The organism is Streptomyces sp. NPDC047000 (genome assembly GCF_040644295.1).
Taxonomy (GTDB): domain Bacteria; phylum Actinomycetota; class Actinomycetes; order Streptomycetales; family Streptomycetaceae; genus Streptomyces.
In genome coordinates, this window is the sequence record NZ_JBEYWE010000005.1 from 164,451 (window position 1) to 219,283 (window position 54,833).

The following is a 54,833-nucleotide window of genomic DNA, read 5'->3' on the forward strand; positions in this document are numbered from 1 at the left end:
CTCCTCGAAGTCCAGCTTCCGCATCTTGTCGGCCTCGGCGGCCATCTCCTCGTAGCGGGCCAGACGCGCCTTGGACTTGGCCTGCCGCCCCTTGGCGTTGGACCGCACCCACTCGAGCTCTTCCCTGAGCCGCTTCTGCCGCTTGGCGTCCTTCGCGCCCTCGACCTTGAGGCGGGTGGCCTTGGTCTCCAGGTACTTGGAGTAGTTGCCCTCGTAGCCGTGCAGCCGGCCGCGGTCGACCTCGCAGATCCACCCGGCGACGTTGTCGAGGAAGTACCGGTCGTGGGTGACGGCGACGACGGTGCCGTCGTACTTGGCGAGGTGCTGCTCCAGCCAGTTCACCGACTCGGCGTCGAGGTGGTTGGTGGGCTCGTCGAGCAGCAGCAGGTCGGGCGCCTCCAGCAGCAGCTTGCACAGCGCGACCCGGCGGCGCTCACCACCGGAGAGAGTGGTGACGGCCCAGTCGCCGGGCGGGCAGCCGAGGGCGTCCATGGCCTGCTCGAGCTGGGCGTCGAGGTCCCAGGCGTTCGCGTGGTCGAGGTCCTCCTGGAGCTTGCCCATCTCGTCGAGCAGCGCGTCGGAGTAGTCGGTCGCCATGAGCTCGGCGATCTCGTTGAACCGGTCGAGCTTGCCCTTGATCCCGGCGACGCCCTCCTGGACGTTCTCCAGGACCGTCTTGTCCTCGGTCAGCGGGGGCTCCTGCAGCAGGATGCCGACGCTGTACCCGGGCGACAGATAGGCGTCACCGTTCGACGGCTGCTCGAGCCCCGCCATGATCTTCAGAACGGTCGACTTACCGGCCCCGTTCGGACCGACGACGCCGATCTTCGCCCCCGGGAGGAAGCTCAGGGTGACGTCGTCGAGGATCACCTTGTCGCCGTGCGCTTTGCGCGCCTTGCGCATGGTGTAAATGAACTCAGCCAAGAGAAACCGTCCGGCAGCTTGAAATCTGGCAGTGGGCAGATACACCCCATCTTGCCTGACGTCCAGGGCTGGGTGGTAACCCGTATGGCCAGGGGCGTCTGACCCGGGGTTTCCGGCGACGGGGGCCGCGGCTCACCCGCAGGGCCGTGGGCTACGTGTAGCCGCCGCGGCGGGGCAGGCCGTGTTCGTCGCGGAGCATCTCCTCCGTGGTGACCGGCACCCGACGCTGCTCGTGGAGGGCGGTGGAGGTCTCGTTGCCGGTGACGGTCGCCGCCTCCTCGTCACCGATGTTCCGGATGTTGATGCCGTGCATGTTGTGCTGCGTGTGGATCAGCTCGTGCCCGTGGACGAGGAAGGCGGGCGAGACCGCCTCGCCCTCCTGCGCGCCCTCGCTGTCCCGCAGGCCGTGCGGCACGGCGACGACGCTGCTGCTGCCCCTGCCGGGGGCGTCGGGGGCGGACGCGAGCCCTTCGAGCGTGTCGACGGCCGCCTCCGCGCCGACCATGCTGTTGCCGCCCATGAACTCGATCTGGTCGGGATGGAAGGGCACCACGCCCACCATGGGCGCGCCGGCGCCCGCGACCCCGGCGGTCAGACCGCCGACCAGGTCGCGCCCGTGCCGCCGGGAGAGCAGCCGGGCGTGGTGGGACAGCATCTGGTCCTCGAAGCCCGGCAGCGGCGCGGGCGTACGGTCCTCGCCGAACGGCCGCGGGGTCGGCGAGGTCCTGATGCCCTGCCCGCCGACCACCCGCGACCAGGTGTGCGACAGCTGCGCCAGGCCCTCGGTGTCCTGGGGACCGATGTCGGCGCCGACGGGACGCAGGCCGAACCGGCGCAGGATGCCCACGTACTGGATATGCCGCTGCTGGATCTCGTCGAGCAGGGCTTTCAGCGCGGTGGTGCGCGGGTTGGTGGTCCGGCCGGACGGGCCGTCGGCGCGGAACTGCCCGTAGACCATGTGCTCGGCGGTGTCGAGCGACATGCCGAGGTCGTCGCAGTGCTTCTGCTGGCTGTCCCTCCCCCGCATCCGGAACGCGAACCCCTGGGCCGTGGCGATCAGGGACCGGGCGGTCCCCAGCATCTCCTGCACCGCGTCGACGACGGGCTGGATCTCCGGGTCGGCCGTCCTGGTCCGCTGCACCGTCGCGACGGGGTCCCGGTGCCGCTGGACCGTCCGGGCCACCGCGTCGTTGCCGGCGGTCCGCTGGAGGTCCCGGACGCCCGCAGGGCTCAGATCCGGCACGGGCGGCCGGACGGCCGCCGCTCCGGACCGCCGCCGCCCCGGCCTGGATTCCTCGACCGCCCCAGGCCGTGTCTGCGCGCGCACGCCACTTCTCCTTCATGTCCGCCAAGGCATAAAAGAGCAATCGTCCACCCCTGACGACTCACGGGGGAAGGATCAAGGGGGCATGACCGGGGGCAGAAAGCAGAGGTCCACGGGGCACGCGTCCGGGTCCGCGTCGAGGTCAGTCGTCCCGTGCCGCGTCCGGCGCGCCGGCTCTGGGCGTCAGGACCACGACCGCCGTCTCGGACGGTCGGCGCAGCGCGTAGGCGTCCAGGTTCTTGTCGAGCTCACTCCACCGGGTCCACAGCCGCGACCGTTCGTCGCCCGTCGCGGCACGGCCGCGGACCGGCCGCCGCCCGTCGCGGAGATCGACCTCGGCGTCCGGGTGCGCCTGCAGGTTGAGCCACCAGGCGGGCTCCGCCTCGCCCCACCCGTTCATCGCGAGCGAGACCAGGTTCGGACCGTCCTCGAAGTACCCGATGATGACGCTGCGCGGCCGGCCCGAGCGGCGTCCGGTGGTGGTCAGCCGCAGGGCGCCCCAGTTGTCGCCACGCGGCCGCCACAACACGGCCCGTGCTCCGAGGATCCGGTACAGGCCACGGTGCACCGACCAGAACAGGCGAATGAACCAGCGCGGCGGAAGCCATGGTGATTTCGTTCGTTGCCCATCCGACATAGCGACCTCCCCCTACCCGACAGGCTCAGGTCACACCCACGACGTTAGCCGCGGCAGGCGGCGGCCGGTAGGGCCTGCCGGTCCGCCGGCGGAGTCGAGTGACGGCCTCTGCGGCGCCTCAGGGCCGGACGCCGCCGGTCTCTGCGGCGCGTTCGGCGCACTCACCACCGGTGGCCGGCCCGACGCGGAGTGCGCGGCCGAACGGGTCACAAGTCCCGCTGTCGGCAACGGTGTCCGCCACGTCTGCCGCCACGGCTACCGCAGATAGTCAGCGGCCTCCGCGCCCAGTACGTTCAGGAGAGCCAGAGCCTCGGCACCCGGGGATCCCGGCGGCGCGCTGTAGAGCACGAGGTGCTGATCTCGGTCCGCGACCGTGAGCGTGTCGCAGTCGACGGTGATCTCCCCGACGACCGGGTGGCGGAAGGTCTTGGTGAGCGTCGGCGCGGACTGCACGTCATGCCGCTCCCAGAGCCGGGCGAAATCGGGACTGCCGTCGCGAAGCTCGCCGACGAGTCCGGTCACCGCGGGATCCGCCGGGTAGCGGGCGAGGGCGGCGCGCAGTTCCATGACCACCCGGTGCCGGAACTCGGTGGCGTCCACGATCCCGTACAGCGTCGTACCGGCGCGTTCCGACCCGAGGAATGCCCGGCGCGCGAGGTTGCGGTCCTGCGGCGCGAGCCCGGCGAAGTCTTCCATGAGCGCGGCCGCGAGGTCGTTCCACGCCAGTACCTCGAACACCGCGGACACGACGAAGGCGGCCGTCTGCGGCAGCCGTCCGAGAAGCGTGAGGACGCTCGGGCGGACGTCGCGCGGGTGCAGCCGGGTACGGGTCGGCGCGGTACCGGCGAGGACGTGAAGGTGGTCGGACTCGGAGTCGGTGAGCCGCAGAGCGTCGGCGATCCCGGCGAGGACCTCGCCCGACGGCCGCGGTGCCCTGCCCTGCTCCAGCCGGATGTAGTACTCCGTGGAGATGTGCGCGAGGACCGCGACCTCCTCACGACGAAGACCGGGTGTCCGGCGTCGCGGCCCGGAGGGCATGCCGACGTCCTCCGGCCGGAGCCGCTCACGACGGCTGCGCAGGAACGCCCCGAGCTGCTGCTTGTCCATGTCCCCAAGTCTGCGCGCACTCTGGTGCCAGATCCTGGTACCGGTTGTGCCTGTATCCGGCCCGGTGGCCGTCCCGACACTGCTGCCATGACAAACACCATGGACAGCGCGCCCATCGGGCTGCTCACCGGCAAGGTCGTGTTCATCACCGGCGCCAGCCGCGGCATCGGGGCGGCGGCGGCCCGGCTCTTCGCCGCCGAGGGCGCCGCCGTCGTGCTCGCCGCCCGCAGCGCCGACGCCCTGGACCACGTCGTCACCGAGATCCGCGCGGGCGGCGGCGTCGCCGACGCGGTCGTCCTCGACCTCGCCGACCGCTCGAGCATTCACGACGCGGTCGGCCGTGTCGCGGAACTGCACGGACGGCTGGACGGCGCCTTCAACAACGGCGCCGCGATCCAGCCGCCCGGCCCTCTCGACACCACGGGCGACGAGGAGATCGAGGAGCAGTTCACCGTGAACTTCCGCTCGCACTGGACCGCCATGACCGCCGAGGCCGCCCTCATGCGGCGCAACGGTGGCGGGGCAATCGTCAACACCTCGAGCATCGGCAGCCGCCGCGCGAACCCCGCCCTCCCCGCGTACGGCGCCATGAAACGGGCTCTCAACAGCATCACCGAAACCGCGGCCGTGACCTGGGGCCGTGAGGGCATCCGAGTGAACGGCATCACCCCCGGCGGCACCGCCACGGAGATGATCGACGCGTGGGAGGCGGTGTCCCCGGGCATCATCGAGCGCAACAACGCGGCGACCCCGCTCGGTCGCATGGCCGAGCCCCGCGAGGTGGCGGAAGCGGCCGCGTGGCTGCTCAGCGACCGTGCCTCCATGGTGACCGGAGCGATCCTGCCGGTCGACGGCGGCGCCGGCGCCTGACCTCACGCCGTACCCTTCCGGGCCGTCGCAACGGCAGGTTCCCCTGTCAGACCTCCACCGAGGCGGACGCGGCGGTCCGTGAAGTGCGGCGTCGGCATCCGGGCCGGTGCCGCCGCGCCGGTCGGTGCGCGAGGATGCACCCGGCTCGGCCTCAGGGCCGGACGCCGCCGGTCTTCATCGCCGCGACGAAGGCCGACCAACCGCCGGCCGAGAAGACCAGCGCGGGACCGTGGGGGGCCTTGGAGTCCCGGACGGGAACGCCGTCCGCCGGGTGGCAGTCGAGTACCTCGACGCAACTTCCGGCTTCTGGGCCGCTGTACGAGGACCTGCGCCAGCCTTCCGACGCGGAACTCTTCAGAATGGTCTGCTCAGTCACGGTGTCCGAGGTCCTCTGCTATCGCCCGCATCATGCCCAACGATTCCTTGAGTGACAGTGCGTCCGTCAGTGCGAGAGCGTAGACGCCTTGAAGACGTGTGACCACGGCCGGGGAGTCGTGCACCTTGCCGACCTGAACGCCCTCCGAATAGGCCACCGGAGGCTGGTCCTCGAACCACATCAAGGTGAGCAGGCTCTGGAGGAGCTGATAGGCGCCTACTCCGTAGGGCATCACGTGCACTCGGACGCGTCCACTCTCCACGAGCCGGATCAGGTGCACGATCTGGTCGGCCATGATCTCCCGGCTGCCCACGACGCGCCGCAGCACGGCTTCGTCGAGCAGGGCCCACACGATGGGGCTGACCGGGTTGTCGAGAATCCTGGCTCGCTCAAGGCGTGCGACAACAAGTCTGTCGCATTCCTCTTCACCCGCAGGTGGGAAGGACGTACTCAGAACCGCACGTGCGTACCTCTCCGTCTGAAGGATGCCCGGGACGAACGACGGCGCGAACTCGTAGATGACCGTGGCCTGCTGTTCGAGCAGCCGGGCCGCCTCGAAGTACTCCGCGACCGCCGCGCCCTCGTCCGGCAGGAAACTGGTCAGCACATCGCCGGTGTCCAGGGCCTTGTCCAGGCGTCGCGCGTCGTCCTTGGACGGGATACGGCGGCCCGCCTCGATGTGCGAGATGTGCGAACGCGTCATGAACGCCTGGTCCGCCAGTTCCTGCTGGGTCAGGCCGGCCGCCTCGCGCTGAGCCTTCAACCAGTCCCCATAGATGTTACCCAACGTCAACTCCTCTGCGACGGAAGCGCTGTCACCTGCCACCCCCTGGCGAGACTAACCGGACCCGTCTCACTCTGTAAGCGATTCACTACACAGAGATGTCATCGGAGTTCGACACCGTGCTGCCCTCCCCCACCACCGGTCCCGTCCACACCCCCGCTCCCGCGCACCACTTCAGAGTCCAGCTCAGCTCCACCCTCCGGGGCGCCCGGCTCGCCCGGCTCCTCGTGGAGCAGCAGCTCGAAGAGTGGGGCCTCCCCCGCACCGTCCCCGTCACGCGTGCCGTCGTCGCCGTCACCGCCGAGCTCAGCGCGAACGCCGTCACCCACGGCCGCACCCCCGGACGGGACTTCGAGGTATGCCTCACCCTCACCGAGGCGCACGTCCGCGTCGAGGCCAGCGACACCCGCCCGGACCGCCTGCCCCCGCTCCCCGACGCCACCACCCCCGCCGTATCGCCGCCGCCCGACACGGCGACGACCGGCCGCGGCCTCCTCCTCGTCGACGCCTTCGCCACCCACTGGGGTTGCGAGCGGCGCAGCACATTCGTCAAGACCGTCTGGGCCGAGGTCTCCCGGTGAGGGAGTGCCTGATCAAGAGCCTGGCTCGCATCCGGAACATTCTGGCGGGGCCTCTTCGGATTCAGTGATCACCCGCTTTCGGAGCGGGTCGCGCTGATCGTCAGTCACGACGGCGACGGCGACGAGGACTGAGGGAGTGGCCATGTCCAAGAAGGCTGCGCAGGGCCGGTGACTTCCCTGTGCAGGGCCTCACCGAGGTCAGTCGTTCGCGCGGGCTTCCTTCCTGCGGGACAGGACGAGGGCCGCGCCGCCGAGGACGACGAAGCCGATGGCCACGCCGGCGATCAGGGGGGTCATGGTCGAGCCGCCGGTGTCGGCGAGGTCGGTGCCGGTGGTGGTGTCCTTGGTGATGCCCGCCGAGACGGGGCTCGGCCCGCTGAGGGTCTGGACCGAGTCGCCGGCCGTGCTGCTCTGCGTCTTGCAGTCGAGGACGCCTGTGAAGCGCTCCGAGGTGCCGTTCGGCCCGCTGATCGTGAAGTCGTAGGACTGGTCTTCCTGGAGCGGGACCGTGACCGTCCGGGTCGTGGCCGCCGGGATGGTGTACGTGACGCCCATCAGCCCGAAGGTGAACGCCTCGTCACCCTGGTTGGCGGCCGCGATGGCCAGGGCGCTGTGCGCGCAGTCCCTGCGCGCCGACAGGGCCGGTACCGCGCCCTTCGCCGCCCATGTGGCGCTCGCGGTCGCGGAGACCGTGGACTCGCTGGAGCCCGCGAGGATCTGCGTCTGGCTGCGGTTCTCGGAGGTGAAGGCGCGGCCCACGGGGACGGTGGTGGACGCCTGCACCGTCACCTCCAGTGAACCGTCGGCGGCGTCTTCCGGCACCTCGAAGTAGATCTTGCCGCCGTTGGCCGCCGAGGTGATCGGCTCGCCGTCCTCGCCGACGATCCGCGCCCCGCTCGTCCCCTCGTTCGCTGCCGGGATGACCGTCACGCTCGCGGCGTCGGTGTGCACGGTCACCGGGCCGAGCAGTCCGCCGGGGTGCCCGGATATCGCGGGCGGGTCGAGCGTCAGCGACGCCTTCGGCTCCGCCAGGTCGCGGGCGTGCTTCTCCAGCCAGTCCGCCAGTTTCTCGGCCTGCGGGTCCGCCGCGTCGACGTCCGCGCCGTCCGAGTAGCGCCAGATCGCCACCTGGGTGCCGGCCGCCGCGTCCTGCTCGCTGAGCCCGCCCGCCCCGGCCTTCTCGGCGAGCGCCGCGAGGTCGTTGACCTGCGGGTAGGAGTTCTCCAGGATCCAGCGGATCCGGCCCGCGTTCTTGTTGGCGCCCAGCGAGGTGCCGCTCCAGGAGGTCTCCTGGTACTTGGCGTCCCGCTGGGTCGGGTTGTCCAGGTCGACGCAGTACGTCTGCAGGGTGCCGCCGCCGTCCACCGACATCTCGAACAGTCCCGCCGACACCTGCTGGTCGCCGCCGGTGCCGTGGATCACCGCGGTGCCGTACGTCTTGAGGCCGCCGATCGTGGCGGTCGCCCCGCCCTGGGTCCGGGGTGTCTCGTCCGTGGCTGCCGCGGCGGTGCCGGCGGCGGCCAGGGCCCCTGCGACGACGAGTCCGGAGACCATGAGGCGCGACAACGCAGCAAGCACAGGATTCCCTTTCGAGCAGGATCCACCGGCACGGGAGGACAAGGCCTCACCAGCAGGATCAGCAGCCCCGAGAACGTACTTCGGCATCCTATGGACACCGGCGCACCGCCTTTCCCAGTCCTGTGATCCGATAACCGATCCGATCCGGAATCGTTATCGCCATGGTCGTCAACGGGCTCCGGCGGAGGCCGGTCGAGCGTGACTTGTCGACAAAACCATGGATTGCGGCGGGCGTTCGGCCTGGTCGGCCCGGTCGACGCCCGATGCGGGCGTTCCGCCGTCCGGTCCGGGGAGGGCGGGACCGTCGTGCGGTCCGCCTCCACGGTTCACAGCGCGGCTGCCGACAAGTCACAGGTCGCTCAGAGGTGTTCCGCCAGTGCCGACGTCACGTCACGTCGCCGCAACTGGAACCGGGGCCGGGACCGGAGCCCGGTGCGGTTCCGGGTCCGAGCGGTTCGGCTGCGCGAGCTTCCCTGGGGTACCGGGCTTCCCTGTGTTCCCCGGGTTCGCGGGCGGGGTCTCCCAGTCGGGTTCCGGTGCCGTACCCGCCGCACCCGCCGTGCCCGGCGCCGTACCCGCCGCCGGGGCGGAGCCGTTCTCGGGGCGGCCGCCGCGTCGGAACGCCGAGGTGCCGCGGGCCAGATCGTGGCCGATGGCCACCGCGTCGATGTCGGCCGACGCCCAGCCCTGCTGTCCCTCCCGCGTCTCCGAGCGCACCTTCAGCCGACCCTGCACGATGACGGGGTCGCCGACCGACAGCGACGCCGCCGCGTTGGCGGCGAGCTGGCGGTTGGCCCACACCGTGAAGAAGTTGGTGTGCCCGTCGGTCCACGTGCTCTTCTCGCGGTCCCAGTAGCGCGCGGTCACCGCGAGCCGGAACCGTGCCGACGGCCCCGCCGCCAGGTCCCGGTACACCGGCCGGGTGGCCACGTTCCCCACCGTGCACACGATCGTCTCGTTCATCCCGGACTCCTCCCCCGCCCCGGCTCCTGTGCCGGGCGGACAGCGGATACGCGTACGGGCCCGTCCCGTACGGCTGTGTCTCGTCCGCCGCACCGGCCGCGTACGTCCTGTTCGCGTACACCGCCGGCGTCGACGCAGGACCAGACTGCCTCCGCCGGGCCGGGCCCGCTGAGCCCTGTGGACGACCGCCCGCCCTGTGGAAAACCCGGTCACCCGTACGAGGGAACCGCACCCGGACGCGGGCGGTCCGCGTCACCGCGCGCCGCCTCCCGCCCCGGCCGTCACCCCGCCCCGCGCCACCTTCCCGTACCGCTCCCGTACCTCCCGGTACCGCAGCAGTTCCGCCGCCACCGGGTCGAGCACCCGGGCCCTGCCGCAGCCGGCTGCCGCCTCCCGCAGCCGACGCTCCGCCTCGTGGCCGTAGCGCCGGGCGGGCCCGCGCGCCGCCATCCGGCAGCCCCACTCGACGAAGGGGCCGCCGACGATCCCGGCCAGCATCAGCAGCACCGGCACGGTCAGGTTCGGTGCCGTCACCCCGGCGATCTGCCCCACCAGCCACAGACCGCCCAGGATCTGAACGAGCGTCATGGCCGCCTGGGTGACGACGGCCGCCGGCCACCAGCCCGGCCGGGGCGGCCGCCCCTCCGGCAGTCCGGCCCGCGTCGCCAGCTCGTCCAGCGCCTCCGGCAGCCCCTGCGACCCGCGTACGGCCGCCTCGCGCACCGCCTGCGCCCAGGGCGCGGGCAGCCCCGCCGACGCGCTCTCGGCCACCGTACGCACCGCCTGCTCGACCCGCTGCCGGGCGGTGGTCTCCTCGTCTGCCTGCGTGCGCAGGGACAGCCGTCCGGTCTGCCGTTCGCCCCCGTCCTGGTACCAGCGCCACAGGCGCAGCCACGGCGTGCCGCACGCGCGGTTGGCGTTGCGCAGCCAGGCCCGCTCGGCCGCCTCGCCCGCCGCACCGGCGCCCACCGCGTGGGCGAGCCGGCGGGCGAACTCCTCGCGCGCCTCCTCGCTGAGCCCGGCACGCCGACCGGTGGTGTAGACGGGTCGCAGCCGGGCGGCGGCGGCGTCCACGTCGGCCGAGACCCGGCGGGCGGCGGCTCCCCGTTCGGCCACGAACCGGCTGAGCGATTCGCGCAGATCGCTGATCCCGTCGCCGGTGAGCGCGGACACCGCGAGCACGGTGGCCCCCGGCTCGCCGTGCTCCCCGAGGGCGATCCCGTCCTCGTCCAGCAGCCGCCGCAGATCGTCGAGGACCTGGTCGGCGGCATCGCCGGGCAGCCGGTCGATCTGGTTGAGGACGACGAACATGACCTCCGCGTGCCCGGCGAGCGGCCGCAGATAGCGCTCGTGCAGGACGGCATCAGCGTACTTCTCCGGATCGACGACCCAGATGACGGCGTCGACCAGCGCCAGGACCCGGTCCACCTGTTCACGGTGGCGCACGGCCGCCGAGTCGTGGTCGGGCAGGTCGATCAGCACCAGCCCGCGCAGCTGTTCCTCGGCCTCCGGGCTCTGCACGGGCCGCCTGCGCATCCGGCTGGGGATGCCGAGCCGTTCGACGAGGGGCTGGGCGCCGTCGCTCCAGGAGCACGCGACGGGTGCGGCGGTGGTGGGCCGCCGTACGCCGGTCTCCGAGATGGCGACCCCGGCGAGGGTGTTGAACAGCTGGGACTTGCCGCTGCCGGTGGCGCCGGCGATGGCGACGACCGTGTGCTGTCCGGAGAGCCTCCGGCGGACGGCAGCCTCGTCGAGCACCCGGCACGCCTCGGCGAGGGTCCTGCTGTCGAGCCGGGTGCGGGAGAGCCCCACGAGTTCGCGCAGCGCGTCGAGGCGGGAACGCAGGAGGCCGTCGTAGACGAGGGGGGCGGCGGGCTTCGGTACGGACAGCGGCCTGAGGTCCGGCCTCATCTCCGGCCTGGCCTCGGGCCTGGACTCGGGCCTGGACTCCGTTCCGAGTCCGGTTCCGGACTCCGCTCCGGATGCTGCACCGACTGCTGCACCGGCCGCGGCTTTCGCTCCGGATCCCGCTCCCCCTCCGGATCCCGCTCCCCCTCCGGATCCCGTTCCGGCCTCGGTGGCGGCGGGTGCCCGCCGCGCGGGGGTGTCCACCGCCCGGCGGGCGATCAGACCGTCGTCCCAGGGGGCGGACGGGACAGCGGGGTCGGGGGCGGGCCTTTCGGCGCCGGAGGAACCGGCGGCGGCCGGGGCGCCGGCATCACCGGTGGTGTGGGGGGTGTCGGCGGTGGCTCTGGTACTCGCCTCGGTGTTGCCGGGGCCGTCAGAGCTGTCGAGGCTACCGGGCCTGTCGGGGCTGTCGGGGCGGTTGTTGCTGGTGTGTCCTGAGTGCTGGGAGTGATCAAAGTTGTCGATGTGATCCATGTGGCTCTCGTCAGCGACGGCGGTCACCGCTCACCTCTCCTTCTGCAGTACGGACAGCGCGGCGATGAGTTCGGCCTGGGGTTCGGCATGTACCTCGAGTGAGTCCAGCGGGGCGAGCCTGCGTTCGCGTTCGGTGTGCAGCACCTGGTCCACGTACCGGGTGAGCAGCCGCCCTCCGCGGTCCCGCAGCCGCAGCGCACCGTGGGCGCCGAGGCGCTCGGCGAGGCTCTCACCGGCGGAACGGGCCCGACGGCCGCCGAGCAGGGCGGTGGCGACGAGGGCGGCGGCCAGTTCGGGGTCGGGCGCGGTGGCGCGGTCGAGGGCGCGCACCTCGTCCTCGGCGTACTCCTCGAGCTCGCGCCGCCAGCGCCGTACGGCCATCCCGATGCGGTGCTCGGCGCCGTCCGGGCCGGGGCCCTCGCCGTGCAGCCCGGGCGCGTCGGAGGCCGGTTCGCGCCGCCAGGCGTCCTCGACGCGTTCCTCGGCGGCGGTGACGGCACACAGCAGGAGGGCGCCGAGGCTCTCGGTGAGGGCGTCGAGGAGTTCGCCGGGGGCGCAGTCGAGCGGGAAGGCGCGCCAGCGTTTGAGGGCGTCGCCGGCGAGGACCGCCCCGGACTGGAGCCGGCCGCGTACCCGGTGGTGCTCGCTGTCGTACGCCGTGTCGACGGCGGAGGTGAGGCGGAGGGCGGCGGCGTACTGGGCGGCGGCGGAGGAGGCCAGTTCGGGCATGCGGGCCTTGAGGGAATCGAGGACACCGCGTGCCGTACGACCGAGGGTGTGCTGCCGGGCTCCGGGGTCCTGGGCACGCTGGACCAGCCAGGTCCGCAGCGGTGCGACGGCGCTCGCGGGCAGCAGTCCGCCGCCCCAGGCGGACTCGGGCAGCTCGGGCACGGTGAAGCGGGGTACGTCGCCGAGGCCGGCCTTGGTGAGGAGGGCGCCGTAATGCCGGGAGACGTCGGAGACCACCTGGTGGGGCACGCGGTCGAGAACGGTGACGAGGGTGGCGTCGTACTCCTTGGCGGTGCGCAGGAGATGCCAGGGGACGGCGTCGGCGTAGCGGGCGGCGGTCGTGACCATGACCCAGATGTCGGCGGCGCAGATCAGCTCGGCGGCGAGGACGCGATTGTCGGCGACGAGGGAATCGACGTCGGGGGCGTCGAGGAGGGCGAGGCCGGGCGGGAGCGTGTCGACGGTCTCGATGCGCAGGACGCGCGCGGGGTCGTCACCGGGCAGCAGCAACTCGTCCACGGAGTCGCGCCGCGGGCCGCCGTGTCCGGTCCACTCCCCGGGCTCCTGATGGGGCATCCATACGCGTGTGAGTCCCGGCAGGACCCGCATCCCGCTGAACCAGTGGTGATCCTCCGGATGGCAGACGAGCACGGGGGTGCGTGTCGTCGGCCGCAGGACGCCCGCCTCGCTGACCTGCCGCCCCACGAGGGAGTTGACGAGGGTCGACTTGCCGGCGCCGGTGGAGCCGCCCACGACGGCAAGCAGGGGTGCTTCGGGCTCTCTCAGACGGGGCACCAGGTAGTCGTCGAGCTGCGCGAGCAGTTCGTCGCGGTTGGCGCGCGCGCGTGGCGCCCCCGCCAGGGGCAGCGGGAAGCGGGCTGCCTCCACGCGGTCACGCAGGGCGGAGAGCGCGTCGAGCAACTGGGGCCGTACGTCCAAGGTCACCACACGTGAAGAATGCCCAATTTTAGGGGAATTCTGAAGCATATGGCCACGTCTGCGCGCCGAGCGGACACAAGGGACAGAAGGGGCGACTGGGGCATGGGCACAGTCCAGGCATAACGAGTGCACAACACCCGGCCCTTGGGGCGCCAAACGTGATGCACGATTCGTACCTGCCTGCGATTATCAGGACCGCTTCACCGAACCTCCACATCGAGCCACGGAGGCGAAGCAACAGGGACGAGGACGCTGGAGCCCTATCCTTGTCCCCGGCGACGTCACGGATCAGCCCCCACCCGGGCAGCACCAAGACCGAGGCCACCACCGGCCCCCGTAGCTCAGTGGATAGAGCAGGCGCCTTCTAAGCGCTTGGCCGCAGGTTCGAGTCCTGCCGGGGGCGCCATACCTGAACAGCAAAAACGCCCCGGAAGGACCAACCCTTCCAGGGCGTTTCGCGTCTCTGACGGCAACGCTGACGGCAACGGCCAGGATCAACCGCCCCGACCGCTCACCGGTGCCGCAGCGCCGGGCACGGGAGAGCCGCGTCAATCGTCGTCCAGCAGTGTCCCCAGCCGGTCCAGCGCGGCACGCTTCTCGGTCATCTCGGCGTGCGCGTAGATGTTCATGGTCACGTCCAGGGCGCTGTGCCCGACGATGTCCCGGACGATGTGGGGCGGGATGCCGAGTCCGAGCAGCAGCGTGACGCAGGTGTGCCGCAGGTCATGGAAACGGACCTCCAGCCCCAGCCGCTCGCGGATCGGGTAGAAGTGCCGGTTCAGGTTCCGCGGTTCGATGGCCGTACCAAGCCTCGTGGTGAAGACCAGCCCCGTTTCCCGCCACCGCTCCCCCGCCGCCGCACGCTCGGCGTTCTGCCCGGCCCGGTGCCGGCGCAACGCGTCGACACAGACCCGGGGCAGCGGCACGGGCCGCTCCGACCGGCGTGTCTTCGGCGCGGTGAGGACCAGGGCCCCGTCAACCCGCTGAAGCGCCGTACGGATCTCGAGTGAACCGCCCTCCAGGTCGAGGTCGGCCCAGTGAAGACCCAGCAGTTCACCGCGCCGCAGTCCGAGGTACAGGGCGAGGACGTACGCGGCGGCCAACCGGTCGTCCCGCACCTCGGCGAGCAGCTTCTTGGCCTCAGCGACCGACAGCCCCCGGCCGACGCGGTACCGCGGCGTCTGGACCTGCACCAGCTTGGCGACGTTGCGCTGGATCATCTCCTCCCGGACGGCGTGTTGCAGCGCGTTGCGGAGCACGGCGTGGAGGTACTGCACCATGCGCGGCGACAGGTGCTTGTCGCAGCACCGCTTGGGGTTCAGCGCGCAGCAGCGACGCTTGGCCGGGGGACGCGCCGCGTCCTGGCCCTGGGCGCAGCACTGGCACGCCTGCCGCGCCCAGTCGAGGAAGAGCCGCACGTCCTTGGCCGACAACCGCGCCAGCTTCTTCTTTCCGAGCCGGGGGACGATGTACGCGTTCACGCACTTGCTGTAGCTGTAGACCGTCGAGGCCCGCACCTTGTGCCGGACGACGTGGTCGAGCCAGTACGCCAAGTACGACCCCAGGCTCTCGACCGTGTCGGCTGCCGGGATGCCCTGGTCGCTCTTGGCCAGCATCTCGGTGAGCTTCTTCCTGGCTTCCTCCCAGGTCTTCCCGTAGACCCGGCGGCGCTTCTGTGTGCCGTCGGGCATCAGCACGTAGCCCGCACCCTCGTACCGGCCGTCCTTGCGGCGGTAGATGGTGCCCTCTCCGTTCGGGTTGCGCTTCGCCGCCATCAGGCCGCCGCCTCCAGTTCGTTACTGATGAAGTCGCGGACGGCCCATGCGGGGATGCGGCGGCACCGGCCGATGGTGATCGAGGGGAGACGGCGGGACCGGATCAGGTCGTAGACCGTGGAGCGGCCGAGGCGAAGCCTTGCCATCACTTCCGGAACGGTCAGCAGCGTGTCGTCGGGCATGTGTCGGCCTCTCCTTCCTGAGGGGTGTTCGGTGCGGTGCCATGGGCGATGAGGTGTTCGGCAGCCGTCCAGCCGGTCCCGGCGAAGCGCCAGTGCGAGAGGACGAGCACGGTGTCCGGGTCGGGCAGCGGGTGTCCCGCTTCGGCCGCGCGTTCGCGGGCCAACGCCTCGTTGTGGTCGGCGCGTTCCTGGCGGAGGGCGCCGAGGGTGACGGAGTAGGCGCGGGACTTGGTGGAGAAGTGGCCGCGGAAGCCCAACATGTGGGACCACCTGCGCAAACGCAGGTCTTCGAGTTCGGGGAGCGCGCCGAGGTGCCAGCAGGTGAGGATCATGCGGCGGGCGTGGTCGGTGACGCCGGAGCCGATCAGGTCGGTGATCGGGTTGCGGATGGGTCGGTCGAGGGTGCCGGCGGTCTCGGCGCCCTTGGTGGCGTACTTGGCGATGTAGGCGGCCACGGCGCGGCTGGAGAGCTCCGAGGTGCCCGCGAAGTCGGCCGAGCGGATCGGGCGGACGTCGAGCTGTGTGCCGAAGCGGAAGGCATACGCGCGCCCATCGAGGACGGGGCCGGGGGCCTCAGCGAGGCGGGCCGCCGAGCGGATCGCGTCGGTGAGGAGTTCGGTGGTGGCCCAGACGGGCGGGGTGTCCTCGGCGCCGTCCAGGCCGTCGAGGCGGATGACGGCGTGGAAGTGGACGGCGCCGCGCCGCTGGTACTCGGCGACCTTGGCATAGGAGACCTTGAGGCAGTCGCGCAGTTCGGAGCGGCCGATGCCCGCGCGAGAGGCGAGCTGTTGGCGCAGGTAGGTGGTGAAGCGGCCCCAGAGGGCCCCGGCGTGCGCGTTCCACAGGACGGCCGCGCGGTAGTCATACCGGTCCGGGTCGAGGGGTGTACCCAGGGCGGGGTCGTCGTCCGGGTGGGTGTGTCCGCAGCGGCACCGGCCCTTGTCGGGGCGGTTGTGGACGGGGCCGAAGGAGGGCGCGGTGAAGGTCGCGAAGACGCGGGGATGCTGGGCTACGGCCGGTCCGATGCCCTTGCCGCCGCTCAGGCCAGCGGTGATGAGGTGGAAGGTGTCCTTGCGGTAGGTCTCGGCGCAGGCGGCGCACCGGGTGGCGCGGCGATTGTTGCAACGGATGAGGAGCTGTCCGGCCGGAAGGTCGGTAGCCGTCACTTCGCGGACGATCTCGCCGGTGGTGGCATGGACGTCGAGGCGGTGGCCCTCCATCCGTACCGGTTGCTCGCAGCCGCCGAGGCGCTGGATCTGGCGGGCGTAGGCGCTGAGGTCGCCGTGCCGGGCGAGGGCGGTCAGGTGGCGGATGGCTCCGAGGGGAGCCGGGGAGTGCATGTGCGGTTTCCTCCTTGCGAGGAGCGGGAGTTGGCGGTGAGGGCCCGGCCCGCCCATCCGACTGTCGAGGGGACTAGACAGCATGGGCAGGGTGAGCCGGGCGAAGCCGTGGAGTCAGCGGCGGCCGAGGAGGACGGAGCGGATGACGACGGCGCACACGGCGACCGAGGCGGCGGTAACGGCGACGGCGAGGAGCATGGAGACCAGGACGGCTCCGACGACCATGACCACGGCGGTCCCGCCGCCGACGAGGGCGAGCGCGGTGCCCGGGGTGAGCTGCACGGCCGGGCGGGACGACGGCACCGGGGTGACAGGGGCCGGCGGTGGAACCGGGACAACCGAGGTGAAGGGGGCAGACTCGACGACGGCGGGCGGGGCGACCGGGCCGGTCGGCTGGGGCATGGTCGGGATCTTGGGCCGGAGCATGGACGGGTCTCCTTCCTGGGTTACTTGACGACGGTGTTGATGACGGGGGCCAGCAGGCTGTCGGCGAGGAGGTAGCCGCCGAGGAGGAGTACGGCGATGAGCCACCAGGGCGGGCGGATGAGCTTGACGCCCAGGACGCCGATGCAGAGCAGGGCGAGCCAGAGGGGAACGTCCATGGCGGTGGTCTCCTGTCAGGCCGGGCAGCGGTGGGTACGGGCGGCGAGTTCGGCGGCGGCGCGGCTGTCGTACTCGGCGGAGAAGTCGCAGCGGGGCGCGGTGCAGGCGGCCAGGTGCCGGTTGCGGCCGCGGTCGAGGTAGGAGGCGACGTTCACGGGGCCGATGCGGCGGACGTTGCGGAAGCGTCGGTGCATGGTGGTGCTCCTCTCACAGGTGGGCGGCGACGGAGGCGGTCATGGACGGGGGCAGGCCGAGCCGGGCGCGTACGGCGTCGGGGTCGGCGGGGCGGCCGGTGGTCGAGCGGTGTTCGTCGGCCAGGGCGCGGACGCGGTCGACGAGGGCGGGCGGCAGGGCCACGGCGGGGGCGGGTGCCGGGGCGGCGGCAATCTCGGGTACGAGTTCGGTGACGAGAGCCGGTGCCGGCAGAGCGTCCGTGTCGGGTGCGTCGGCGTCGGCCGGGTGCGGCTCTGTGCTGGTGTCGGTCGTCGGCGGAACCGGGACGGCCGAGGTGTCCGGGTCGTGGGGTGTGTGGGCGAGGAGCGTGCCGCCGAAGAAGGCGACGGCGGGCCAGCCCGCAACCACAACACGCAGCGAGGCGGGGACGTGGTCGAGGTCGAGTAGTCCGGCGGTGGCGATGTTGGCGCCGAGGGATGCTGCCAGGGCCACCAGGAACCACAGCCGCGGTCCCCCGGCCGCCTGGCCTGCTGTCTGTGTCTGGCGCATCCGGCGCCAGGCGGCGACCAGCAGCAGGTCGACGCTGACGGGGTAGGCCCACGCCTTCCAGCCGCCCTGTCCGGCCGCCGCGGCGAGGTCGTGCAGGTGGGAGAAGGACAGGGCACCCGCGATGACGGCCTGGACGATCACGGCGTCCACGCGGACCAGGTGGGCACGCATCGGTTCGCAGTCCCCTTCCCGGCGGTCAGTTGGCGGGCTTGAGGGCGTCGGCACGCTGGCGGGCGAGGCGGGCCACCTCGGCGGCGTCGGCATCACCGGGCGTGTGGGTGGCGATGCGCTCCAGCAGGTCCGCCTTGCGGTCCATGAGCGCGGCGTACTCGGCGGGGGTGCGGTTGCGGCGGTATGCGGCCAGGTCGGCGACGAGCGCGCTCACCTCGGCGACGGTGGGGCGGGACATGGGGTGTCCTTCCGGTTTCAGGCATGGAGGGGGTAGGGACGTGGCGCGAGACGGTCACACCGGCCGTAGGAAGAGGGGGTGCGGCTACTCGGTCACCGGGCGGGCGGTGGGCACGGCAGCGGCAGGAGTGGACGGCCCGGCCGATTCGACTGCGACGACGGGCCGGAAGGCGTCGAGGCGGGGCAGTTCCGGCACGAGGGCGGCGGTGTCGCGGCAGACGGCCGCCGCTTCGTCGAGGGTGAGGTGGGGCGAGCGGACGCGGGACCAGCCGCCGGAGGAGTCCCCGACGATCGCGACGCCGGGCCGCTGGGCCGGGATGGAAGTGGCGGCCAACGCCGCCTCAGGGGCGATGTCGGCGAGCGCCATGTTCGCCGAGGACTCGTCGTTGACGCGGTGGCAGATACGGCCGGTGAGTTGGGCGCGGAGCATGGTGGCGCCCTTGCCGAGTTCGGAGCCGAAGCGCTGCCCGCACACCTCCAGGTAGATGCCGGCGGCGCGGCCGAGTTGGGCGAGGCGGATGAGTTTGGTGACCATGGCGTCCCGTCGTTTCTCGTCGTCCTTGCCCGCGGCGAGGAAGAGTTCGGCCACTTCGTCGACGACGACCACGACCGGCACCGGCCGCACCGTTTCCGGCAGCCCCCACACGTCGGAGGTGAGGACGGCGCCGGGACCGGTCGCGCCGCTGAGGCCGATGAGGCGGAAGCGGGCTTCCATCTCGTCCAGCAGGACGTCGAGGAGTTCGTTCGCGCGGTCCGGAGTGTCGGCGAGCGCTGACAGCCGGGCGGCGAACGGCGCGAGTTCGACGCCCCATTTGCAGTCGATGCCGACGAGGACGACCGGTTGCCGGGCCAGGCCGCAGAGCAGGTTGCGCAGGTAGACGGACTTGCCGGACTGGGTGGCGCCCAGGATCAGTTCGTGCGGCACGGTGCGGAAGTCCCGTACGTGCCATTGGCCGTCTTCCCGCAGCGCCAGCGGCAGGCAGAGCGGACCGGCCGCCAGCCGCCGCCGGGCGGGCCGCACGTCGGCGAGGACGTCCCAGCCGACCAGCCGCAGTTCGAGTGTCCCCGGTTTGGTGGGGCGGACGTGCACGGCATGGGCGCCCCAGGCGTGGCGCAGCCGGTCGGCCGAGGCGTTGAAGTCCTCCGGTGCCTGCCCGGCCGCCATGCGCAGCCGCATCACGAGCCCGGACCCGGTCGGCAGCGGGAACGACCGGCGTGGCGGTACGGGGGCCGCCTGGCGTCCCATCATCCGGGCGGTGGCCCGGCGGACGGCCGAGGCCGGGACCGTCAGGCCGCAGGCGTCCATCGTCGCCCGGTAGGAGGCGAGCACCCGCAGCGCGACGACCGGATACCCGACCAGCCACCAGAACAGGACCGGCGTACGACGCCGCAGCACCAGCAGCGCGACCCCGACCAGCAGGACGGGCAGCAGCACCCGCAGGATGTCGGTCATGGCGCTCAGCCCTGCACCGCGGCCGGGGCGTTGACCATGACGGCGTCGGCCCGGTAGGCGATGCCGTGCCGGGCGCGCCCGCCGAACTCGCTCTCCCAGGGCCGGGCCACCAGCCCGGGCAGGATGACCGGCGCGCCCATCGTCAGGCCGTCACCGATGCCCTGTTCGGGAACGGTGACCTTGATCATGTCCGAGCCGCCGGCCGCGATGAACACCAGCTCCAGCGTCATGAGCCGCTGGTTGGTCACCGGGTCGACGGCGACCTCTCCGGTCTGCCGGTCCCTCACCTTGACCTCGGGCAGCTTCGTCACGAGGAGCGTCGCGGCCGAAGTGTCCACGGGGATCACACGCATTGTCTGTACCTCACAGGGTCGTCGGCGCCCTCACTGATCGGCGCCGTTCGGTCTGGATACCCCCCTAGACAGCACAAGGAGGGGGCCACCCCAACTGTCTAGGGGGGTTGACGACAAAGGTAGCCGACGACCCATCAACTGTCTAGGGGGGTATACGAACGTGTCCCCGGGATGGCGAGTGAGGGCGCTACGGCAGCAGCCAGTGAAGGACGGTCGCGTCATCGCGGGCCTTGCCGCGCGGCCAGCGCCGACCTTCGGGGTCCCCGGCCTCCGCTTCACGCACGCGGCGGATCAGCCCATCCGGCCCCGACGAGCCGAGGACAGCCAACACCTCTGACCACTCGGCGAGTTCGAAACGGTCGACGAGTCGTGTAGCGCCGTCGCTCAGCAGCGTCACGGACGCCAGCGAGCCCAGCGGCACCGACCCCGTCAGGGCGTGTTCGGCGGCCCGCGGGTCGGGGCCGGAGATCCAGAAGCCGCCCGGCCGGTTGCGGAGCCCGGTCAGGGCGTCCTGATAGTCGGCGAGCGCGGCGGAGTGTTCCGGCGTGCCGGTGGGCAGCGCGTCGACCGGCCCGCGCAGCCGTTTACCGACGTCGTCCAGGCGCCGGTCGGTGACGACGGCCGTACTCCCGTCCCGGTCGGCCAGGAGCAGGGACGAGTCACCGAGGACGAGATATTCCAGAGCTTCCCCAGTAGCTCGGGCGGCGAGGACCGTGCTGGTCGGACTGGACCGGTAGGACAGGTCGCAACTTTCCTCGTGCAGGGACCGGACGAGGCCCATCGCGTCGGCCAGGCAGTCCGTGAGCGGCCGGGCGGAATGCGCCGTGATGCTTGCCAGCAGCAGGCTGCCCAAGCTCGCGGAGAACCAGGCGACGCCATGTGTGCATCCGGTCTCGGCCCCGCCGACGCCCGCCCCGTCGAGGAGCACGGCCGCACCGGGTGCGACGGCGGCGAAGTCCTCGTTCGGCCTACCGAAGGTGGCAGGCAGTGTGGCGAGGGCGATCCTCACGCTGTCGCGTCCTCGTCGTGCCGGTAGAGGGGGCAGAGCAGTTCGGCGGACTGCGGTTCGCTGGTCTCCGGGTCGTACTCGACCCCCACCAGGGTGGAGAAGCGGTGGTCACCGACCTGTCCCCAGAGGGTGTTGAGGTCGGAGGCGAGGAGCTGCACGACGCCGAGGGAGCCTTGCGTGTGAATGCCGGCGATGGCGAGCAAGGAGCCCTTGCCGTCCGGGCGTGAGAGCCTGCCGAGGTATCCGACGTCGTAGGTACGCGCCGGATCGCTGTCCTGTCCCGATCGGTGGACGGTGCCGGTCCGGCGGTCCGCCACCGTCCAGGGCCCGTCTTCCGCGCGTTCCCAGTGCAGTACCGGGTCTTGCGCGTAGGTGTCCCACATCTCCTGAGACATCCGCGGGCCGCAGACGACGACCAGGCCGTCCCGGTTGAGGTCGATCTCACCGCTGACCGGCACGTGTTCCGAGGTGACGTCGAGCCCGTACGAGCGCGCCAGGTCCTCCAGGCGCTTGCCGGAACTGACGTCGTCCACGGCGACGACCGTCCGCCCGCGTTCGTCGTCACGCCGCAGCGGGGTCGCCACGGTGACGGCACCTCGGCCGAGAAAGGCGCCTTCCGGTGCCGGGCCGGTGTGCCGGATCTGGTGAATGCGCCCGCGGCTCAGGCCGGCCTTTGCCGCGATCTGCGCGTACGACAGCCCTTGCGCGTGCAGGTCCTGCACCACGCGTCGGCGGAGGCGGGCCAGCTCGGTCACCTCTTGCTGCGCGTCGGCCAACCGGGTCGTGACCTCGCGCAGGAGCAGGTACGGATCACCGATCGCCATGATCCGTTGCAGCTCGTCCGACATGACCTCACCTCCTAGCAGTAACCAGGAGTCTAGGGCCCTAGACGGAATGGGCGGGAGACGGCGGCCGGTACGAACGCTGATTACGTAGAACCGGCTCAGCCGCCGGGGTATACCCCGAGGGCTCACCCGCCACCGCCCACGAGGCGTACGCCGGGCACGACCGCGCGCAGGGGGATCACGCGTTCTCCCGCACCAGGTCGGCCCAGACGGAACGGCCGCCGGGCAGATTCTTCACGCCCCAGTCCTTCGCACAGGCCGCGATGAGCAGCAGCCCGCGGCCGCTCTCCTCCTGACCGGTCACGTCGCACAGGTGAGGAACACGCGCGCCGCCCTGGTCAACCACCTCGATGCGCACCAGCTCGTTGCGGAAGCGGACGACCACGAGGAACCAGCCGTCGGCCGAACCGCTCAGCGAGTGCCGCACGGCATTGGTCGCCAGCTCGCTCACGACCAGGACGGCGTCTTCCACCGGGCCCCGCTCGGAGAGCAGGGCGGAGACGAAGTGACGGGCATGGGCCACCTCTTCGGAGAGGCCGGGAAAGGCCCGGCACCAGTCGGACGACATGGGGAACTCCTATCGATGTCTAGGGGGCTAGACAGACAGCGGCAGACTATTCCCAGGCGACAGCAACAGGCCAGGCATCATGAGGAATTATTCCTCTAATGGGTGACGGTGTCTCCCAGGTCGCGGAACTCCTTCATCACCCGCAACAGCAGTTCCCGCACCTCACCACCGAAGACCGCAGCCCGCTCGAAGCGCTCGAACGTCTCCTCGTAGGCGGCCAGTTCAGCGGCATCGACCGACACCCGCTCACCGTTGAACGTCTCCACCACGACGGCCCGCCGGTCGCACAAGGTGAACCCGTGCCGCGGCAGCACCGGCACCGGCCGACGCCAGGGGATGACCCCGAGCCGCACCGTGCTCAGACTCTCCACGGCCAGCAGCCGGTCGAGCTGGGCGAGCATCAGTTCCGGGGTTCCCGGCCAGGTCCGCAACACGGCTTCCGTCAGCACGAACACCGACTCCCGCCCCGGCTCATACAGCACACTCTGCCGCTCCACACGGCCAGCGACAGCACGACCGACCACCTCAGGCGTCGAGTTCGGCTCACTGGCAAAGACGTGCCGGGCATACTCCGCACTCTGCAGCATGGCCGGCAGAACCACACACTGGAACGACCGCACCAGCCGAGCAGACCGAACCTCTTCATCAACGGCCGTAGCGAACGCAGTTCCGCTGCCTGCCGGCTGGTCAGAATCCACGGCAGTCAGTACAGCGGCCAGGAGGTCACGCACCTCACGAACGGTCGGCTCGCCGAGCCCGAGGGCACGCGTAAGCCGGTCGAGTACCTCAGCACTCGGAACCATGCGCCCGGTCTCCACCTTGGACACCGTCGGCTGCCCCACTCCAGCCCGCTGCGCCAGCACGGCACCCGTCAGGCCGGCCTCTGTACGAAGCACGCGAAGGCGCCCACCAAGCACCCCCATCCGCTCCCGCCGCTCACTCCCCATGCCCAGGGTTCTACAGCAGCACGACCATGATTCAAATTTTCTCTACTGGTTCAAGGCGGCTCGCTCCGCTCACCGCGCGCGGCCCGGCCCCCGGCCGGGCCTGCGCTCCTGCCTCCGTCCCGCTCCAGCCCGGCCAGCGCCCGTGCCACGCGCACAGCAATCAGCCGCCTGATCTGAGAGGAAGAGTACGTCGCGGCTGGGGCGGTCGGCTCTGTGATTCCAGCCAACCCCTTTGGCATAAACCTTGGAGACCACGGCCCCAACCTCGTACTTTACCGGCAGGTCCACCGACTACCCAGTGCGCCGCAAGTTTACGGGGCCACAATCACTCACAACAAAGCAACTCAAGGAAAAAAATCGCTCTATCGACCTCACGCGTTAGCAGCCACACCTCCGCCCTGACTCGGAACTCCTGCTGCGACATGCGAGGCCTGCTGTGCGAGCTTCTTATAGCCAGTTTCGGTGATACTCCTCCAACAGAGGTAGAACCCGGTAGCACATAGCCCGCCGAGCACGATCACCGCAATAAAAAGACTTAGCCGATCCTGCACCGGGAAGCGCCAAATAAGCAACGAAGCGGCAAAGGTCAGCAACAGGCAGTCTAGAAGCCATCCTCGACAAATCCGCATACGCGACCGCGCATAGTCTGACATTGCCACCAAGTGGGGAAACTCGAGAATAGCCTTGCGGGCTTCATCATAAGACGAGTTGGTCGAAAAGTAACGCCGCCGCAGCCGTCGTCTCGGGGATGTGAGCAAATGGTCCGCAGCGCGATCAAAAATAATTCCTAAAGCGTATGCAGCGGACAGCCCCACGGCTGAAGCGGGCGCAGAAGAAAGAACCGTAGCAATTCTTCGCATGTTGGCATAACCAGCAACAGCAGCTACACAGCCGAAAACCCCGGCGAGCGCACCAACGCCAATTACGAGGACTTCGACGAACATGGCTGTAGCTGCGACAACACCTGATGCTTCAGGCTTATTAAGCTGACTCACAAAGACACTCCCCAGGCATCCGCCATGTCATTGAGCATCGACTCCGGAAGTTCATCGACCCAACGGCCCTGCAGGAGCATTTTCGAGCTAGACAGGCGTTCAAAAATTATTAAACTCTCCGGCTGGCTTGCGAGAATGTAACGCCCGTGACGCAAGAAGTGGTCGCTTTCGGGGCCATAGTCCCTATAAGCCCGTTTCAGGTCTTCTCTCCGCTCTTCAATAAATTTCGCGAGCCGTTCCGGGTAAGCGGCGGGATCAGGGATAGCTTTCACCAGTACATCGACTACCTCTTCGGAGAGGTCTCGTCGAGGCCTGTGCTCTGTAAACATGTGGAAGAGATGTTCGGCCTCATCTAAGAGGCGGTTACTCTGGGCAACATCGGGGTAGTGCGCCATGGCTTCGACCCCCCGTCGGACCTCAAGATCGTATAGCTCGATCAGAGCAATCAAACGGTACAGCGAGCGTCTGACATTGGATGGTACGGCTGACGCCTCAGCCTTGTACATGAGCTTGTGCGACATCCTGGCCCACAAGTCCACGGCCTCGGTCCGAATCTGGATCTCACACTCGTATGGCTTGCCATCGTCGCTCACCTGGTCGCCTGACGCGATCACCTGAACGTGCAGGCGCGGGTACTGAAGACGATCTTCCGCGCCAGCGATGAGGCGGTTGTCCTCCGGTTCGCCAACTACGTTGAGTGACTCTCGCACCAAGTCGAGCATGGGATCTAGCAGGCCCTCATGCTGCACCACCACCCGCACACCAGCTTTGTCCGTAACCTGCGCCCAGGGATCAGCGTATTTTTTGTGCTGCACCTTGGTTACGAAGCTTCCTATGTCTTTAGCCCGACACGAAACCTCGCAGTTGATCTTTTTTCGTGCAGCTCGTCGCCGCAGGTGAGCCGCTGTCAGTTTAGCTGCAATTTCGATCCGCGGACGTTCGCGACGGTACCGAGCAAAGACTTCGTCGTTCATGTTGTCTCGCCCAGAGCACGTGCGTCCCCATCGGTAACGCCCTGGCCGGCAGTTTCATCGGTGCTCGTTCGCCGCGACCGACGCCGTCCCCCTGGGGGTGCATACGCGGTTGCAGTCGTCACGGCACCGGTGACAGTAACGCTGGTGATGCCATCACCTTGGTCCTCGAGGACAATGACGTCATTATCGCCCATCGCGTCACCCACTGGAGCTACAATAAATGCGCCACTAGCAAAACCAACGCGCATATTCCTCATGCGGCCTTCAAGGTGTTCCGTGTCTTTATCAAAAGTGCGACAAGGAACCTCGGAAGCTTGCAAATGCTCAATAAATGCGTCCCTATGCACAATGTCCAGATGCTGTTGCGCAAATGTGACCGGATTGAGAAAGCGCGTAGGGCTTTGCAGTTCGGCCAATGCGGCTATGACGTAGTTAATACGGATGTCGGGATCCGTGACATAAGAGTTAATCCACTCGATTGCAGCGTCATGGAAGCGTCGAGTTACTTCGCGCGGCTCATTTTTCTGCTGGCAGCCCAAAAATCGCTCAAGGAAGAAGACCGCCATTTTTCCGGCCAACTGACGGTCTGCCGCCCAACCTTCAATCCTGTCTTCGCTGATTCCATTCTCAGAGAAGAGCGCCACCTTATGGATCTTCGATCTTTCCGTAAGCAGGAGATCTGCGAGATACTTCACGTCGAAGGTGCGCAATCCGTTAACGATTGTTTCAGTCGCCTGCATCCCAGTTTCTTGCTCAAGCTTGACAATTAGTAGAGCTTTTTGATCACTTAATCGAGCATCTGCCACGAAAAGCAATCCGGCAGAGTTTACGCCCGACTGACTGCTCCGTAGAAGGTGAACCAGGTCTATGGAAACGTCGACAAGGTTAGTCTCTCCGGTCAAAAAGGCGTAGACGTAGTCGGGAAGCGATGATTTCGAGTCTGGATTCTCGACTATCTCTCTCCCGCTAAGGGCAAGAACCCCTCTCAGACGCGCTTGAAGCGCGGTACGCACGTCGTGGTTCAAGTTGCATGGAGCTTGACTCAGGGGAATCGATTCGTTGGGATCAGTCCGTCTACGCTGCGGCACAACGTGCACGATCACCTGGTCAATGACGAGGTCGCCGAAGTCTTTCCGCAACGCTTCCCACCCGCAGTTCGTTCTTCAGCCTACTGGCTGGCAGTCGACATTCCCCGGCGCGCCGTGTCGCTGCGACACAGGCTCATAGGCGGTAGTGCCAACGGCACGCGTACACGTATGGTGACACACCGCGACAAGGATGGGGAGGCCGCGGGACGGGTATTCGCCAAGACTGAGAGCCTTAGCAACCAGCCCGATCGTCCGGGCCTACGCCGTAGCGCACAAATCGAACAGGCTATCGATTCTTGTCGTCATCCAGCGTCACCCTTCTAGGGCCAGAGGGGAACCGTGTCCGCCATCCTTGAGGAACGCGACGATTTGCTGAATGCGCTTTACCGCATCGTCGAGGGCGGCTACGGAAAAGTCTCGCCTTGAATGTACGACGTCATTCCTCATGGAGCGGAGAAGGTCAATTTCCTCCGCGATTCCAAGCGGCAATTCTAGAATCCTGAGCAGGTGATTCACGGGTGCATTTGGACGCTGAGAGACGCCAGCGCGCTTGGCCAAGTCCTTGAGGGTTCCTTCAAGATCCACCCAATTGCGCATGAATTGCATCATAGCGCTCGCCTCACGCTCAGGACCGGAGATCTCTACTTTCCCCGACTGAGAAGCATTGCGAATATCTTCGTAAATGGCGTAACGTGACGGATCCTCTGCGAGTAATGCATCCACCACTTGCTCCGCCAAGGGTCGTTCCTCGACTGCACCATGCAGGGATTCTAGGTACTTCTCCAGTTCCTCAGGATTCGTCTTATTCAGTCGTCTAAGCAGCGCGAAAAGATCATCGACTTTTCCCAGTCCCGAGTCACCGACAGGCTCCGTAAGGGACTCGCGGGCATGCCGCAGTAGATGTGCGGCAAGCTCATAGTGGTTCAAAAACTTGGCGCCATTACGCGCCACGCGAGCTTCGCCAGCTTCCTGAAGAAGTCTCAGAGAGATTTCACCGGCGATCACTAGCCCGTTCAACTGGTCGAGGATGGCATGCTCCTCCCCGGACAGATCGCCCGCCATCTGCTTGTAGGCAAGGTCGTGTTGCACCTCCGACCAAGCATGCATAAGCACTGACGCCACTTGGATTTCCACTCGCGCCTTCAGGTACCGCTTGTCCGCGTCACCGATGAATTTTTCTTTAGGTTGTACGCGATAGTGCACCGCTGAATAACCAGAAAATCTTCGGTTTGGGGTAGCTTTGTCGGCGCTAGGGAAATTCCGCTTGGTGTCCCATTGATCGAAAAGGCGCACGATCGCCTTGTCGACTTGCTCCTGCTCCTTCGGGAAGTAGAGGGCAACCCTAACACCCGCCAGATCGACAATATCCTCAAAGATGTGATCTACGGATTCGTATTTTTTCTCAGCATCCCGCTGAATGCATTTATCTTTGAGTCGTTCAACGTCTTTGGCTCGGTGACTTACAATGCAACGAATGCCGGATGAACGGAGGTCACTTTCGAGGATTTGCGCAACTAGAACCGCCGCCTTGCTGTAGAAATCGTACTCTTTCGTGTACCGGTCGATGAATTGTTCGATGTAGTTCATTTATCCTCGCCCGTCTCACCATGTGATCTCGAGCCAGAATGCCGTAAGGGGGTTTTGCTGCGCAACTGAATCTCGGAAGCCGACCCATGATTGAGACCATAGCCGCAGCCCTGGCAACACGATCCGCAGATGATCAACGTTCGGCTCCAGCTCGTCATTCCGCACCACTACGTCACCAGATGGGACGGGGAACGCCGGGGAACCGCGGTGAAGGCAACCCTGTTCGGCAGGGTTAGAGCCAAGTCAGTCCAGGTGAGTGATCACAACTGGTCCCAAATGCTCGCAGCTTCCCAAGCTGAGGGCTCAGGCGCCGTTGTCACGGGCCAGCCGTCGTACCTTGCTGTGGTCGACGGCACCGGCAGCGTGGCTGAGGCCAGTGGGGGTGTAGCGAGGCACACGCGTGCGTGATCGGCCGGCGCACCCCCCGTCGTGGCTGACTGTCGTCGGCTGAGGCTCAGACAAGCCACCTCGAAGGCCGTCCCGAGCCGTAGACGGTGGCGGCAGTGACGGCAGTGCTGACGGCAACGACGGCGGACGGCGGTGGCCGTCAGCGGTCGGTCACGGTGACGGCGCCAGCCGAGCGGAGGGCGCCGCAGGGCGGTGCCCGCATCTTCTAAGCGCTTGGCCGCAGGTTCGAGTCCTGCCGGGGGCGCCCACCACCCCTCACCTGTGGAAACGCGTGAGGGGTTCTTCGATGTGCGGACGCACAGCGCCGCGAGGGCAACCGCCTTGACCGTCCACGATCGTCAATGCCCGCCATCAGGATCACGGCTCGAGCCGACGGATGCCCGACTACCGCTCCTCGTCCAGCACCTGGGCAGCCGCACGGGGGTCCATGAGGTTGGACCACGCCTGTTCGGCCGGGAGCAGGTCTCGCTCAGGAAGGGCATATTCCGGATACCAGCCCTCAGCCTCGCAGCCAGGGACGTTGCGCAGGATCAGCACGGTCAGGTTCGGCGGTACGGAGCCGGTGATCCGGACGGCGAGGTAGGTCTCGTGACCGTCGTCCGCACGCACTTGGAGGCCAAGGGTGAAGGTGTCGAACTCGCGCGTGTGCTCACGGCCGTCACGCAGCGTGGCGTGTGCCAGGTCCAGCAGAGTCGCCCGCAGGCGGCGCACGAAGCGGACACCGGCCTCGGCGCGGTACCGGACGTGGTCCTCGCGCGCGGGCAGGAGGTGAGCAGTGTGCGTCGCGGTCTTCAGTCCGTCGGGATGTTCCGCGTTGTAGCGAGCCCGGACGGCGCGGCCGTCGGCCTCCAGGGCTGCGTAGAAGTCATCGCCCGAGCCGTCCTCACGCCGACCCGCCGCGACCAGCCACGGCAGATCGGCGTCCAGCCATACCGCGCCGCGCCATCGCTGCACCTTGACCTTGAACAGCACCTGGTCGTCCACGGACCGGATGCGTTCGTGCTTGCCGTCCTCGTCCGCGAACTGCTCGGACGCCTTGGCCAGCACCGGGTGGTCGATCTCGTCCAGCGGCACCGTGACCGGCGGCACCGCGAGGAGCAGATCCTCGCGTAAACAGCGCAGCGTCGGGCGGGCCGGACGCAGCGGGCCGGGTCCGCTCATTCCTCGATTCCCCCCACCGCGTCGATCTCTTCCGCAGTCAGCCCGGTCAGCAGCATCACATCTGATTTCAGCGAGCCGTCAAGCACACTGAGCGCCTCCACCATGCCGGCCCGTAGATCCTCCCGGCGCTGCTCCAGATACACCCGGACAGCCTCGGCCACCAGGTCTTTCTTCGTCAGCCCCAGGAAATGAGCGCCTTGACTGATCAATTTGTCCGTCGCCGGGTCCACCTTCAGCGGGGACTGGCGTACCGACTTCGCCGCCGTCGTCATCGTCAACACCTCCGCGGCCATAGTACCTAAATACCTCACAGTGCAGTTGTTCCGGTGCCACCACTGCCGGACGTCCTGGCTCCGGCCGACGGCACGCGTCTCGACGATTTCGTTCGTGGGCAACCTGCGAACACGAGGGAGTTGTTGCCGGGCAAGCGCGGTTCAGCGGGCTCGCCGGAGGGGCTGCACGGGAGCGATGGGGGCGCTGACGTGGAGTGGGGTGGCCCCCTCCGGCCACAGACCGGCGTAGCGGAGGGTGGCGGAGGGTGGTGGAGAAGGCGTCGCCGCCGGAAGTTCCCGGCCTCCGTCCTGGCGTCGACGCGCCGGACCGGTCTGCGCGGTTCCCTGCGAGGAGCCGATGGATGCCGCCCGGATTCCCACACCTCGGGCGCAACCGGCGGTCTTCAGGGAACGGTGATCGTCCGGACCGTGCGGTTCGTCAGGTGCGGTCGTGGAGGGTGACCTGGTAGCCGTCGGGGTCGGCGAAGGTGAATGTCCGGCCGAAGGGGCCGTCGACCGGTGCGGAGACGATGGTGTGGCCGTCGGCGACGAGAGCGTCGTGGATGGCCTGGACATCGGTGGCGTGGAGCCAGATCGCGGCACCGATGCCGGGCTGGGCGACGGATGCGAGATCGGTGCCGGGAACGATGTCGCGGAGTGCGAACGCGATCGGCCTGGTATCGAAGACGACGGCGTGCGGCGGTCCGGCCGGCGAGCGGACGAGGCCGAGGTACCGCTCGTAGAACGCCTGCGAGGCGTCGAGGTCGCGCGCCTGGAGCGAGATGAAGTCGGGGCCGGTGACGGGCATGATGATGCTCCTTCCCTGTGTGTCAGATTCCTGACACGGAGCAAGGTATGTCAGAATGCTGACATGAGTCAAAAGGGCGTCGGCGTCGACCTGGACAAGTCACTGGGCTACCTGCTGAAGGAGGCTTCGAGTGCCCTGCGCGCAGCCATGGAGGAGGTGCTGCGGCCGCTCGGGATGAGCGTGACCCACTACTCCTGCCTCGAACTGCTGGCTCAACGGCCGGGCCTGTCGAACTCCGAACTCGCGCGCGGCGCGTTCGTGACACGGCAGTCGATGAACGTGCTGCTCCAGGCGCTGGAACGAGACGGCTACGTGACCAGGCCCGCGGAGGCGCCCGTCGGGAAGGCGCTCCCCGCGCGGCTCACGGCCCGCGGCCGGCGGAGCCTGGAGAAGGCGACCGTGGCGGTCCGGTCCGTCGAGGTCAGGATGCTGGCCGGGATGACCGGGGACGAGCAGGCGGACGCGTTCCGGATCCTGCGGAGCATGATCCGTTCCCTGAACGACGGCGAGGGCGACGCATAGCCCGTTCCCCGGGTCCGTCTCCGCCGGGTACCGCGGCCACGTCCCGGGCCAGGGCTTCGTACTCACGTCGGCCGCCCTGCCCTTGAACTCCGTCGCCGGTCACCCTGAGAGCGGTTGGCATCTCACGCAGATGAATTCTTGCTCAGATGCTGCCTGCCTTCCGACCTCTCCAGGGGTGCGGCGGCTTCGGGTGGCCGTACGGCCGGGACGCGTTCCAGGACGCCGCCCGCGAAGACGTCGTACAGGGGGAGGGTCTCCAGGTGGACGTAGCCGATGTGGCAGTCGCAGTGGGTGAGGGGGCAGGGGCGGGGGCGCAGGGAGGCCCGGTAGGAGCCGTCGTAGAGGTTGCCCAGGGGTGCGGGCACGAAGTGGCAGCGGCGGACCGTGCCCTCGCCGTCCACCGAGATCACCGACTCGCCGGTGCGGCAGGGCAGGCCGGCGCTGCGGTGCGGGTGACGGCTGTAGGGGAACAGGGGATCCAGGGCCGTCCAGTCGGCGGCCTCCGGGTCCGTGTAGGTGTGGCCCTCGGCGGCGTTGACCCACAGGTAGACGTGGGAGGGCAGGTCCTCGCGGAGGCGGCGCGCCGGTGCCAGGTGCTCGGGGAGGCCCACGATGCCGACGCTGTGCCGGACGCCCCGGGCGGCCAGGTCACGGGTCTTGGCGAGGAAGCGGTCGTAGGGCGTCTGGCCGGGGTGGAAGGTGCACCACAGGGCGAGGGTGTCCGGGTCGGCGTCGGCGAGCCAGTCCGTGCGGCAGTTCAGGTTCGTCTGGATCGCCACGCGGCGGATGTGCGGCCGATGGCTCAGCTCGGTGAGGGTGCGGCGGTACCAGGAGCGGACCAGGCCCTCGCCCCAGGGGGTGAAGAGGAGGGAGAGGTGACCGTCGCGGTACGCCGTGGCCCAGGTGGCGAAACGGGTCAGGGCCGCGCGGTCCGCCGTCAGCCGGGCGCGGTTGTCCCGGCGCTTGGCGAAGGGGCAGTACGGGCAGTCGTAGTCGCACGACGCCAGCGGGCCGCGGTAGAGGATCGTCAGGTCCATCGGGGCCGCGCCCTCCGTCACTTCGTCTCGTAGGTGGCCATGTGCTCCCGTACGGCCGCCGAGAACAGCTCCGGCCCCAGGGCGTCCGAGTGCGCCAGGCCCTCCGGGGAGAGGCGGAGGATGCCGGGGGCCACGGAGTCGTCCAGCCAGCCGCGGGCGGCGAAGCGGTCGAACTCGGCGGCGAAGTCCTCGGTGGCCGATGTGCCGAAGCGGGCGCGGTAGTCCTCGGCCGGCAGGCCCTCCGCCTGGAGCAGGGACTGCAGGAGGTGGCGGCGTCTGGCCTCCTCCGCGTCCATGTGCCGGCCGAAGTCGGCGTGGCGGAAGCCGTCGGTGCCGCGGGCCGTGTAGTCGTCGACGATGCGGCGTATCTGCCGCATGTCCACGGCGTAGTCGAAGGAGTAGTGCAGCTCGGAGGTGTACGAGCGGGCGCCGCAGCCGAGGCCGACCATGCCGTCGGTCTGGCAGGCGTAGTCCCCGGCGCCGGTGTCGGGGGCGTCGGTGCGGCGGAACATGCGCATCGACACCTGCTCGTAGCCGTGGGCGAGGAGGTGGTCACGGCCCCGGCGGTACAGGCGCAGACGCCGCTCGTCCCAGTCGGCGTCGCTCTCCGGGTGCGCCGTCGCGGCGCCCGCGTGGTGGCGGCCGAGGCCGGTCAGGGGGCGGACGTAGAGGGGGTAGAGGTACAGCTCCTCCGGGCGCCAGGCGAGGGCCGCGTCGAGGGAGCGGCGCCAGGATTCCTCGGTCTGGCCGTCGATGCCGTAGATGAGGTCGATGTTCAGGACCGGGATGCCCGCGTCGCGGATCCTGCCGAGCGCCGCCTCGACGTCCTGCCTGCGCTGCGGGCGTACGGCGGAACGGGCCTCCGCGTCGACGAAGCTCTGCACGCCCAGGCTCAGCCGTGTCGTGCCGCGCGCCGCCAGTACGGCCAGCCGGTCGGCGGTCGCGGTGGCGGGCGACGCCTCGACGGACAGCGGTATCGCCGTCAGGTCGGCGCCGAGACGGTGCTCGGCGAGATCGCACAGCCGCTCCAGTTCGGCGGCCGTCAGGAACGTCGGGGTGCCGCCGCCGAAGGCCGCGTTGGCGAACCCCGCCCCGTCGCCCAGCGCCTCGCGCACCGCCGTCGCCTGGCGCTCCAGCGCGTCCAGATAGGCGGTGGTCAGGCCGTCGGGGGCGCCGATGCGGGTGAACAGGTTGCAGAAGCCGCAGCGGACCTCGCAGAAGGGGATGTGGAAGTAGAGGGAGAGGGCGTCCTTGGGCTCGTCCGCCCAGAGGGTGCGCAGGGCGGCGTCCGCGGGGGGCAGGGGGCGGTAGGCGGTCTTGTGGGGGTAGGCGTAGACGTAGTTCTGGTAGGGGCGGACGGCGGGCTCACTCCGATGCGGGTGGTCGGCGGACGCGCCGGTGGTGCCGGTGGGCGCGGGGGTGGTGCCGGTGGGGGCGGGGGTGGTGCCGGTGGTCATCGGTCCTCGTCGAGAAAGAAGTGGGCGTACGGCACGGTCCAGACGACGTCGTGGCCGATGCGGTGGCCGGTGTAGCCGTCCTCGCCGTACGCGGTGCCGTGGTCGGAGCAGACGACGGCGAAGCACGGGCGGCGGCTGCGCGCGGCGGCGAAGAGCCGTCCGATGTGCCGGTCCACGTACTCCAGGGCCGCGGCGTGGGACGCCCGGGTGTCGCCCGACTCACGGGTGGCGCCGGGAAGGTGGAACCAGTTGGGCTGGTGCAGCGCCGAGACGTTCACGAAGAGGAACAGCCGCTGCTCGTGCGGGAGTCCGGCGACGACCTTCTCGGCGCGGGCCACCTGCGCCTCGAAGGACGTGGGGGACGGCACCCCGAACTCCGGCTCCCAGTGGCTCTCCTGGAACAGCCCCGGCAGGACCGAGCCCAGCGGTCCCCGCTTGTTGAAGAAGCCGACGCCGCCGATGCACACCGTGCGGTAGCCGACGGCGGCGAGGCCCGACACCAGGTCGGGGGTGTCGTGGACGAAGGTGTCCGGTGCGGTGGACTCGCTGCCCTCGAAGCGGGCGGCGAACAGGCGCGGGTGCGGTCCGGGCGCGGCCGGGGTGGGCAGGAAACCGGCGAACATCGCCTGGTGGGAGGCGTAGGTGAAGCTGCCGGGCGCGTGCCGGCGTTCCCAGACACCGCCGGGCAGGTGCCGGGCGAGGTTCGGGATGCGGCCGTTGGCGGCCAGTTCCCGGGCCACGTCGTGGCGGAGGGTGTCGAGGGTGACCATGAGGAGGTCGTGGGTGCCCACGACCTGGTTCATGTCGACGGGCGGTGTCGTCATGACGGCACTCCTTGTACTGCGGTACCGGGGCCTGCCGTGTCGGCGCCTGCCGGTGCGGTGCCGGCGCCTGCCGGTGCGGAAGTCCGCGTCGCCGCGGCGGCGACCTGCGCGGCGTACGTGTCCAGGCCCTCGGCGCCGCTGCCCGGCAGGCCGGTCAGCCGGGGCAGCAGGTCGCCGAAGGCGTTGACCTCGCCGACGGTGAAACGGCGCCAGCCGGTGTACGGCAGCACGTCCACGCCGACGCACAGCGTGCCCGGGAAGCACGCGGCGGCCCGTTCCGCGATCTCCAGCGCCTCCTCGAGACGGCCGCCCGCCGCACGGATCGCCTCGCGGGCCGCGCCGAGGTCGCCGCGGGTGCCGCCGAGGTGCAGGTTGGTCATGGGGTGACGGCTGGTCCGCAGGACGGCGTGGGTGGCGCGGCCGGCGATCACGACCACCCGCAGGTCGGCCGCGCGGCCGTCCTGCGAGGCCTTGGGCACCCACTGCTCGACGTGCAGGCCGTCCGGGGCGAGGGCGTCGATCAGGGCGGCGGCCTCGGGTTCCGTGTCGTACCGCCGTACCCGCAGGGAGTTGTGGAGGCGGCCGTCGGGAGCCGTCTCGACGGAGGTCGTCGCACGGACCCGGCCGGGGCCCGCCGCCGAGAGCGCGACGACGCCGGAGGCCGACGAACCGTGCGCGAGTTTCACGAACGCCCGCGTGACGCGCGCCTGCGTCAGCCGCTCCCTCAGCTCCTCCCAGCCGCCGACCGGGCCACCGTCCCGGCCCGTGACGGCCGCCGGCACCGGGACCCCGGCGGCGGCGAGCCGGGCGTGGCAGCGCCGCTTGTCGAACAGCGCCGCGACGTCGTCCGCGTCGGCGGACACCACCGCGCCCGCCCGCCGGGCGGCGTCCGTCACCTCCCGTACGGCCGCCGTGAAACGCCGGTGCCACAGGGCCGTGCCCTCCACCCGGGTCGGGTCGTCGATGTCCCGGAGCAGCCGGTCCACCTCGGGGTTCTCCCCCGGGGAGTCGAGCCGTACGTACTCCCTGGGCCGGAACGCGAACCGTCCGCGCAGCACGTCGTGCCACGCCACGACCCTCGGCCGGGCGTGTCCCGCAGCCCGGACGGCGTCGGCGAACATCGTCGTACGGCGGTTCTCCGGATTGCCGACGACGGCGAACGCGGGGCCGGAGTTCATGACCGCCGCCTCCTCGTCGTCATTCCGCGACCGCGGTGAAGCGGTGGACGACGCCGTCGTCCTCCCACGAATCGCCCTGCTCGGACAGGTCGACCTCGACGCCGGACGGGGCCAGCGCCGACCGGAACCGCTCGGCCACCGGCTCCGTGACGAAGTTGTGGCGGAGGTCCAGCCGGGTCAGATGGGTGAGCGGCTGGCCGTCGAGCAGCGCCATGAGTCCCTCGTCGGAGAGCACGCCGAGAGACAGGTCCAGCGTGCCGAGCTGGGCGACTACCGGCGCGGAGGCGACCGCGGCGGCGATCTCGTCCTGGATCTCGCTGTTGCGCAGGCCGAGGTGACGCAGCGCCGGGAACCGTCCGCCGGAGAGGATCGGGGCAAGGTCGGCGACCGTGGCGTCACCTCCGTAGTTCTCCACGCCGAGCCATATCTCGAGGCTCTCCAGCGCGGGCAGTTCACTCGCGGCGATGCCGCGCACCACCTCGCCGGGCAGGCCGCCTGCCTCGATGCGCAGGCTGCGCAGGTGCTGGTGCCGGACGGCGGGGAAACGCAGCCCGGTGCCGCCGCGGATCCCGAACTCCTCCAGCCGGGGGAAGGCGTCGAGGACCGGGGTGACGTCGGACTGCTCGATCCAGGAGATCTCCGCCTCCTCCATCTCGATGTCCCCGACGAAGACGGCGCGCAGGCTCGTCAGCCGGTCCCGGGCGTCGACCAGCCGCTGCACCACGACACCGGAGTCGGCTTCGTACGGCTCGTCCCAGAGTCCGATGACGAGGGCGCGGACAGCCGTGAGGTCGACCGAAGCGGTGAAGCGGTCCCACAGCTCGGGGTACGTCCCTTCCATACCGCCGTCACCGCTTCCGTAGGGATCGGTGGCCAGCCGCCAGGCCACCGCGCCCGCCTCCGGCAGGTCCTTCTCCACGCCGGGCGGGGGGAAGTCGAAGGCCGGGAGGCCGTGCAGTTCCTTCAGATGCCGGACGTTGGACATGCTGGGGGCCTCCTGCGGCGGACGGGATCAGGTCATGGTGCGCTGCCTGTGAGATTTCTACCAAGCCGCACTGACATCACGGGCCCGGTGTCCGGCTTTCCGGGACCGGCGGGATCGGCGGGATCGGCGGGACCGCCAGGGGCTCTCGGGACTCTCGTCCGAGGGCCCGTTGTCAGACCCACCCCGTAGCGTCGTCGGTGTGGACATGGACCGCTTCGGCGCAGTGCGCCGACGGCGAGAGGAGACACGTATGTACCGGCAGGGGGACGTCCTGATCGTGCCCGTCGCGGAGGCCGACGTGCCGCCGGGCGCGGACCGGCTGCCGCGGCAGCCCCGGGACGCCCGGGGGAGGCTCGTCCTGGCCCTCGGTGAGGTCACCGGGCACGCCCACGCGGTGGTGGGGCCGGGCACCCTGGTCCGGGAGACGGGCTTGTTCGGTGCCGCGTACCTCCATCTCCCCGACGGCGGACGGGTGGTGCACGAGGAGCACGCGGCGATACCGCTGCCGAAGGGCTGGTACCGGGTGGTGCGGCAGCGGGAGTACACGCCGGGCGCGGTACGGATCGTGGCGGACTGAGGAAGACGGGGCCGGGGAGGGCGGGGACGCGGATGAGGAAGACGGGGAGCGGAACGATGACGACGTCGGCGGAGACCGGGGAGCACGCGGCGAAGGTGCCGGACGTGACGGCGGTGTGGCGGGCGGTCGCCGCGGCGACCGGTCCGGCGGACCGCGCGGCGGCGGAGGAGGGCGTGCGGCTGGCCTACCGCCTGGCGGGGCTGGCCGAGCCGCAGCACATCGTGTGGGCGGGCTCGCCCCTCGAGGGAGCGGTGCTGGCCGCACGTCTGACGGCCGAGGGCACGACGGGCCCCGGCGTCCTCGACGAGGTGCGCACCCGGCCGTGGGCCGAGGCCCGCAAGCGGGTCTCCGGTCGGCTGGGCCCGGCGGCCTGGGCCGCGCACTGGGCCATGACGGGCGCTCAGCTGTGGGACACCACGTCCCTGCTGACCGGCCGCATCCGCACGGGCGTGGCCGAGTCCCCGGGCGCGCCGGGCACGGAGCTCGCGACCCGGATCGTCCTGGCGGACGCGGCACCGGGCCAGCACGACGCGCCGTGGCTGGCGGCCTTCGACGGCCAGGAGGGCGCGGAGGGGCTGGCCGGGATCGCCGCGGTCGCGCGGACCGCGGGCTGGTGGTGGCCGTACGAGAGGACGGCGATCGTCTCGGAACGCCCGCTGGAGCTGCACCGCGACGAGGCGGGCCGGCTCGACCGCGCGGACGGTCCGGCACTGGCCTACCCGGACGGTTTCGCGCTGTACGCCTGGCACGGCATGCCGGTCCCCGCCGAGTTCCTGAACGGTCTGGCCGGCCTGACCCCGCGGCGCATCCGCGAGGAGGAGAACGCGGAGCTGCGCCGCGTGATGCTGGAGCACTACGGCTACGACCGCTACCTCGCGGACTCCGGTGCGGAGCCCTTGCAGCGGGACGAGGCCGGGGTGCTGTGGCGGATCACGCTGGAGGGCGACGAGCCGCTGGTGATGGTCGAGGTGGTCAACTCCACCCCGGAACCGGACGGCACGCACCGCACCTACTGGCTCCGCGTCCCGCCCCGCACCGGCACCGCCCGCGAGGGCGTCGCCTGGACCTTCGGCCTGACCGAGGAGGAGTACGTGCCGCAGCGGCAGACGTGAGGTGTCCTTCCGCGCGGCACGGCCGTCACGCCGGCCCTGGCCCTGGCCCTGGCCCTGGCCTTCGATGGTGCGGCGCACGCCCGGCTCCCGCTCGCCGGGTGCGGGTGAGCGGTCCGGGCAGATTCTTTGTTCGGTGAGGATGATCCGGGTGTGTGCCGTGACCCGGTTCGCTCCGGCGCGTTGAACGGGGAGTGCGACGGCGCGTCCTGCCGTCGCAGTTTCCGAGTGCAGAAGGAGAACGTGATGTCTCGCATCGCGAAGGCAGCCGTCGTCGTCGCCGGCACCGGTGCCGTGGTGTTCGGTGGGGCCGGTCTGGCCCTGGCGGACGCGGGTGCCCATGGTGCGGCCGTCGGCTCGCCCGGTGTCCTGTCCGGCAACCTGGTCCAGGTTCCCCTCCACGTGCCGGTCAACGTCTGCGGGAACACCATCGACGTCGTCGGGCTGCTGAACCCGGCGTTCGGCAACACCTGCGCCAACGTCAGCGGTCAGCACCACCACGACGGCGGCTACGGCCACTGAGACACCTGATGTGTGGCAGGAGCCCCGGCACCTCGAGCGCCGGGGCTCCTGCCGTCTCCGGGTCCGTCACGCGTAGCGGTAGACGCGGCTCACGTCCTCCAGGGCCGCCGGTGTCACATCCCACGGGGGCAGTTTCTGGTCGCGGGCGACGACCCGGTCGTGCTGCTCGTCCGACGGGCCCGGAGCGCGGGCCGGGAGATAGCGGGCGCCCGGGTGGCGGCGCTGCCAGCGGTACCACTGCAGGTCCACGAACGCGTGGTGCAGCCAGAACACCGGGTCGTTGACCGACGCGCCGCCCAGCATCGCGCCGCCGACCCAGCGGTGCACGCGGTTGTGGTTGAGCCAGGACGCGCTGCCGCCGCCGGTGCCCCAGCCCTCCAGCTTGTTGCGGAAGCCCTTCGTCACCGTGGAGTCCCAGGGCCACACGTCGTAGACGGAGTCGGCGAGCGCGCGGTCCAGTTCCGCCTTCGTCGGCAGCGCGATCGGGGCCCCGGCGCGGCCCAGGTCCCGGGTGAGGGCCTTGCCGTCGGTCACGCCCTCCTTGATGGTCCAGTGCCCGGCCGCGTAGGCGAACGGTCCCGTCGTCACCCGGTGGTCGGAACGCCGTCCGTTGCCGCCGAGGAGGTCGTCCGTCCAGGGCGCCGACGCCGTCGAGCGGTCCCGCGTCCAGTCCCAGTACGGCATCGTCACCGACGCGTCGATCCGGCGCAGCGCCCGCTCCAGGTCCAGCAGGAACTGGCGGTGCCAGGGCAGGAAGGAGGGGGTCATATGGGCCGTGCGCAGGCCGTCCTCGCCGTCGGACGTGTAGTACTCGAGGTGCATCCGCACGAACTCGTCGTACTCGCCGCGCCGTTTGAGTTCCAGCATCGCGTCGACGAAGCGCCGCCGCTCGGTGCGGGTGAGGGTGCTGACGTCCTTACGCGTGTACGCCACGGTCACCACCCAGGGGCCGGTGCGCCTGCGCCTGTGCCTGCGGGTTCAGGTGCGTGTGGTGGCCGCCGGTCCTGGGGCCGGCGTCGTCCATGGGGCCGGGCGCGAGGTCGCGCAGCCGCTCCCGGGGGCCCATCTCGTCGACGGCGGCACGGGCCGCGGCGAGGGGCGTGGGGTAGGAACGGTAGTGGTCGATCATGCTCAGCCAACTGCCGTCCGCCCGGCGCATCAGGTGCAGCGGGCGGCCGTCCACGGTGACCTGCCACTCCTCGGCCACCGTCTCGGCGGTGCGGCCCGCCGGTGTCCGGACGCCTTTGATGCGGCGGCCCCGGTACGTCTCCGCGAAGGCGAGGTCGTCGGCCGCGGTGGTGGTTCCGGGCCGCGTCCCGGGCCGGGGCCGGGCTCCGGTTCCGTCTCCGGTCCCGGTTCCGGCCTGGGGGGAACGTGATGCCGTCATCAGAGGGGTGAGCAGCAGGGCCGCGGCGGTGGCGAGCAGACCTCTCGCCAGGTCTCTGCGACGTGGGGGGTGGTCCGGGCCGGATCGGTGGGCGGCCATCGTGCGCTCCTGGGTCGTGGGTCGGAACCGTTCGGTGTCCGTACCCGTAACCGTCGTGAGCGTCCTCCGGTTACCGTCCGGCGGCCGTTCCGGTGATCTTCGGACGGTCTGAGGGCCGCCGTCCGGCGGTCCGTCAGGCGCGCAGGCTGCGGGCCGTCAGGACGACGTGGGCGGCGGCGGTGAGGGTCTCGTCCGCTCCGGCGAAGGCGGCCAGCGCCTCGGGGTCGACCGGGCGGCCGGGGACGCCCTCCGGCCAGGGGCGGGTGGTGAACACCAGGTAGGCGTAGCCCCGCCGGGCCGCCGCCGCGCACCACTCCGGGGGCGCGTCGCACTGGGCGGTGAGCGTGGGCATGGTCACCACGGCCCGGCCCGCCTCGACCAGCAGGCCGACCGGCAGGCTGGGCCGGGCCACGCCGTCGACGAGGTCACCGCCCACGGGCAGTCCGTTGCGCGTGAGGAACTGCTCCACCGCGGCGGACGTCACCTCGGGGCCGCCTGCCGCGTCGCCGAGGGAGTAGGCGAGGAGGTACGGCATGTCACTGCCGTCGGGTGCCTCGCAGCTCCAGGCCATCATGACGAGCGTGCCCAGGTCGGCCGGGTGGAAGGGGCGCGTTTCGCTTGAGGTTGAGGTCACCGCGCGACCTTATCCACGGGGCGGGCGGCGGCCGGGGGCTCTCTCACCCGTACGGCTTACAGTCCGGCGGGCATCCACCCGGACGAGTGATACGCCCCGGCAAGCGTACCGGTCAGACCCGTACCCCGCCTGTCCTCGCACCCGTCGCACCCGTCGCACCCGTCGTGCGGCAGCCGTCAGCTCTGCAGCGGCAGGCCGCCCAGCAGCGACTTGTGCTGGTTCAGCGTGGTGGTCGCGTCCTTGACCGTGCTGAGCACGGAGTCCTTGCTCTCGGTGTCGAGCATGTTGGACTGGTGCCGCAGGGGCGACACGTCGTTGAGGTCGACGGGGCCCTTGGTGAGCCTGTTCACCCCTCCGGTGAGGCTGGTGGGGGTGAGGTCGCCGGCGCTCTGGGCGAACGCGGGCGCGGCGGTGCCCGCGAGGGCCAGGGATCCGGCGACGACGGCGGCGGCCTTGAGGGGCTTCAGGGGCTTCATCGTGTTCCTTCCGAACTGACAGGGCCTTGGACGGTCCGACCCGAACCGGAATGCGACGGCGGTGGACGGACGTCGTCCGAGAACGACGGCCAGCCGTCCTCCCGTGGGCAACACGGGAGTACGGCCGGCCGACTGGAGATGACGCGACGTCAGCTGTTGACGCAGGTGTTGCCGAACGCGGGGTTCAGCAGCCCGATGACGTCGATCGTGTTGCCGCAGACGTTGACCGGCAGGTGGATGGGAACCTGCAGGACGTTGCCCGACAGCACACCCGGCGAGTGGGCGGCGACCGCCTGGGCACCGGCGTCGGCGGCGGCGATGCCCGCGGCACCGGCGACGGCCGCAGCGGCCGCGGTGGTCAGGACCAGGCCCTTCGCGATACGCGACATGGAGAAATGCTCCTTGGTGTTGACTCAAACATCCGGACGGAGGTGCCCGGCGTCATGTCAACGCGCGGCCCCCACGGGGGGTTTTGCCGCCGAACGGGTGATGCGGGACAGCGGATTTTCATACCGGAGTGAGCTGCGCGGGTGTCGTGCGCGCCCCCTTCGTGCCGTGCGCGCCCCGGCGGGGCGTCCCGTGGGGGCGCACTGCGGTGGTCACGGACGCCCCTCCGTCACGCCCCCGCCTCTGTTCGAACCGCTCGTACATGCACCACGCGGTGTGACCAGGGGGCCTTCCGGCTCGTTTGCCAGGCCGGACACGGCGTGAACCGGCGCGCCGCCGTCACCGACCGAGTCGGTGGTGCGGCGTGTCCCGGCCCGCCGCGCTCCCGAGCGCCCCCGTAGCGAGGAAACCGCGCATGCACCCGTCGTCAGCGACCGTCCCCCGGCCGAGGATTCTTCACATCACCCAGCCGGTGGACGGCGGGGTCGCCCGTGTCGTGACCGATCTGGCGCGGGCCCAGCTCGCGGGCGGGCTGTCCGTCACCGTCGCCTGTCCCGAGGGGGAGCTGGCCGCGCGGCTGCGCTCCCTGGGCGCACAGGTACGGCCCTGGCCGGCGGCGCGCGCGCCGGGCCCGGCGCTGCCGCGCGAGACACGCCGGCTCGCCCGGGTGGTGGACGAGGTGCGGCCCGACCTGGTGCACGCACACAGCGCCAAGGCCGGTCTCGCCGGACGGCTCGCCGTGCGCGGGCGGATCCCCACCGTGTTCCAGCCGCACGCCTGGTCGTTCGAGGCGGTCGGCGGCCTCACCGCCGCGCTCGCCCGCGGCTGGGAACGCCGTGGAGCGCGCTGGACGGCGCGGACGGTGTGCGTCAGCGGCGCGGAACGGGCGAGGGGCGAACGGGCCGGGATCGGCGGGCGGTGGCTGGTCGTGCCCAACGGCGTCGACCCCGGGCGTTTCCGTCCCGCGGACCCCGGCACCGTACGCGCCGCGCTCCTCCCCGGCGGCGGTCCGCGCGGCCCCCTGGTGGTCTGCGTGGGACGGCTGTGCCAGCAGAAGGGGCAGGACGTCCTGCTGCGGGCCTGGGACACGATCGTACGGCGGGTGCCCGCGGCGCGGCTCGTGCTGGTCGGCGACGGCCCGGACCTCGACGCACTGCGCCGGTCGGCGCCGGGGGCCGGGTCCGTGCTGTTCACCGGGGCCGTCACCGACACCGCGCCCTGGTACCAGGCGGCCGATCTCGTCGTCCTGCCGTCCCGCTGGGAGGGCATGGCGCTCGCCCCGCTGGAGGCGATGGCCTGCGAGCGGCCCGTGGTGATCACCGACGTCGACGGCGCCCGCGAGAGCCTGCCGTCCGCGCTCGCCGCCCGGTGCCTGGTACCGGCCGGGGATCCCGGCGCGCTGGCCCGCACCGTCACCGGACTGCTCCTCGACCCGCCCCTGCGGGCCGCGTTCGGAGCGGAGGGCCGCCGGCACGTCCTGGCCGGGCACGACGTACGGCACACCACGGCGGCGGTCACGGAGCTGTACGGCGAACTGCTCCACGAGCGCCACCGCACGCATGACCGCACGCACCCCCGCGAGCACCACCGCACGCACCACCGCACGCACCACCTCACCGGGGACCTCGCACACCGCGAGCCCACCGACCACAGGGAGTCCACCCACTCGTGACTGCGGAAAGCACCCTCCCCTCGCCCGCCGGGCAGCCACGGGACCTCGGACTCCCACCCGCCGTACCACCGGTTGTGCCCGTACCGTCCGCGGTCGGGCCGCGCGCCCGGGAGCTCTGGTTCCCGGCGCTGCGGCGCCCGGTCCGGAGCGTGCCGTCGGCGCCGCTGCTGGCCGCCGACACGGTGGCCGCCCTGGCGGGCGCACTGGTGCTGACGGGAGTCCGGTCCGGGCCGCTGCCCGCCGCGTCGCTGTCGGCCGTCTTACTGGTCGCCGGGACGCTGCCGACGCGCCCCCGGCCGGCGCGGGCGCTGCCCGGCGTACTCGACGACCTGCCCGCGCTGTGCGGGCGCACCGCCGTGCTGTGGCTGGCGCTCGCGGCCCTCCTCGCCGCATACGACCCGCAACTCGCCCTCCCGGCACGGACCTTGCTGCTCGGGTGGGCGCTGCACACCGCGACGGCCGGAGCGGGACGCGCGGTGGTGCACGGGGTCCGGCGTGCCGTACTGCTGCGCCGCCCCGGCACGGCCCTGGTGATCGGACCGGCGGCGGCCGCACAGCGGGTGGCGGCGGCCGTGCTGCGCCAACCCCGTTACGGCGTACGGCCGGTGGGTGTCGTGGCCGAGCGGCCGGGCGGCGGCACGGGGGCCGGTGGGCTGCCCGTGCTGACGACCGGCACCGAGGTCCAGCGCGCGCTGATCCAGAACGGGGTGGACACCGTGCTGACCGTCGGCCCGGCCGTGCGCACCGAACGCGGTGCGCTGCTGAGGGCGTTGGCCGAGTCGGGCTGCACGGTGTGGGAACTCGACGCGGACGGTACGGCGGGCGGCGGCCCGTCGTCGCGCGGGATGACCCCCGCGGTCCGCGGTACCCGTGACCAGTTCGCCGGCTTCCCCTGCCGTCTGCTGGCACCGGCCGCCGGGGCGCGGCGACCGGGCGGGGCCCGCGGTACGGGTGGTGCGGGCGGGGTCGGCAAGCGGGTGCTCGACGTGGTGGTGTCGGGGACGCTGTTGCTGCTGCTCGGCCCGGTGCTGCTGGTCTGCGCGACGGTGCTGCGGTGCACGGACGGCCCCGGGGTCGTGTTCCGGCAGGAACGGGTCGGCAAGGACGGGCGCCCCTTCACGCTGCTGAAGTTCCGTACCCACCGCCCGGCCGACGCGCACGAGTCGGCCACCCGCTGGAGCGTCGCGGGCGAGTACCGGATGAGCCCCTTCTGCCGCTTCCTGCGCCGGACCTCGCTGGACGAGCTGCTCCAGCTCTGGAACGTCTTCCGCGGCGAGATGAGCCTCGTCGGCCCGCGCCCCGAACGCCCCTACTTCGTCGCCCGGTTCAGCCAGGCTCACCCCGGCTACGCGGACCGTCACCGGATGCCCACCGGTATCACCGGGCTCGCCCAGATCCACGGGCTGCGCGGCGACACGTCGATCGAGGACCGGGCGCGGTTCGACAACGCATACATCGACAACTGGTCGCTGTGGCAGGACATCTGCATCCTCCTGCGCACGGCCGCGGCGCTGGTGCGGTCGGCGGGGAGCTGAGCGATGAGTCATGTGCTGGTCACGGGCCGGGGACCGGAACTGCTGCGCCGCGCCACCGGGTCCGCTCCCCTGCTGCCGGTCCTCGGCGTCGTCGCCGTGCTCGCCCTGCCCCTGGGCCACGGCCCCGGCGGCGGGAGCGGGGCCGGACCGGCCGACGCGGTGTCCGCGCTGGCGGTGCTGTACTGCGCGGTCCGGCTGCTGCGGACACGGCGGCGTCCCCTGTCGCGTACGGCCGCGGTGGTCCTGGGGCTGCCGGTGGCCGGTCTCGCGCTCGCCGCGCTGCACGCCTCGTCGCCGGGCACCGCGCTCGCCGGGCTCGGACGGTATCTCCAGGTCTTCGTCCTCGTCCCGGCCGCCGTGGTGCTGCTGATCCGTCACCGGGCCGACTTCCGGATGCTGGCCAGGGCGCTGGTGGCGCTCGCGCTGTGGCAGGGCGCCGTCGGCATCGACCAGTACGCCACCGGCACCGGCGCCTCCTACCAGGGGCAGTACATCCGCGCGGTGGGCACCTTCGGCCCGCAGGACGTGATGGGCATGGCCACCGCGGTCAGCTTCGGGCTGCTGTGCGCGGTGGGGCTGGCACTGGGGGGTGCGGGGCGCGCGGAACGGACGGTCGCCACCGGCTGCGCGGTCGTACTGCTCGTCCCCCTCGCCCTGTCCTTCAGCCGGGGCGCCTGGATCGCCACCGCCGTGGGATGCCTGGCGCAACTGGCGCTGGCGGGGCTGCGGCGGGCGGTGAAGGTGGTCGCGGTGGTGGTGGCGGCCGGGGTGGTGCTGGTGGGCGGGGCCGGGGTCGGCACCGAGCGGCTGCAGGAACGGCTGGGCAGCATCGGGCAGGTCGCGGACGCACCCGACCAGTCCGTCGTGGACCGGTACTCCCTGTGGGCGGCGGCGGCCGGGATGTGGCGCGAACACCCGCTGACCGGCGTGGGCCTGAAGGACTTTCCGGAGTACCGGGACGGGTACGCCCCGCTGGCCCTGTCGTCCGGCAGCGACACGGAGGGGGCGGGCGCCGCGTTCCGCAGACAGCCGCTGCTGTCCCCGCACAACATGTATCTGCTGGTGCTCGGTGAGCAGGGACTGATCGGACTGCTGGCGCTGGCGGGCAGCTGGCTGGCGCTGCTGGTGTGCGCGCTGCGCGGGCTGCACCGGGCGCGGGCGGCCGGCGCGTCCGGCGCGGCGGGGGTGTCCGGTGCCGGTACGGACTGCGCGCTGGTCTCCTGCGGGCTGCTGATCTGGCAGTCGACGGACTTCGTGTACGCCGACATCGGCGGGCCGTCGACCGTCCTCACCGCCGTGTGCCTCGGGCTCGCGGCGTGGTGGGCGCTGGTAGGGAGTGAGGGCACCGGGAGCGGGAGCGCGTCCGCGGGTGAGGTCCCGGCCCGATGACGGTGACACCCTCCCGGAGCCCGGGTGCGGAGGCCGAGGCCGCTGCCGATACCCATGCCGCTGCCGCTCCCCGGATCGAACCCGTGGCCGGGGCGACCGCCCCGTCGCGTGCCTTCCTGGCCAGGGCCGCCCTCGTCACCGCGGCCCTGTCGCTGGCCGGGGCGGTCCTGGGACTGGTGCGGGACCAGTCCCTGGCCGGGCTGTTCGGAGCCGGGAGCGCGACGGACGCCTTCCTGGTCGCGTGGACCGTGCCGGAGTTCGCGGCGACCCTGCTCATCGAGGACGGCCTGGCGTTCGTGCTGATCCCCGCGTTCAGCGCGGCGCTGGCCCGGCGGGCGCGGGACGCCCGGGAAGGACCGGGTGCGGCAGGTACGGCGGGTGTGCCGGGTGTACGGGGTACGGCGGCCGGTGATCCGGTGCGGACCCTTGTCACCGGCACGCTCCCCCGGCTGACGCTCGCCTTCGTCGGGGTGGCCGTCCTGCTGATCGCCGCCGCACCGGTGCTGGTACGGGCACTGGCTCCCGGGCTCCCGGACCCGGGTCTCGCGGTGGACTGCACCCGGCTCACCGCGACCTGCGTGCTGAGCTTCGGGCTGGCCGGGTACTCCAGCGCGGCGCTGCGGGCGCACCGCCGCTTCGTGGCGCCCGCGGCGATCTACGTCGCCTACAACACCGGCATCGTCGCGGGGATGCTGGTGCTCGGCGGGCGGTGGGGGGTGCGTTCGGCGGCGGCCGGGGTCGCGGTGGGCGGACTGCTGATGGTGGCGGTGCAATTGCCCTCACTGCTGAGGCAGTTACGGACACAGCCGACGACGGGTCAAGAGGTCGGCGCCCCACCCGGACGCGGGGGCGCCCAGGTTCCTTGCTCCCTCGGTCTCCGGCTCGTCGGCGCGGTCCTCCTGTTCGCCCTGTGCCGTCAGTCCCAGGTCCTCGTGGAGCGGTTCCTCGCCTCCGGTCTGCCCTCCGGTGCCATCTCGCATCTCAACTATGCCCAGAAGGTAGCCCAGTTGCCCATGACGCTGGCCCTGATGCTGTGCACGGTCACCTTCCCGGTGATCACGCGGGCCCTGGCCGACGGCGACACGGAGCGGGCCCGGGACCGTGTGGAACGCGATCTGGGACTCGTCGCCTGTCTGGCCCTGCTCGGTACGGCGGCGGTCGTCGCCTGCGCCCCGCAGATCATCGGACTCCTCTTCCAGCGGGGCGCGTTCACCGCTCACGACACCGCGGCGACGGCTGCCGTGATGCGGGTGTACGCGGTCGGGCTGCTCGGTCAGACGCTGGTGGGCGTACTGGTCCGCTCGTACTTCTCGACGGGCCGCGCGACCTGGTACCCCCTCGGCGCGATGACGGCCGGTGTGGTCGTGACCGCGTGGGCCGGGTCGCTCGCCGTGGGCCCCTGGGGCGCCACCGGGATCGCCGCCGCGAACGCCACCGGCATCACCGTCACCGCGGCCCTGCTGCTCACGGGACTCCATGCCCCGGGCGGCCCGCGCGGCCCGCGCGTCCCGGGCCTCCCGGGTCGTTCCGGCAGGCCCGGGCGGGGGTCAGGACGCGGACGCGGTCGGCACCGTATGCCCCGTGGGGTGCCGGTCCGGGCCTGGCGGGTGCTGGGGGAGGTGAGCCGGCCGGCGGGGGCCGCGGCGGTCGCGGCGGCGGCCGGGGCCTGGGCGGCGGGCAGCGCGGGTCCCGGTGCCCCGTTGCCGGGGCTGGCCGCCGGGACGGTCACCGTGACCGGCGTTTTCGTCCTGGCCGGCCGGGTGCTGAACGCACCGGGCGTGGCCCAGGCACTCCGTACCGTCCGCACCGTCACCCGAAGGGGCACGCATGCTCTCCTCCGTCGACACCCCTGACGCCCCGCCACCGGCCACCGCTCCCGCCCGCCGCACCGCACGCGCCGGCGGCACGGTGCCGTGGATCGCGATGTACCACTCCGTGAGCGACTGCGCCGACGATCCCTACCGCATCACCGTCACGCCCCGGCGTCTGGAGGCACAGCTGCGGTGGCTGCGCGGACGGGGGCTGCGCGGAGTCTCCCTCACCGAGCTGCTGGCCGCCCGGGCCCTGGGCGCGGGCCGGGGCCTGGTCGGGCTGACCTTCGACGACGGGTATGCCGACTTCGTGACCGGCGCCCTGCCGGTACTGCGCCGCTGGGGCTGCAACGCCACGCTCTTCGTGCTGGCCGGCCGGCTCGGCGGCGACAACTGCTGGGATCCGCTGGGGCCGCGCAAGCCGCTGCTCACCGCCGACGGTGTCCGGGCCGCGGTGGCGCAGGGGGTGGAGATCGGCTCGCACGGGCTGACCCACGCCGATCTGACGCGGGCCGGTGAGACGGCCCTGCGCGCCGAGACCGCCGCGAGCAGAGCGCTGCTCACCGAGCTGACCGGCGCTCCGGTGGACGGCTTCTGCTATCCGTACGGCACCGTCGACGCCCGCGCCGTCGGCGCCGTCCGCGCGGCCGGGTACGGCTACGCCTGCGCCATCGACCCCGGCCCGCTCACCGGCCCGTACGCACTCCCCCGGCTGCACATCGGCCAGCACGACACCGCCGTACGCCTGTATCTCAAGCTCCGGCTGCACCGCCTGCGCCGCCGCCCGGTGAGGGACCTGGGAGAGGACCTGTGACGATCCTGAAGAACGACGCGCCGGTGCCCGTGCGCGTCCCGCGCGTCCTGCACGTCATCACCGGCCTCAAAGTCGGCGGCGCCGAGCAGCAGTTGCGGCTCCTGCTGCGGCATCTCCCCGTCGACAGCGAGGTCGTGACCCTCACCGACCCGGGCCCGGTCGCCGACGGGCTGATCGCCGACGGCGTGCGCGTGCACCACCTCGGCATGACCGGGAACCGCGACCTGGCCGCCCTGCCCCGGCTGGTCCGGCTGATCCGCGCGGGCCGCTACGACCTCGTCCACACCCACCTCTACCGGGCCTGCGTCTACGGCCGCGTCGCCGCCCGCCTCGCCGGGGTGCGGGCGGTGGTGGCGACCGAGCACTCCCTCGGCGACTCCCAGATCGAGGGCCGCCGGCTCGGCGCCGGGGTCCGCGCGCTGTACCTGGCCACCGAGCGGCTCGGCCGTACCACCGTCGCCGTCTCCCCCACGGTCGCCGCCCGGCTGCGCCACTGGGGCGTGCCGGACCGGCGCATCGAGGTCGTGCCCAACGGCGTCGACCTGGCCCGCTTCCGCTACGACCCCGGCCGGCGCCGCCGCGCCCGGCAGCGGCTCGGGCTGCCCGAGGACGCGTACGTCGTCGGCGGCATCGGACGGCTCACTCCCGCCAAACGCTTCGGCACCGCCGTCCGCGCGCTCGCCCTGCTGCCCGCCGACCACCGGCTGCTGCTGGTGGGCGGCGGTCCCGAGGAGGGCGCGCTCCGGCGCACCGCGCGGGAGGCGGGAGTGGCCGACCGTGTCCACTTCGCCGGCGAACGCCCCGGCGGTCCGGGCGGCGCCTGCGAGGACGGTCTCGACCTGGCCTCCCTCACCTCCGCGATGGACGTGCTGGTCTCGCCGTCCCCCGAGGAGGCGTTCGGACTCGCCGTCGTGGAGGCGCTCGCGGCCGGGCTGCCGGTGCTCTACGCCTCCTGCCCCGCCGTCGAGGACCTCCCGTCCCACGCGGCTCCCGCCGCCCGGCGGATCCGGGGCGGCCCCGCCGACTTCGCCCGCGCCCTCGCCGGACTCCGCGCGGCGGGCCCTCTCCCCCGCATCGCCCCGGACGCCGCCCGCCACTACTGCGTCACCCGCAGCGCCGCCCGGCTCATGGACGTGTACGCGGCGGTCATGACCGCCACCCCCGTGCTCCCGCACTCCCGTGTCCCCCGTCCCGTCAGCGAAGGAAGCCGACCCGTCATGGCCGAGAACCCCACCCGCCCGCACCGTCCGGGCGCCGCCCCGTCCGCCCGTCCCCGTGTGCTCCCCCCGTGGACGCTGCTCGCGGCGGGTGCTCTCGCGGGCGGGCTGCTCGGCGGGGCGTACGGAGTGCTGGAGCCGCCGACGTACACGGCGACCAGCTACGTCATCGCCGTCCCCACCGACCGGTCGGACCCGGCGTCCGCGCTCGGCTTCGCCACCGCCTACGGCCGCGTCGCCACGGAGCTCGCGGTGCTCGGCGACGCCCAGGCGCAGGCCGGGGTGCCGGTGGACACGCTCCGGCGCAGCGTACGGACGTCGACGTCGCCGGACGCGCCGATGGTCGCCGTCTCGGCCGAGTCCGCCAGTCCCCGCAGCGCCGCCGGCATGGCGAACGCCGTCGCCGGCGCCCTCACCCGGCGGGCGGACGCCGCCAAGGCCGGTACGCACGTCGAACTGCTCGCGTTCTCCCGCGCGCTCACCCCCACCGCCCCCACCTCCGCCTCCCCGGGGCTGACCGGCCTGGTCGGTGCGAGCGCGGGCGGTCTGCTGGGCGCCCTCGCCCTGCTCGTCCGGCCCCGTCGCGCACCCGCTGACGGCGGCACCGGCGGCACCGGCGGCCAGGTCGCCGAGAGCCGGGTCGCCGAGGGCAGGACCACGACCGTACCCGGCCTGCCCGGTCCGGCCGGCGCCGCCGACGCGCACGGGCAGCTGTGACCGCGCCGTATCCCGCCCCCGCGCTGCCCACCACCGGCGCGGCCGACGCACCGGAAGCACCGGAAACGGCGGGAGTGGCGGGAGCGGCGGGAGCGGCGGACACAGCCGGTGCGTTCGTCACCGAACTCGTCACCGGCGACGACGCCTTCGCCGGGCTCGGGCCGGCCTGGGCACGGTTGCACGAGCGGTGCGGGACGGCGACGCCGTTCCAGAGCCACGCCTGGCTGCACTCGTGGTGGCTGTCGTACGGCCGTCACGGCCGGCTGCGGCTGGTGGTCGTACGGCACGGCGGTGAACTCGTCGCCGTGGCACCGCTGATGCGGGTACGGCACCCGGTCCCCGCCCTGGTGCCGCTCGGCGGGGCGATCACCGACTACGGCGACGTGCTCCTCGACGACTTCCACGCCGAGCGTGCCGCGAACGCCCTCACCGCCGGTCTCGCGGCCGTGGCCCGCACCGCGCTGATCGACTTCCGCGAGGTACGGCCCGGTGGCGCGGCGGAACGCGTCTACGACCGCTGGCACGGACCGCGCCGCAGGCTGCCCGACTCGCTGTGCCTGGAACTGCCCGCCGTGCCCATGACGGAGCTGGTGGCCCGGTTACCGCCCGCCAAGGCCCAGCGGGTGCGGGCCAAGCTGCGCAAGCTGACCGCGCTCGGGGTGCGGCGGCGCGTCGTACCACCGGAGGAGGTGGACGGGGCGGTGCACCGGCTGCTGGACCTGCACCGGCTCCAGTGGCAGGGGCGGAAGGTGACGCCCGAGCATCTGCGTGACCGGTTCCGTGAGCATCTGGTGCGGGCGGCCGGGTCGATGGTGCGTTCGGGGCACGCGGTGGTCACCGAGTTCCGGCTCGGCCCAGAGGTCGTCGCCGTCGATCTGACGCTCCTGTCCCGGCGGCTGGCGGGCGGCTATCTGTACGGCGCGCATCCGGGGCTGCGGGAACGCGGGGCGGACGTGGCGGTGATGCTGCTCGACGCGTTCGCCGAGCAGGTGGGAAGCGGTCTCGGGCCCGGTCCCGATCCGGTCCCGGGCACGCTCAGTCTGCTGCGCGGCGACGAGCCGTACAAGCACCACTGGCGGCCCGAACCGGTCGTCAGCAGGCGGCTGCTGCTGGCCCGGCGGCGGACCGCGCCGCTGCTGTCGGCGGTGGTGTGCGACGCCACCGCGCGGCAGCGCGGCAAGGAGGCGCTGCGCGGGTGGCGGGAGCGCGAGGACGGGGACGGGAGCGGGACGTGAGGCGGGGCGGGATGTGAGGCGGGCCGCCGGGCGGCCACCGTCCGGGCGGCGGCAGGGGTTTCCGGCCCGGCCGGTGCCCGGTCCGGTGGACGAGGTTCAGCGGGGCGCGGCCGGGCTCGGGGACGGGGCCGGAGTGACGCCCGGACCGGCTCCCGTACCGGCTCCGCCACCGGTCGCGGCGATCTGGGCGCGGTAGACCGCGGAGGCCCGTGGATTGCCGGAGCACTCCCACACGCCGTGCGGGCAGTAGTCGGTGAGCGTGTTGTAGAGAGGCTGGTGGTCCGTCATCCAGGTGAGCATGCCGCGCATGTACCCCGGGTTGTCGCCGTTGCGGAAGAGTCCCCACTCCGGGTAGGAGAGGGGCTTGCCGTGGGACGCGGCGAAGTCCGCCTGCGCCTGGAGGCCGTAGGGCTCCGCCACCTGCTGGTCGAAGGACATCCCGGCCGGCTGGTCGTAGGCGTCCATGCCGATGACGTCGACCGTGGCGTCCCCGGGATAGCACTCCGGCCACGGTACGGCGTCCCGGCCGCGGTTCGGCGCGAAGTCGAACCGGAGACGCTGCCCCGGCACGGCCCGCATCGCGGCGACGATCCGGTTCCAGTACGCCTTCCACGCCTCCGGGTCCGGGCCGCAGCGGTGGGTGTAGGTGGTGCCGTTCATCTCCCAGCCGAGGACGACGACCGTGTCCGGCGCGCCGGTGTCCACCAGTCGCCGGGCCAGCCGCCGGAAGTGCGCGTCGAACTCCCCGGCGGCCCCCCGGCGCAGCAGCGACCGGACCTCGTCGTCGGGGAGGCCGTCCTCGCTGCCCTCCAGCATGGGCACGTTGAGGACGAGCATCCGGTCGGCCTTCCCGGCGCGCCAGTGCGCCCAGACGTCCACGACGGCCGGGGTGCCCTCGATGTCCGACCAGCGGCCGCCGGGAAGGTAGGTGTGGCCGACGCGCAGGTCGGCGCCGCCGAGCCAGGCGCTGAATCCCGCCGTCCGCTCCGCACCGAGCGCACCGGAACCGAGAAAGGCGCCGAAGGGGCCGGCACCGGCGGAGGTCGGGGCGGCGGATCCGGGTCCGGCCGCCAGGGCCACGAAGGCCGCCGTCGCGGCGAGGGCGGCGGTGACCGAGGCCCCCGCGGGCCGCCGGTACCGGGCACGCCGGGGTGGCGCTTCCCTGCGCGTGGCCGGATCTGTGGCGGCGTCGGTCTCCTTGCCGGTGGTCGCGTCGGTGGCTGCCTCTGACGTCGTGCTCCTGCTCCGACACCCAGTCATATGACCACTCAGTCACACCCGTACCGGCCCCGCGAGTGCGGTTGAGGCAATCGGGTGCCCGCGGCCGCCGCACCGGCGGGCCGGAGAACGGCTCGGCCCCGGGCGACGGTGCATCGTCGACCGGGGCACGGAGAGGAGCCGGGGTGCTGCGGGTGCCGGACCTGAGCGGCCGGGACCCGGCGCGGTTACCGACGGGAGGCCGCGCGGCCTCGCCGGTACAGGATCGCGCCGCCCGCGATCAGCAGGGCGCTCGCGGCCGACGCGGCCATCATGGCCTCACTGCCGGTGTGGGCCAGGACGGGCGGGTGGCCGGGGTGCTCGCCGTGGTGGGTGGGCGGCGGGGTGTACTCCTCGCCCGGCGGCGGGAAGGTGGGGCCGGGGGGCGGGGTGTGGTCCCCGTACGGCGGCGGGGTGTGGGACGGCCTCGGCGTGTGGTCACCGTAGGACGGCGGGGTGTGCGACGGCCTCGGCGTGTGGTCCCCGTACGACGGCGGCGTGTGCGACGGCCTCGGCGTGTGGTCCCCGTACGACGGCGGCGTGTGCGACGGCCTCGGCGTCGGCTCGTCGTCGCCGTAGGACGGCGGCGTGTACGACGGCTTCGGCGTGTGCTCCCCGTACGACGGCGGGGTGTGCGAGGGCTTCGGCTCGTCGTCACCGTAGGACGGCGGCTTGTGCGACGGCTTGGGCGTGTGGTCGTCGTCGCCGTAGGACGGCGAGGTGTGTGACGGCTTCGGCTTCGGCTCGTCGTCACCGTACGAGGCGGGCGTGTGCGACGGCTTCGGGGTGTGGTCGTCGTCGCCGTAGGACGAGCCGTGCTCGTGCGGCGCCGCGTGCGACGACGGCTCCTCGCGCGGGGCCGAGTCGTTGACGCACGCGTTGCCGAACGAGGGGTTCAGCGCGGCGGCCACGTCCACGGAGTTGCCGCAGATGTTGACCGGCACGTCGACCGGCGCCTGGACGGTGTTGCCGGACAGGACGCCCGGTGAACCCTTGGCGACACCGTCGGCGTGCGTGTCGGCCAGAGCGGGGCTGCCGTACAGGGACAGAATGCTGGTCGCGGCAGCGGCCGCGACCATTCCCTTGCTGAGGGTCTGTCGCAATCTCGTTGTCTTCCTGCTTGAAGAAGTGGGAAAGCCGGCCTCGGAACGATCGGACGAGTCCGAGGCCGGCTGTGACGCAGCGCTGGGCTGGTCAGTGTCCGTCGTTGTCGACGACGCAGGTGTTCCCGATCGCCGGGTTCAGCAGCCCGATGACGTTGACGGTGTTCCCGCAGACGGTGATCGGGATGTCGATCGG

Annotated in this window: 56 protein-coding genes, 1 tRNA gene and 1 pseudogene (2 of these 58 cut by a window edge); 14 read left to right on the forward strand and 44 right to left on the reverse strand. The window is 71.4% G+C overall.

The window, feature by feature from the left end:
- The 4 genes from ettA to ABZ862_RS11295 all read right to left on the reverse strand — a co-directional run.
- Positions 1-924, reverse strand: the 5' portion of a protein-coding gene (gene ettA, locus ABZ862_RS11280) for an energy-dependent translational throttle protein EttA (RefSeq protein WP_360955780.1). It extends 741 nt beyond the left edge of the window; the window shows 924 of its 1,665 coding nt (coding positions 1-924); its start codon is at positions 922-924; its stop codon lies off the left edge, out of view.
- Between the two features lie 151 nt (positions 925-1,075).
- Entirely contained in the window at positions 1,076-2,251 is a 1,176-nt protein-coding gene (locus ABZ862_RS11285) for a M91 family zinc metallopeptidase (RefSeq protein ID WP_360955782.1), read from the reverse strand.
- 139 nt (positions 2,252-2,390) lie between these two features.
- Positions 2,391-2,777 (reverse strand): nitroreductase family deazaflavin-dependent oxidoreductase, encoded by a 387-nt coding sequence (locus ABZ862_RS11290; RefSeq protein WP_360955784.1) that lies wholly within the window; start codon positions 2,775-2,777, stop codon positions 2,391-2,393.
- 363 nt (positions 2,778-3,140) lie between these two features.
- On the reverse strand, positions 3,141-3,992 hold the full coding sequence (locus ABZ862_RS11295; RefSeq protein WP_360955786.1) for a helix-turn-helix transcriptional regulator: 852 nt from the start codon (positions 3,990-3,992) through the stop codon (positions 3,141-3,143).
- An 87-nt stretch (positions 3,993-4,079) separates the two neighbouring features.
- On the opposite strand from ABZ862_RS11295, the gene ABZ862_RS11300 reads away from it, so the two are divergent.
- On the forward strand, positions 4,080-4,862 hold the full coding sequence (locus ABZ862_RS11300) for an SDR family oxidoreductase (RefSeq protein WP_360955788.1): 783 nt from the start codon (positions 4,080-4,082) through the stop codon (positions 4,860-4,862).
- A 151-nt stretch (positions 4,863-5,013) separates the two neighbouring features.
- Here ABZ862_RS11300 and ABZ862_RS11305 read toward each other — a convergent pair whose 3' ends face one another.
- Entirely contained in the window at positions 5,014-5,238 is a 225-nt protein-coding gene (locus ABZ862_RS11305) for a DUF397 domain-containing protein (protein WP_360955790.1), read from the reverse strand.
- On the reverse strand, positions 5,231-6,025 hold the full coding sequence (locus tag ABZ862_RS11310) for a helix-turn-helix transcriptional regulator (RefSeq protein ID WP_360955792.1): 795 nt from the start codon (positions 6,023-6,025) through the stop codon (positions 5,231-5,233). The genes ABZ862_RS11305 and ABZ862_RS11310 overlap by 8 nt, the downstream gene beginning before the upstream one ends.
- 95 nt (positions 6,026-6,120) lie before the next feature.
- Here ABZ862_RS11310 and ABZ862_RS11315 point away from each other — a divergent pair, with 95 nt between their 5' ends.
- Complete coding sequence (locus ABZ862_RS11315; protein ID WP_360955794.1) at positions 6,121-6,603, forward strand: ATP-binding protein; 483 nt, start codon at positions 6,121-6,123, stop codon at positions 6,601-6,603.
- A gap of 198 nt (positions 6,604-6,801) precedes the next feature.
- Here the strand turns inward: ABZ862_RS11315 and ABZ862_RS11320 are convergent, their stop codons facing one another.
- The 4 genes from ABZ862_RS11320 to ABZ862_RS11335 all read right to left on the reverse strand — a co-directional run bounded on the left by ABZ862_RS11320 (position 6,802) and on the right by ABZ862_RS11335 (position 13,203).
- Complete coding sequence (locus tag ABZ862_RS11320; protein ID WP_360956089.1) at positions 6,802-8,157, reverse strand: Cys-Gln thioester bond-forming surface protein; 1,356 nt, start codon at positions 8,155-8,157, stop codon at positions 6,802-6,804.
- Positions 8,158-8,571: 414 nt separating this feature from the next.
- A complete protein-coding gene (locus tag ABZ862_RS11325) occupies positions 8,572-9,144 on the reverse strand; it encodes a single-stranded DNA-binding protein (protein ID WP_360955796.1) in 573 nt (190 codons plus the stop codon).
- Positions 9,145-9,396: 252 nt separating this feature from the next.
- On the reverse strand, positions 9,397-11,553 hold the full coding sequence (locus tag ABZ862_RS11330) for a YfjP family GTPase (protein ID WP_360955798.1): 2,157 nt from the start codon (positions 11,551-11,553) through the stop codon (positions 9,397-9,399).
- Positions 11,554-11,556: 3 nt separating this feature from the next.
- Positions 11,557-13,203, reverse strand: a complete 1,647-nt coding sequence (locus ABZ862_RS11335; RefSeq protein WP_360955800.1) for a dynamin family protein — start codon at positions 13,201-13,203, stop codon at positions 11,557-11,559.
- Positions 13,204-13,524: 321 nt separating this feature from the next.
- On the opposite strand from ABZ862_RS11335, the gene ABZ862_RS11340 reads away from it, so the two are divergent.
- A tRNA-Arg gene (locus tag ABZ862_RS11340) sits at positions 13,525-13,600 on the forward strand.
- Positions 13,601-13,742: 142 nt separating this feature from the next.
- Here ABZ862_RS11340 and ABZ862_RS11345 read toward each other — a convergent pair.
- The 21 genes from ABZ862_RS11345 to ABZ862_RS11445 form a co-directional block, all read right to left on the reverse strand.
- Positions 13,743-14,969, reverse strand: coding sequence for a site-specific integrase (locus tag ABZ862_RS11345; protein WP_360955802.1), 1,227 nt, complete (start codon positions 14,967-14,969; stop codon positions 13,743-13,745).
- Complete coding sequence (locus tag ABZ862_RS11350) at positions 14,969-15,151, reverse strand: helix-turn-helix domain-containing protein (RefSeq protein WP_360955804.1); 183 nt, start codon at positions 15,149-15,151, stop codon at positions 14,969-14,971. The genes ABZ862_RS11345 and ABZ862_RS11350 overlap by 1 nt, the downstream gene beginning before the upstream one ends.
- Positions 15,130-16,491, reverse strand: a complete 1,362-nt coding sequence (locus ABZ862_RS11355) for a replication initiator (protein ID WP_360955806.1) — start codon at positions 16,489-16,491, stop codon at positions 15,130-15,132. The genes ABZ862_RS11350 and ABZ862_RS11355 overlap by 22 nt, the downstream gene beginning before the upstream one ends.
- A 114-nt stretch (positions 16,492-16,605) precedes the next feature.
- Positions 16,606-16,917 (reverse strand): SpdD-like protein, encoded by a 312-nt coding sequence (locus ABZ862_RS11360; protein WP_360955808.1) that lies wholly within the window; start codon positions 16,915-16,917, stop codon positions 16,606-16,608.
- A 20-nt stretch (positions 16,918-16,937) separates the two neighbouring features.
- Complete coding sequence (locus tag ABZ862_RS11365) at positions 16,938-17,093, reverse strand: hypothetical protein (protein ID WP_360955810.1); 156 nt, start codon at positions 17,091-17,093, stop codon at positions 16,938-16,940.
- Between the two features lie 15 nt (positions 17,094-17,108).
- A complete protein-coding gene (locus tag ABZ862_RS11370; RefSeq protein ID WP_360955812.1) occupies positions 17,109-17,288 on the reverse strand; it encodes a mobile element transfer protein in 180 nt (59 codons plus the stop codon).
- 13 nt (positions 17,289-17,301) lie between these two features.
- Positions 17,302-17,988 (reverse strand): DUF2637 domain-containing protein, encoded by a 687-nt coding sequence (locus ABZ862_RS11375; protein WP_360955814.1) that lies wholly within the window; start codon positions 17,986-17,988, stop codon positions 17,302-17,304.
- Positions 17,989-18,013: 25 nt separating this feature from the next.
- Entirely contained in the window at positions 18,014-18,226 is a 213-nt protein-coding gene (locus tag ABZ862_RS11380; RefSeq protein WP_360955816.1) for a hypothetical protein, read from the reverse strand.
- An 84-nt stretch (positions 18,227-18,310) separates the two neighbouring features.
- On the reverse strand, positions 18,311-19,678 hold the full coding sequence (locus tag ABZ862_RS11385; RefSeq protein ID WP_360955818.1) for an FtsK/SpoIIIE domain-containing protein: 1,368 nt from the start codon (positions 19,676-19,678) through the stop codon (positions 18,311-18,313).
- 5 nt (positions 19,679-19,683) lie between these two features.
- Entirely contained in the window at positions 19,684-20,031 is a 348-nt protein-coding gene (locus ABZ862_RS11390; RefSeq protein WP_360955820.1) for a hypothetical protein, read from the reverse strand.
- 187 nt (positions 20,032-20,218) lie between these two features.
- Entirely contained in the window at positions 20,219-21,040 is an 822-nt protein-coding gene (locus tag ABZ862_RS11395; RefSeq protein WP_360955822.1) for a protein phosphatase 2C domain-containing protein, read from the reverse strand.
- Positions 21,037-21,888 (reverse strand): sigma-70 family RNA polymerase sigma factor, encoded by an 852-nt coding sequence (locus ABZ862_RS11400; protein ID WP_360955824.1) that lies wholly within the window; start codon positions 21,886-21,888, stop codon positions 21,037-21,039. Before ABZ862_RS11400 ends, ABZ862_RS11395 begins: the two co-directional genes overlap by 4 nt.
- A gap of 175 nt (positions 21,889-22,063) precedes the next feature.
- Positions 22,064-22,453, reverse strand: coding sequence for an ATP-binding protein (locus tag ABZ862_RS11405; protein ID WP_360955826.1), 390 nt, complete (start codon positions 22,451-22,453; stop codon positions 22,064-22,066).
- Between the two features lie 95 nt (positions 22,454-22,548).
- Positions 22,549-23,400: a helix-turn-helix transcriptional regulator gene (locus tag ABZ862_RS11410; protein ID WP_360955828.1), complete on the reverse strand. Its 852-nt coding sequence runs from the start codon at positions 23,398-23,400 to the stop codon at positions 22,549-22,551.
- 371 nt (positions 23,401-23,771) lie between these two features.
- Entirely contained in the window at positions 23,772-24,395 is a 624-nt protein-coding gene (locus tag ABZ862_RS11415; protein WP_360955830.1) for a hypothetical protein, read from the reverse strand.
- Positions 24,392-25,369 carry a RelA/SpoT domain-containing protein gene (locus ABZ862_RS11420; protein ID WP_360955832.1) on the reverse strand — a complete coding sequence of 326 codons (978 nt, stop codon included), beginning with the start codon at positions 25,367-25,369 and terminating at the stop codon, positions 24,392-24,394. Before ABZ862_RS11420 ends, ABZ862_RS11415 begins: the two co-directional genes overlap by 4 nt.
- Complete coding sequence (locus ABZ862_RS11425) at positions 25,366-26,472, reverse strand: nucleoid-associated protein (protein ID WP_360956091.1); 1,107 nt, start codon at positions 26,470-26,472, stop codon at positions 25,366-25,368. Before ABZ862_RS11425 ends, ABZ862_RS11420 begins: the two co-directional genes overlap by 4 nt.
- Before the next feature lie 297 nt (positions 26,473-26,769).
- A complete protein-coding gene (locus ABZ862_RS11430) occupies positions 26,770-28,044 on the reverse strand; it encodes a RelA/SpoT domain-containing protein (protein WP_360955834.1) in 1,275 nt (424 codons plus the stop codon).
- Positions 28,045-28,836: 792 nt separating this feature from the next.
- Positions 28,837-29,613, reverse strand: a complete 777-nt coding sequence (locus tag ABZ862_RS11435; protein ID WP_360955836.1) for a hypothetical protein — start codon at positions 29,611-29,613, stop codon at positions 28,837-28,839.
- Entirely contained in the window at positions 29,610-29,906 is a 297-nt protein-coding gene (locus ABZ862_RS11440) for a hypothetical protein (protein ID WP_360955838.1), read from the reverse strand. Before ABZ862_RS11440 ends, ABZ862_RS11435 begins: the two co-directional genes overlap by 4 nt.
- Before the next feature lie 418 nt (positions 29,907-30,324).
- Positions 30,325-30,693: a VOC family protein gene (locus ABZ862_RS11445; protein WP_360955840.1), complete on the reverse strand. Its 369-nt coding sequence runs from the start codon at positions 30,691-30,693 to the stop codon at positions 30,325-30,327.
- Positions 30,694-30,756: 63 nt separating this feature from the next.
- On the opposite strand from ABZ862_RS11445, the gene ABZ862_RS11450 reads away from it, so the two are divergent.
- The gene (locus tag ABZ862_RS11450; protein ID WP_360955842.1) at positions 30,757-31,215 is read left to right on the forward strand and encodes a MarR family transcriptional regulator; all 459 of its coding nucleotides are present in this window, start codon (positions 30,757-30,759) and stop codon (positions 31,213-31,215) included.
- Positions 31,216-31,337: 122 nt separating this feature from the next.
- Here ABZ862_RS11450 and ABZ862_RS11455 read toward each other — a convergent pair whose 3' ends face one another.
- From ABZ862_RS11455 to ABZ862_RS11475, 5 genes are read right to left on the reverse strand one after another with little or no spacing between them, the layout of a single operon-like run.
- Positions 31,338-32,252: an STM4011 family radical SAM protein gene (locus ABZ862_RS11455; RefSeq protein ID WP_360955844.1), complete on the reverse strand. Its 915-nt coding sequence runs from the start codon at positions 32,250-32,252 to the stop codon at positions 31,338-31,340.
- A gap of 17 nt (positions 32,253-32,269) precedes the next feature.
- Positions 32,270-33,709, reverse strand: a complete 1,440-nt coding sequence (locus ABZ862_RS11460; protein ID WP_360955846.1) for an STM4012 family radical SAM protein — start codon at positions 33,707-33,709, stop codon at positions 32,270-32,272.
- Complete coding sequence (locus tag ABZ862_RS11465; RefSeq protein ID WP_360956093.1) at positions 33,706-34,512, reverse strand: STM4013/SEN3800 family hydrolase; 807 nt, start codon at positions 34,510-34,512, stop codon at positions 33,706-33,708. Before ABZ862_RS11465 ends, ABZ862_RS11460 begins: the two co-directional genes overlap by 4 nt.
- A 17-nt stretch (positions 34,513-34,529) precedes the next feature.
- Positions 34,530-35,711 (reverse strand): STM4014 family protein, encoded by a 1,182-nt coding sequence (locus ABZ862_RS11470; RefSeq protein ID WP_360955848.1) that lies wholly within the window; start codon positions 35,709-35,711, stop codon positions 34,530-34,532.
- Between the two features lie 19 nt (positions 35,712-35,730).
- Positions 35,731-36,696 carry an STM4015 family protein gene (locus ABZ862_RS11475; RefSeq protein ID WP_360955850.1) on the reverse strand — a complete coding sequence of 322 codons (966 nt, stop codon included), beginning with the start codon at positions 36,694-36,696 and terminating at the stop codon, positions 35,731-35,733.
- 250 nt (positions 36,697-36,946) lie between these two features.
- On the opposite strand from ABZ862_RS11475, the gene ABZ862_RS11480 reads away from it, so the two are divergent.
- The 3 genes from ABZ862_RS11480 to ABZ862_RS11490 all read left to right on the forward strand — a co-directional run bounded on the left by ABZ862_RS11480 (position 36,947) and on the right by ABZ862_RS11490 (position 38,904).
- Positions 36,947-37,273, forward strand: a complete 327-nt coding sequence (locus tag ABZ862_RS11480; protein WP_360955852.1) for a hypothetical protein — start codon at positions 36,947-36,949, stop codon at positions 37,271-37,273.
- Positions 37,274-37,329: 56 nt separating this feature from the next.
- Positions 37,330-38,385, forward strand: a complete 1,056-nt coding sequence (locus ABZ862_RS11485) for a DUF6745 domain-containing protein (protein WP_360955854.1) — start codon at positions 37,330-37,332, stop codon at positions 38,383-38,385.
- A gap of 243 nt (positions 38,386-38,628) precedes the next feature.
- Positions 38,629-38,904, forward strand: coding sequence for a chaplin (locus ABZ862_RS11490; protein ID WP_360955856.1), 276 nt, complete (start codon positions 38,629-38,631; stop codon positions 38,902-38,904).
- Between the two features lie 66 nt (positions 38,905-38,970).
- On the opposite strand, the gene ABZ862_RS11495 is transcribed toward ABZ862_RS11490, so the two are convergent.
- The 5 genes from ABZ862_RS11495 to ABZ862_RS11515 form a co-directional block, all read right to left on the reverse strand.
- Entirely contained in the window at positions 38,971-39,837 is an 867-nt protein-coding gene (locus tag ABZ862_RS11495) for a tyrosinase family protein (RefSeq protein WP_360955858.1), read from the reverse strand.
- A complete protein-coding gene (locus ABZ862_RS11500; RefSeq protein ID WP_360955860.1) occupies positions 39,821-40,390 on the reverse strand; it encodes a tyrosinase family oxidase copper chaperone in 570 nt (189 codons plus the stop codon). Before ABZ862_RS11500 ends, ABZ862_RS11495 begins: the two co-directional genes overlap by 17 nt.
- 133 nt (positions 40,391-40,523) lie before the next feature.
- Positions 40,524-41,024, reverse strand: a complete 501-nt coding sequence (locus tag ABZ862_RS11505; protein ID WP_360955862.1) for a DUF5949 family protein — start codon at positions 41,022-41,024, stop codon at positions 40,524-40,526.
- Between the two features lie 176 nt (positions 41,025-41,200).
- Entirely contained in the window at positions 41,201-41,491 is a 291-nt protein-coding gene (locus ABZ862_RS11510) for a hypothetical protein (RefSeq protein WP_360956095.1), read from the reverse strand.
- 158 nt (positions 41,492-41,649) lie between these two features.
- Positions 41,650-41,889, reverse strand: a complete 240-nt coding sequence (locus ABZ862_RS11515; RefSeq protein ID WP_360955864.1) for a chaplin — start codon at positions 41,887-41,889, stop codon at positions 41,650-41,652.
- Positions 41,890-42,302: 413 nt separating this feature from the next.
- Between ABZ862_RS11515 and ABZ862_RS11520 the strand changes: the two genes are divergently transcribed.
- The 7 genes and pseudogenes from ABZ862_RS11520 to ABZ862_RS11550 all read left to right on the forward strand — a co-directional run bounded on the left by ABZ862_RS11520 (position 42,303) and on the right by ABZ862_RS11550 (position 52,277).
- Positions 42,303-43,559: a glycosyltransferase gene (locus ABZ862_RS11520; protein WP_360955866.1), complete on the forward strand. Its 1,257-nt coding sequence runs from the start codon at positions 42,303-42,305 to the stop codon at positions 43,557-43,559.
- Positions 43,556-45,094 carry a sugar transferase gene (locus ABZ862_RS11525; protein ID WP_360955868.1) on the forward strand — a complete coding sequence of 513 codons (1,539 nt, stop codon included), beginning with the start codon at positions 43,556-43,558 and terminating at the stop codon, positions 45,092-45,094. The genes ABZ862_RS11520 and ABZ862_RS11525 overlap by 4 nt, the downstream gene beginning before the upstream one ends.
- A 3-nt stretch (positions 45,095-45,097) precedes the next feature.
- Positions 45,098-46,483, forward strand: a complete 1,386-nt coding sequence (locus tag ABZ862_RS11530; protein WP_360955870.1) for an O-antigen ligase family protein — start codon at positions 45,098-45,100, stop codon at positions 46,481-46,483.
- On the forward strand, positions 46,480-48,336 hold the full coding sequence (locus tag ABZ862_RS11535; RefSeq protein ID WP_360955872.1) for a lipid II flippase MurJ: 1,857 nt from the start codon (positions 46,480-46,482) through the stop codon (positions 48,334-48,336). The genes ABZ862_RS11530 and ABZ862_RS11535 overlap by 4 nt, the downstream gene beginning before the upstream one ends.
- Before the next feature lie 70 nt (positions 48,337-48,406).
- Complete coding sequence (locus tag ABZ862_RS11540) at positions 48,407-49,108, forward strand: polysaccharide deacetylase family protein (RefSeq protein ID WP_360956097.1); 702 nt, start codon at positions 48,407-48,409, stop codon at positions 49,106-49,108.
- 29 nt (positions 49,109-49,137) lie between these two features.
- A pseudogene (locus ABZ862_RS11545) lies at positions 49,138-50,265 on the forward strand (glycosyltransferase); the annotation flags it as partial.
- 851 nt (positions 50,266-51,116) lie between these two features.
- Positions 51,117-52,277, forward strand: coding sequence for a GNAT family N-acetyltransferase (locus ABZ862_RS11550; protein WP_360956099.1), 1,161 nt, complete (start codon positions 51,117-51,119; stop codon positions 52,275-52,277).
- Between the two features lie 96 nt (positions 52,278-52,373).
- Here the strand turns inward: ABZ862_RS11550 and ABZ862_RS11555 are convergent, their stop codons facing one another.
- The 3 genes from ABZ862_RS11555 to ABZ862_RS11565 all read right to left on the reverse strand — a co-directional run.
- On the reverse strand, positions 52,374-53,537 hold the full coding sequence (locus ABZ862_RS11555) for a glycosyl hydrolase (protein ID WP_360955874.1): 1,164 nt from the start codon (positions 53,535-53,537) through the stop codon (positions 52,374-52,376).
- 185 nt (positions 53,538-53,722) lie between these two features.
- Positions 53,723-54,637, reverse strand: a complete 915-nt coding sequence (locus ABZ862_RS11560; protein WP_360955876.1) for a chaplin family protein — start codon at positions 54,635-54,637, stop codon at positions 53,723-53,725.
- Positions 54,638-54,728: 91 nt separating this feature from the next.
- Positions 54,729-54,833, reverse strand: partial view of a chaplin gene (locus tag ABZ862_RS11565; protein WP_360955878.1) — the 3' end only. 159 nt of this gene lie beyond the right edge of the window; only the last 105 of its 264 coding nucleotides appear in the window; its start codon lies off the right edge, out of view; it ends in the stop codon at positions 54,729-54,731.

Bases quoted from the DNA above. Each gene is read 5' to 3' on its own strand.
- ABZ862_RS11295 (WP_360955786.1), bottom strand. From the start codon at position 3,992: ATGGACAAGCAGCAGCTCGGGGCGTTCCTGCGCAGCCGTCGTGAGCGG.
- ABZ862_RS11300 (WP_360955788.1), top strand. From the start codon at position 4,080: ATGACAAACACCATGGACAGCGCGCCCATCGGGCTGCTCACCGGCAAG.
- ABZ862_RS11315 (WP_360955794.1), top strand. From the start codon at position 6,121: ATGTCATCGGAGTTCGACACCGTGCTGCCCTCCCCCACCACCGGTCCC.
- ABZ862_RS11320 (WP_360956089.1), bottom strand. From the start codon at position 8,157: ATGGTCTCCGGACTCGTCGTCGCAGGGGCCCTGGCCGCCGCCGGCACC.
- ABZ862_RS11325 (WP_360955796.1), bottom strand. From the start codon at position 9,144: ATGAACGAGACGATCGTGTGCACGGTGGGGAACGTGGCCACCCGGCCG.
- ABZ862_RS11345 (WP_360955802.1), bottom strand. From the start codon at position 14,969: ATGGCGGCGAAGCGCAACCCGAACGGAGAGGGCACCATCTACCGCCGC.
- ABZ862_RS11350 (WP_360955804.1), bottom strand. From the start codon at position 15,151: ATGCCCGACGACACGCTGCTGACCGTTCCGGAAGTGATGGCAAGGCTT.
- ABZ862_RS11355 (WP_360955806.1), bottom strand. From the start codon at position 16,491: ATGCACTCCCCGGCTCCCCTCGGAGCCATCCGCCACCTGACCGCCCTC.
- ABZ862_RS11360 (WP_360955808.1), bottom strand. From the start codon at position 16,917: ATGCTCCGGCCCAAGATCCCGACCATGCCCCAGCCGACCGGCCCGGTC.
- ABZ862_RS11365 (WP_360955810.1), bottom strand. From the start codon at position 17,093: ATGGACGTTCCCCTCTGGCTCGCCCTGCTCTGCATCGGCGTCCTGGGC.
- ABZ862_RS11370 (WP_360955812.1), bottom strand. From the start codon at position 17,288: ATGCACCGACGCTTCCGCAACGTCCGCCGCATCGGCCCCGTGAACGTC.
- ABZ862_RS11375 (WP_360955814.1), bottom strand. From the start codon at position 17,988: ATGCGTGCCCACCTGGTCCGCGTGGACGCCGTGATCGTCCAGGCCGTC.
- ABZ862_RS11380 (WP_360955816.1), bottom strand. From the start codon at position 18,226: ATGTCCCGCCCCACCGTCGCCGAGGTGAGCGCGCTCGTCGCCGACCTG.
- ABZ862_RS11385 (WP_360955818.1), bottom strand. From the start codon at position 19,678: ATGACCGACATCCTGCGGGTGCTGCTGCCCGTCCTGCTGGTCGGGGTC.
- ABZ862_RS11390 (WP_360955820.1), bottom strand. From the start codon at position 20,031: ATGCGTGTGATCCCCGTGGACACTTCGGCCGCGACGCTCCTCGTGACG.
- ABZ862_RS11400 (WP_360955824.1), bottom strand. From the start codon at position 21,888: ATGTCGGACGAGCTGCAACGGATCATGGCGATCGGTGATCCGTACCTG.
- ABZ862_RS11405 (WP_360955826.1), bottom strand. From the start codon at position 22,453: ATGTCGTCCGACTGGTGCCGGGCCTTTCCCGGCCTCTCCGAAGAGGTG.
- ABZ862_RS11410 (WP_360955828.1), bottom strand. From the start codon at position 23,400: ATGGGGAGTGAGCGGCGGGAGCGGATGGGGGTGCTTGGTGGGCGCCTT.
- ABZ862_RS11420 (WP_360955832.1), bottom strand. From the start codon at position 25,369: ATGAACGACGAAGTCTTTGCTCGGTACCGTCGCGAACGTCCGCGGATC.
- ABZ862_RS11430 (WP_360955834.1), bottom strand. From the start codon at position 28,044: ATGAACTACATCGAACAATTCATCGACCGGTACACGAAAGAGTACGAT.
- ABZ862_RS11435 (WP_360955836.1), bottom strand. From the start codon at position 29,613: ATGAGCGGACCCGGCCCGCTGCGTCCGGCCCGCCCGACGCTGCGCTGT.
- ABZ862_RS11440 (WP_360955838.1), bottom strand. From the start codon at position 29,906: ATGGCCGCGGAGGTGTTGACGATGACGACGGCGGCGAAGTCGGTACGC.
- ABZ862_RS11445 (WP_360955840.1), bottom strand. From the start codon at position 30,693: ATGCCCGTCACCGGCCCCGACTTCATCTCGCTCCAGGCGCGCGACCTC.
- ABZ862_RS11450 (WP_360955842.1), top strand. From the start codon at position 30,757: ATGAGTCAAAAGGGCGTCGGCGTCGACCTGGACAAGTCACTGGGCTAC.
- ABZ862_RS11455 (WP_360955844.1), bottom strand. From the start codon at position 32,252: ATGGACCTGACGATCCTCTACCGCGGCCCGCTGGCGTCGTGCGACTAC.
- ABZ862_RS11460 (WP_360955846.1), bottom strand. From the start codon at position 33,709: ATGACCACCGGCACCACCCCCGCCCCCACCGGCACCACCCCCGCGCCC.
- ABZ862_RS11465 (WP_360956093.1), bottom strand. From the start codon at position 34,512: ATGAACCAGGTCGTGGGCACCCACGACCTCCTCATGGTCACCCTCGAC.
- ABZ862_RS11470 (WP_360955848.1), bottom strand. From the start codon at position 35,711: ATGAACTCCGGCCCCGCGTTCGCCGTCGTCGGCAATCCGGAGAACCGC.
- ABZ862_RS11475 (WP_360955850.1), bottom strand. From the start codon at position 36,696: ATGTCCAACGTCCGGCATCTGAAGGAACTGCACGGCCTCCCGGCCTTC.
- ABZ862_RS11480 (WP_360955852.1), top strand. From the start codon at position 36,947: ATGTACCGGCAGGGGGACGTCCTGATCGTGCCCGTCGCGGAGGCCGAC.
- ABZ862_RS11485 (WP_360955854.1), top strand. From the start codon at position 37,330: ATGACGACGTCGGCGGAGACCGGGGAGCACGCGGCGAAGGTGCCGGAC.
- ABZ862_RS11490 (WP_360955856.1), top strand. From the start codon at position 38,629: ATGTCTCGCATCGCGAAGGCAGCCGTCGTCGTCGCCGGCACCGGTGCC.
- ABZ862_RS11500 (WP_360955860.1), bottom strand. From the start codon at position 40,390: ATGGCCGCCCACCGATCCGGCCCGGACCACCCCCCACGTCGCAGAGAC.
- ABZ862_RS11515 (WP_360955864.1), bottom strand. From the start codon at position 41,889: ATGTCGCGTATCGCGAAGGGCCTGGTCCTGACCACCGCGGCCGCTGCG.
- ABZ862_RS11520 (WP_360955866.1), top strand. From the start codon at position 42,303: ATGCACCCGTCGTCAGCGACCGTCCCCCGGCCGAGGATTCTTCACATC.
- ABZ862_RS11530 (WP_360955870.1), top strand. From the start codon at position 45,098: ATGAGTCATGTGCTGGTCACGGGCCGGGGACCGGAACTGCTGCGCCGC.
- ABZ862_RS11535 (WP_360955872.1), top strand. From the start codon at position 46,480: ATGACGGTGACACCCTCCCGGAGCCCGGGTGCGGAGGCCGAGGCCGCT.
- ABZ862_RS11540 (WP_360956097.1), top strand. From the start codon at position 48,407: ATGTACCACTCCGTGAGCGACTGCGCCGACGATCCCTACCGCATCACC.
- ABZ862_RS11555 (WP_360955874.1), bottom strand. From the start codon at position 53,537: ATGACTGGGTGTCGGAGCAGGAGCACGACGTCAGAGGCAGCCACCGAC.